This is a genomic window from Streptomyces sp. NPDC096339 (assembly GCF_044762985.1).
In the GTDB taxonomy this organism is placed as follows: Bacteria; Actinomycetota; Actinomycetes; order Streptomycetales; family Streptomycetaceae; genus Streptomyces.
In genome coordinates, this window is record NZ_JBIWFI010000031.1 from 1 (window position 1) to 57,671 (window position 57,671).

At 69.5% G+C, this 57,671-nt stretch carries 42 protein-coding genes and 3 pseudogenes (1 of these 45 running past the window's edge); 29 read left to right on the plus strand and 16 right to left on the minus strand.

The genetic code is table 11. The annotated features are described in order from the left end of the window. Nucleotides 1–1,181 (plus strand): annotated as a pseudogene (locus tag ACIQ5Y_RS29885) (hypothetical protein); the annotation flags it as partial. Nucleotides 1,182–1,562: 381 nt separating this feature from the next. On the opposite strand, the gene ACIQ5Y_RS29890 reads toward ACIQ5Y_RS29885, so the two are convergent. The 4 genes from ACIQ5Y_RS29890 to ACIQ5Y_RS29905 form a co-directional block, all read right to left on the minus strand. Further along, entirely contained in the window at nt 1,563–2,987 is a 1,425-nt protein-coding gene (locus ACIQ5Y_RS29890; protein ID WP_403887194.1) for a cytochrome P450, read from the minus strand. Nucleotides 2,988–2,989: 2 nt separating this feature from the next. Further along, on the minus strand, nt 2,990–3,202 hold the full coding sequence (locus ACIQ5Y_RS29895; RefSeq protein ID WP_403887197.1) for a hypothetical protein: 213 nt from the start codon (nt 3,200–3,202) through the stop codon (nt 2,990–2,992). Nucleotides 3,203–3,879: 677 nt separating this feature from the next. Beyond that, nucleotides 3,880–4,458, minus strand: a complete 579-nt coding sequence (locus tag ACIQ5Y_RS29900) for a hypothetical protein (protein WP_403887201.1) — start codon at nt 4,456–4,458, stop codon at nt 3,880–3,882. Nucleotides 4,459–4,990: 532 nt separating this feature from the next. Then, a complete protein-coding gene (locus ACIQ5Y_RS29905) occupies nt 4,991–5,158 on the minus strand; it encodes a hypothetical protein (protein ID WP_403887203.1) in 168 nt (55 codons plus the stop codon). Nucleotides 5,159–5,477: 319 nt separating this feature from the next. Between ACIQ5Y_RS29905 and ACIQ5Y_RS29910 the strand changes: the two genes are divergently transcribed. After that, on the plus strand, nt 5,478–6,395 hold the full coding sequence (locus ACIQ5Y_RS29910; RefSeq protein WP_403887205.1) for an immunity 49 family protein: 918 nt from the start codon (nt 5,478–5,480) through the stop codon (nt 6,393–6,395). 126 nt (nt 6,396–6,521) lie between these two features. Here ACIQ5Y_RS29910 and ACIQ5Y_RS29915 read toward each other — a convergent pair whose 3' ends face one another. Then, on the minus strand, nt 6,522–6,854 hold the full coding sequence (locus ACIQ5Y_RS29915; RefSeq protein WP_403887208.1) for a type II toxin-antitoxin system PemK/MazF family toxin: 333 nt from the start codon (nt 6,852–6,854) through the stop codon (nt 6,522–6,524). Between the two features lie 148 nt (nt 6,855–7,002). Between ACIQ5Y_RS29915 and ACIQ5Y_RS29920 the strand changes: the two are divergent. Continuing rightward, nucleotides 7,003–7,314: pseudogene (locus ACIQ5Y_RS29920) on the plus strand (IS701 family transposase); the annotation flags it as partial. A 461-nt stretch (nt 7,315–7,775) separates the two neighbouring features. Here ACIQ5Y_RS29920 and ACIQ5Y_RS29925 read toward each other — a convergent pair. After that, nucleotides 7,776–8,198, minus strand: coding sequence for a hypothetical protein (locus ACIQ5Y_RS29925; protein WP_403887211.1), 423 nt, complete (start codon nt 8,196–8,198; stop codon nt 7,776–7,778). 221 nt (nt 8,199–8,419) lie between these two features. Between ACIQ5Y_RS29925 and ACIQ5Y_RS29930 the strand changes: the two genes are divergently transcribed. The 5 genes from ACIQ5Y_RS29930 to ACIQ5Y_RS29950 all read left to right on the plus strand — a co-directional run bounded on the left by ACIQ5Y_RS29930 (nt 8,420) and on the right by ACIQ5Y_RS29950 (nt 13,494). Continuing rightward, nucleotides 8,420–10,477, plus strand: a complete 2,058-nt coding sequence (locus ACIQ5Y_RS29930) for a hypothetical protein (RefSeq protein WP_403887214.1) — start codon at nt 8,420–8,422, stop codon at nt 10,475–10,477. A gap of 521 nt (nt 10,478–10,998) precedes the next feature. Then, nucleotides 10,999–11,301, plus strand: a complete 303-nt coding sequence (locus tag ACIQ5Y_RS29935; protein WP_403887217.1) for a hypothetical protein — start codon at nt 10,999–11,001, stop codon at nt 11,299–11,301. Further along, a complete protein-coding gene (locus ACIQ5Y_RS29940; protein WP_403887220.1) occupies nt 11,298–11,900 on the plus strand; it encodes a hypothetical protein in 603 nt (200 codons plus the stop codon). Before ACIQ5Y_RS29935 ends, ACIQ5Y_RS29940 begins: the two co-directional genes overlap by 4 nt. 471 nt (nt 11,901–12,371) lie before the next feature. Next, a complete protein-coding gene (locus ACIQ5Y_RS29945; protein ID WP_403887223.1) occupies nt 12,372–13,091 on the plus strand; it encodes an alcohol dehydrogenase catalytic domain-containing protein in 720 nt (239 codons plus the stop codon). After that, on the plus strand, nt 13,057–13,494 hold the full coding sequence (locus ACIQ5Y_RS29950; RefSeq protein WP_403887226.1) for a DUF4259 domain-containing protein: 438 nt from the start codon (nt 13,057–13,059) through the stop codon (nt 13,492–13,494). Before ACIQ5Y_RS29945 ends, ACIQ5Y_RS29950 begins: the two co-directional genes overlap by 35 nt. 559 nt (nt 13,495–14,053) lie before the next feature. Here the strand turns inward: ACIQ5Y_RS29950 and ACIQ5Y_RS29955 are convergent. Continuing rightward, a complete protein-coding gene (locus tag ACIQ5Y_RS29955; protein WP_403887229.1) occupies nt 14,054–14,749 on the minus strand; it encodes a hypothetical protein in 696 nt (231 codons plus the stop codon). Between the two features lie 346 nt (nt 14,750–15,095). On the opposite strand from ACIQ5Y_RS29955, the gene ACIQ5Y_RS29960 reads away from it, so the two are divergent. The 8 genes and pseudogenes from ACIQ5Y_RS29960 (at nt 15,096) to ACIQ5Y_RS29995 (ending at nt 24,144) form a co-directional block, all read left to right on the plus strand. Further along, nucleotides 15,096–16,142, plus strand: a complete 1,047-nt coding sequence (locus ACIQ5Y_RS29960; protein WP_403887232.1) for a S8/S53 family peptidase — start codon at nt 15,096–15,098, stop codon at nt 16,140–16,142. Between the two features lie 194 nt (nt 16,143–16,336). Continuing rightward, nucleotides 16,337–16,672, plus strand: a pseudogene (locus ACIQ5Y_RS29965) (helix-turn-helix domain-containing protein); the annotation flags it as partial. Between the two features lie 366 nt (nt 16,673–17,038). Continuing rightward, on the plus strand, nt 17,039–19,141 hold the full coding sequence (locus ACIQ5Y_RS29970) for a trypsin-like serine peptidase (protein WP_403887443.1): 2,103 nt from the start codon (nt 17,039–17,041) through the stop codon (nt 19,139–19,141). Nucleotides 19,142–19,326: 185 nt separating this feature from the next. Next, nucleotides 19,327–20,412 carry an S-(hydroxymethyl)mycothiol dehydrogenase gene (locus tag ACIQ5Y_RS29975; RefSeq protein WP_403887235.1) on the plus strand — a complete coding sequence of 362 codons (1,086 nt, stop codon included), beginning with the start codon at nt 19,327–19,329 and terminating at the stop codon, nt 20,410–20,412. Next, on the plus strand, nt 20,412–21,044 hold the full coding sequence (locus tag ACIQ5Y_RS29980; protein WP_403887238.1) for an MBL fold metallo-hydrolase: 633 nt from the start codon (nt 20,412–20,414) through the stop codon (nt 21,042–21,044). Before ACIQ5Y_RS29975 ends, ACIQ5Y_RS29980 begins: the two co-directional genes overlap by 1 nt. Nucleotides 21,045–21,318: 274 nt before the next feature. Then, entirely contained in the window at nt 21,319–21,681 is a 363-nt protein-coding gene (locus ACIQ5Y_RS29985; protein ID WP_403887241.1) for a bifunctional 3-phenylpropionate/cinnamic acid dioxygenase ferredoxin subunit, read from the plus strand. Then, the gene (locus ACIQ5Y_RS29990; RefSeq protein ID WP_403887245.1) at nt 21,678–22,880 is read left to right on the plus strand and encodes an NAD(P)/FAD-dependent oxidoreductase; all 1,203 of its coding nucleotides are present in this window, start codon (nt 21,678–21,680) and stop codon (nt 22,878–22,880) included. Before ACIQ5Y_RS29985 ends, ACIQ5Y_RS29990 begins: the two co-directional genes overlap by 4 nt. 130 nt (nt 22,881–23,010) lie before the next feature. Further along, nucleotides 23,011–24,144, plus strand: a complete 1,134-nt coding sequence (locus ACIQ5Y_RS29995) for an aromatic ring-hydroxylating dioxygenase subunit alpha (protein WP_403887247.1) — start codon at nt 23,011–23,013, stop codon at nt 24,142–24,144. 48 nt (nt 24,145–24,192) lie between these two features. Here the strand turns inward: ACIQ5Y_RS29995 and ACIQ5Y_RS30000 are convergent, their stop codons facing one another. Beyond that, entirely contained in the window at nt 24,193–24,990 is a 798-nt protein-coding gene (locus ACIQ5Y_RS30000) for an IclR family transcriptional regulator (protein ID WP_403887250.1), read from the minus strand. 150 nt (nt 24,991–25,140) lie between these two features. Here ACIQ5Y_RS30000 and betA point away from each other — a divergent pair, with 150 nt between their 5' ends. The 9 genes from betA (at nt 25,141) to ACIQ5Y_RS30045 (ending at nt 40,343) form a co-directional block, all read left to right on the plus strand. Next, entirely contained in the window at nt 25,141–26,811 is a 1,671-nt protein-coding gene (gene betA / locus ACIQ5Y_RS30005) for a choline dehydrogenase (protein WP_403887253.1), read from the plus strand. A gap of 198 nt (nt 26,812–27,009) precedes the next feature. Next, nucleotides 27,010–28,479, plus strand: coding sequence for an aldehyde dehydrogenase family protein (locus ACIQ5Y_RS30010; protein WP_403887256.1), 1,470 nt, complete (start codon nt 27,010–27,012; stop codon nt 28,477–28,479). A gap of 20 nt (nt 28,480–28,499) precedes the next feature. Beyond that, complete coding sequence (locus ACIQ5Y_RS30015) at nt 28,500–29,591, plus strand: glycine betaine/L-proline ABC transporter ATP-binding protein (protein WP_403887259.1); 1,092 nt, start codon at nt 28,500–28,502, stop codon at nt 29,589–29,591. Continuing rightward, nucleotides 29,591–31,567 carry an ABC transporter permease gene (locus ACIQ5Y_RS30020; protein WP_403887262.1) on the plus strand — a complete coding sequence of 659 codons (1,977 nt, stop codon included), beginning with the start codon at nt 29,591–29,593 and terminating at the stop codon, nt 31,565–31,567. The genes ACIQ5Y_RS30015 and ACIQ5Y_RS30020 overlap by 1 nt, the downstream gene beginning before the upstream one ends. A gap of 15 nt (nt 31,568–31,582) precedes the next feature. Beyond that, complete coding sequence (locus tag ACIQ5Y_RS30025) at nt 31,583–32,560, plus strand: ABC transporter substrate-binding protein (RefSeq protein WP_403887265.1); 978 nt, start codon at nt 31,583–31,585, stop codon at nt 32,558–32,560. Nucleotides 32,561–32,773: 213 nt separating this feature from the next. Continuing rightward, on the plus strand, nt 32,774–35,215 hold the full coding sequence (locus ACIQ5Y_RS30030; protein ID WP_403887268.1) for an FAD-dependent oxidoreductase: 2,442 nt from the start codon (nt 32,774–32,776) through the stop codon (nt 35,213–35,215). A gap of 70 nt (nt 35,216–35,285) precedes the next feature. Continuing rightward, nucleotides 35,286–36,518 (plus strand): sarcosine oxidase subunit beta family protein, encoded by a 1,233-nt coding sequence (locus tag ACIQ5Y_RS30035; RefSeq protein ID WP_403887271.1) that lies wholly within the window; start codon nt 35,286–35,288, stop codon nt 36,516–36,518. 11 nt (nt 36,519–36,529) lie between these two features. After that, nucleotides 36,530–39,748, plus strand: a complete 3,219-nt coding sequence (locus tag ACIQ5Y_RS30040) for a sarcosine oxidase subunit delta family protein (protein WP_403887273.1) — start codon at nt 36,530–36,532, stop codon at nt 39,746–39,748. After that, entirely contained in the window at nt 39,741–40,343 is a 603-nt protein-coding gene (locus tag ACIQ5Y_RS30045) for a sarcosine oxidase subunit gamma (RefSeq protein ID WP_403887276.1), read from the plus strand. The genes ACIQ5Y_RS30040 and ACIQ5Y_RS30045 overlap by 8 nt, the downstream gene beginning before the upstream one ends. Before the next feature lie 284 nt (nt 40,344–40,627). Here ACIQ5Y_RS30045 and ACIQ5Y_RS30050 read toward each other — a convergent pair whose 3' ends face one another. Together ACIQ5Y_RS30050 and ACIQ5Y_RS30055 are read right to left on the minus strand one after the other, a co-directional pair. Beyond that, nucleotides 40,628–44,959, minus strand: a complete 4,332-nt coding sequence (locus tag ACIQ5Y_RS30050) for a hypothetical protein (RefSeq protein ID WP_403887279.1) — start codon at nt 44,957–44,959, stop codon at nt 40,628–40,630. Between the two features lie 7 nt (nt 44,960–44,966). Next, nucleotides 44,967–45,497, minus strand: a complete 531-nt coding sequence (locus ACIQ5Y_RS30055) for a hypothetical protein (protein ID WP_403887282.1) — start codon at nt 45,495–45,497, stop codon at nt 44,967–44,969. Nucleotides 45,498–45,617: 120 nt separating this feature from the next. On the opposite strand from ACIQ5Y_RS30055, the gene ACIQ5Y_RS30060 reads away from it, so the two are divergent. Next, nucleotides 45,618–46,226, plus strand: a complete 609-nt coding sequence (locus ACIQ5Y_RS30060; RefSeq protein ID WP_403887285.1) for a hypothetical protein — start codon at nt 45,618–45,620, stop codon at nt 46,224–46,226. Nucleotides 46,227–46,518: 292 nt separating this feature from the next. On the opposite strand, the gene ACIQ5Y_RS30065 is transcribed toward ACIQ5Y_RS30060, so the two are convergent. Both ACIQ5Y_RS30065 and ACIQ5Y_RS30070 read right to left on the minus strand, forming a co-directional pair. After that, on the minus strand, nt 46,519–47,565 hold the full coding sequence (locus ACIQ5Y_RS30065; RefSeq protein WP_403887288.1) for a radical SAM protein: 1,047 nt from the start codon (nt 47,563–47,565) through the stop codon (nt 46,519–46,521). A gap of 8 nt (nt 47,566–47,573) precedes the next feature. Next, nucleotides 47,574–47,762: a hypothetical protein gene (locus tag ACIQ5Y_RS30070; protein WP_403887291.1), complete on the minus strand. Its 189-nt coding sequence runs from the start codon at nt 47,760–47,762 to the stop codon at nt 47,574–47,576. A gap of 175 nt (nt 47,763–47,937) precedes the next feature. Here ACIQ5Y_RS30070 and ACIQ5Y_RS30075 point away from each other — a divergent pair, with 175 nt between their 5' ends. Together ACIQ5Y_RS30075 and ACIQ5Y_RS30080 are read left to right on the plus strand one after the other, a co-directional pair. Then, nucleotides 47,938–51,333: a LodA/GoxA family CTQ-dependent oxidase gene (locus tag ACIQ5Y_RS30075; protein WP_403887294.1), complete on the plus strand. Its 3,396-nt coding sequence runs from the start codon at nt 47,938–47,940 to the stop codon at nt 51,331–51,333. Then, on the plus strand, nt 51,333–52,466 hold the full coding sequence (locus ACIQ5Y_RS30080) for an NAD(P)/FAD-dependent oxidoreductase (protein WP_403887297.1): 1,134 nt from the start codon (nt 51,333–51,335) through the stop codon (nt 52,464–52,466). The genes ACIQ5Y_RS30075 and ACIQ5Y_RS30080 overlap by 1 nt, the downstream gene beginning before the upstream one ends. A 458-nt stretch (nt 52,467–52,924) precedes the next feature. Here the strand turns inward: ACIQ5Y_RS30080 and ACIQ5Y_RS30085 are convergent, their stop codons facing one another. The 4 genes from ACIQ5Y_RS30085 to ACIQ5Y_RS30100 all read right to left on the minus strand — a co-directional run bounded on the left by ACIQ5Y_RS30085 (nt 52,925) and on the right by ACIQ5Y_RS30100 (nt 57,380). Next, the gene (locus tag ACIQ5Y_RS30085; RefSeq protein ID WP_403887299.1) at nt 52,925–53,203 is read right to left on the minus strand and encodes a hypothetical protein; all 279 of its coding nucleotides are present in this window, start codon (nt 53,201–53,203) and stop codon (nt 52,925–52,927) included. Between the two features lie 172 nt (nt 53,204–53,375). Continuing rightward, nucleotides 53,376–54,509 carry an NAD(P)/FAD-dependent oxidoreductase gene (locus ACIQ5Y_RS30090; RefSeq protein WP_403887302.1) on the minus strand — a complete coding sequence of 378 codons (1,134 nt, stop codon included), beginning with the start codon at nt 54,507–54,509 and terminating at the stop codon, nt 53,376–53,378. Further along, entirely contained in the window at nt 54,506–56,530 is a 2,025-nt protein-coding gene (locus tag ACIQ5Y_RS30095; protein ID WP_403887305.1) for a LodA/GoxA family CTQ-dependent oxidase, read from the minus strand. Before ACIQ5Y_RS30095 ends, ACIQ5Y_RS30090 begins: the two co-directional genes overlap by 4 nt. Nucleotides 56,531–57,131: 601 nt before the next feature. Then, entirely contained in the window at nt 57,132–57,380 is a 249-nt protein-coding gene (locus ACIQ5Y_RS30100; protein WP_403887308.1) for a hypothetical protein, read from the minus strand. Between the two features lie 214 nt (nt 57,381–57,594). Here ACIQ5Y_RS30100 and ACIQ5Y_RS30105 point away from each other — a divergent pair, with 214 nt between their 5' ends. Beyond that, a protein-coding gene (locus ACIQ5Y_RS30105; RefSeq protein ID WP_403887311.1) for a hypothetical protein crosses the window boundary here: on the plus strand, nt 57,595–57,671 show its beginning. It continues 265 nt past the right edge of the window; 77 of the gene's 342 nt are visible here — the first part of the coding sequence; the start codon lies at nt 57,595–57,597; its stop codon lies beyond the right edge, outside the window.

Genomic DNA, 57,671 nt, shown 5'->3' on the forward strand with positions numbered 1-57,671 from the left:
CCTGGCGGACCGGCCGGGCCCCGGAGCCGCGGATCTCCGCACTGCGCGCGGACGGTTTCGCCGTGGCCTCCGGCCCGGACCGCAGCGGCCTCGTCCCCTTCCTCCAGCGAGCAGCCGATCCGGTGCCCGCCGATGCCGAAGAGTGCGCCACGCACACCGTCGCCGCCGATGACACCAACCGGCTTCCCCGCCTGCTGACCCTGCTCGCCGGACAGGGGCCGCTGCCGGTGCCCGACGAGGCCGTGGACCTGTTCCGCTGGCGCACCGGGGTGCCGCGCCCGATCGCCGCCCTGGTCCTCGACGGATTCGCCGGCAGCGACGACTACGGTGCACACCGCAAGCTGGTCCGCTCCAAGCCGTACAAGGCCGACCAGAACACCTTCTACGCGTACGACGAGTTCCGGCGACAGCTCGGGCCGGCCGGCCGGCGCACCGTGCTCGCCGCCGCTCTGCCCGGCGACCCCGCAGAACTCTGGGCACCCGGCGGGATGACCGCGGCCGCGGAACGCATGGCCGTGGCCTGGACCCAGCTGCTCGGTGGCGCCCCGTACACCGATGACGGCAGCCATGCCGCTGCCCTCGCCGCGGACCACGGACTCCCGGAGATCTGGGCCACGGCCCTGCTCACCGGCCGCCTCAAGAAACCTCTGGAGGCCGACGGCATACAGGCCGCCGCCACCGCTGTCGCCTGGGCGCTCGCCGAACGCCCGGTAGAAGACCCCGCCGCGCAGGGTGCTCGCGTCCTGCTCGGCGGCCTTACGGACCTGCCCGCCGATCTGCTCACCGCTCTGCGCAGGCTGGCGGACCGGTCCGCCACCACCCCCGTTCCGCCTGGCCAGTACGAGACCAACCCGCTGTTCAGCGCCCCGGACCTGGTGGACGAGGTGGCGGCGGCTCTCGGCGTCAGCCGTGACGCGGCCGCCCTCCAGCTCCAGCTGCACGCTTTCGACCGCCCGGCCGACCGCACCGTCCGCCGCTGGAACTCCTGGTCCGTCGACCATTACCGCGCCGTCCGCAAGGAGCTGACCGCCGCGAAGGCCCCGCGCCCCAAACCCGCCGCCCCGGCAGAAGCCTCCGCCGCGGTCCCGGCACCCGCGCACGAGCGGTTCACCCGAGCCTGGTCGGACAGGTTCGGCACGGCCGGAAACGAAGGTGTGACGCCTTCCGATGTGGGGGTCTGATGGGTCAGGCATCACGCCGGAAGGCAGAGAGCCGCGTGCGGCCGACGGCGGTGACGGAGATCTCCGTGTCTGCGGTAGGTGTGTGAGGCGTTTTGGCTGGTAGTGGGGTCGGTGGCGCTGTGGGTTGTCGTTTTGTCGGTGAAGGTTGTTGTCGTTTCCCAGTGAAGTAGAGGCAGCCCGGGTGACGGCGGAGGGATCGGTGGGCGGGGTGATCTCGCACGGGGTGGCGTAGTACGGGATGCCGGGCGGGCTCCTGGGATCGGGCATTGCCCCGCCACCGTGGGTGATGCGATCACGGCTGCGACGGCCGCGGCCACTGAGGCCGCGCCCGTCTGACCGCCGATGGTGGCTGCGGTCTCCCTTGTGGGCTCTTGGCTCCTACTACGTGGGTGTAGGGAGGTCTGCGGGCTGTGGGGGCGTGGTGCCGGTGAAGGGGCACCGGGCGTTCTGGGGTGTTCGGGGATCGGCGGCGGAGGCTGGTGTCCCGGCGGGACGGGGGCGGCGGCCGGGCGGGTGGTCGGTGATATCGAGGGTGAGCTTGTGGGGTTGGAGGATGGTGCGGGTGCTGAAGACGGGCGTGGTGCCCGGGGTGCGGGTGATCTGGTAGCTGCTGGTGAGGGTGGCGGTGGTGATGGTCATCGCGACGGTGGCGAAGTGGGTTCCCAGGCAGGTGCGCGGTCCGCCGCCGAAGGGCATGAACGCGTACTTGGGCAGCGGATCGGCGGGGGAGCGGTCGGTCCAGCGGCTGGGGCGGAACGCGGTCGGCTGGTGGTAGTGGCGGGGGTCGCGCTGGAGGACGAAGGGGCTGACGGCGACGCGCTGCCCGGGGCGCAGGGGGTAGCCGGCGAGTTCGGTGGGCTCTTCGACGGTCCTTTCGATCAGCCACAGGGGCGGGTACAGCCGGAGTGTCTCCTTCACGACGGATTGCGTGACGGCCAGGCGCGGGACGTCGGTGGCGGTCGGGAGGCGGCCCGCGAGTTCGCGTTCGGCCTCGTCCCGTACCTGCCGGCGGATGTGGGGGTGCTGGTCGAGGAGGAGGAACAGCCAGGCGAGTGCCGCGGCGGTCGTCTCGTGGGCGGCGAACAGGTTGGCGACGATGATGCTGGTGGCTCCTTGAGGGGTGATGGCGCCTTCGTCACGGGCGGTGTTGAGCAGGTCCGCGACCACGTGCGGGGAGCCGTCGCGGTGTGTCGCCCGCCGGTGGTCGATCAGGCGGGATACCTCGGCCGCCAGGTCGCGGTTGACGCGGTGCAGGCGCCGCCCGCGCAGGACGCGCCAGCGGGCGGGCAACGGCAGTACGGGGGGCAGGAGCGCGTCCTGCAGCTGGGCCAGGAGGGCGGGAACCCTGCCGGTATCGGGCCCCAGGCAGAACTCGGCGATGAGGTGTGCGCTGAGGTCCTCCAGTGCGGGGATTGCTTCGACCGTGCCGCGCGCTCGCCAGGCCTGTGCGTGCCGGGCGGCTGTGGCCGCGAAGCGGTCCTCGGCGGCGCGCATGCTGGTGCGGTTCAGGCCGCGTCCCGCCAGGCTGCGGGCCCGCATCCATAGGGCCAGGTCCTCGGATGCTCGGCCTCCGTCGGTCTCCTCGCCCAGAAGGTCGCGGCTGATGGCATACGTGGTGTTGGTGTGCTTGAAGACCTCCTCGGCGAGGACCGGCGAGTTCGCGAGGTACAGGCCGTCGTCGACGCGTACGAGGTCGCCGTACTGCTGCTGGTGGAGCAGGAAGCCGAGCTGGTCGCGTTCGAAGGCGCGTCGGTTGCCGTGCCGCCCGGCCCCGGCGGGGCCGGGCGGCACGCGGAGCAGCGTCACGGCTACTGACCCTGTACGTAGTAGTAGTAATACGCACTGCCACGATCTGTACCGAGCGTGGTGAGCGGGCTGGTGCGCTGGATTCTCGCCCCGGAAGGGTCATTGGCCAAGGGGGCCGCGTTCGAGGCGGCGAAGGCCGATCCTCCGCCGACGAGCGCGGCGACGGCGGAGATCGCGATGAGGAGCGACTTGCGCAGGGGGATCAGGGCAGCCATGGGTGGTTCCTTTCAAAGGTGCCGGGCGGTGTTTCCGCCTGGTCTGTTGCCTCCATTCCGCCCTGGGCAGCTGCCGGGGGCACGTCACGAGGAGATGGGACATGACTTCGGCCTCCGCGTCTGGCACAATGACCCGCCCTCTACCCCGTTCCTGCCCGCCGCCCCGCCGGCCCCGGAAAACAGCGAAACCGGCTCCGAAACCACCGGAGAAGGCCGTCTGGCCTGTGTGCACGGTCCACTACCGGCGCCCATGGGCTGCACCTGGCCCCGAGCGGATGTACGGGTGCCCGTATATCCGCTCCACACCCAGAGGACCATCGAGGGAAGGAGGAGGAATGTCTGCCTCCCGGCTACGGTCTGCGCGAACTCCAGCCTCCACGCCGGCCATTGGAGCAGTCTCGGCAGCCGGCGAGTGGAGCAGGACAGAGGCCGGCCCGGACCCTGCTCAGGTTTGCCGGGTGCCAAGCAGCTTCACCGATCGTTGACATCTGTCGCCGGTCAGTGGAACTGAGCAGTCGTCATGCTTCTGACCTGGGGTCGTGCAGTTTGGCTGAGGGGGTTGACCGGCGCTGAGAGGGTCGCGCGGCAGCGGATCCGGCTGCAGGCCGTCGTTCCCGGTCTTCACCGACCTCCTCGACGGGGAGGGCCTGGCGGCGCTTGGCCGGGTGTGGCGGTGCCTAGCTCGTGGGGATGCAGGTGTAATGCATGGTGAGGGTAGTGGTGTTGGCGCCGTTCTGGATCACGAGGTAGAAGGACCCGAGGTTCTTGTCGAACGTGCCGCCCACGTGGATGTTCGCCGTTGACCCCGGCGTCAGGGTGCCGGCCGACGGGTTGACCAGTACGCCCTTGGCGTCGCCCCGCTCCGGAAGCCGGCCGCCTGTCGGCAGGGGGCGGGTGAGGGCCACTGCCCGCCAAGTGGCCTTCTGCTTGACGGGTTTCACCTTGACTCCCGCCTGGATCCCGCTGACGCAGGCGACCTTCTCGCCGTCGGACGTAGTGACGTTCTCGGGTTCGAGGGTGCCGGAGATGTAGATGTCGCCCTGGGGCGGTTCCGTCGCCGGGGACGAGTCCGGAGCCGTCGACGGGGTCTTCCCGGCGGGGGGCTTGCTCTCGTTCTTGCCTGGGCCTGGTGACTTCGCGGGGCCCTGCCCCTGCGGGTCAGGTGGCGCCCCCTCGTCCCCGATGCAGCCCGCCGTCATCGACAGCAAGCCCATGACCGCAACCGCCATGCCGACCCGAATGCGCCGTCGTCGCATGCCGACACCCCCCAGTGTGTGGTCCCGAATGGAGTGTGGCCGAAAAGAGGTGATCCTCTCAAGAAGCAGACAGCCAGGTTGAGTTCATGACTGCCCACTCGGCGTGGACCTCCCGCTGATCCACCGGGCCATGGGTGGCGTCGCCCCGGCGCGCACGACCTGCGTGCTGCTCGCGGCGCGCGAGGCGATCGTAGGGGACCGGCCGGCCCGGCGGGAGATCGGCTCTCAGCTCGCGGTCCACATCGAGCGCGGCCTGCGGGCCGCGGCACTTCGGCGACTTCCGCAGCAGCCGCGCACCCGCCCTCTACTGGAGCAGCGGAACTGGGCGCCTGTGATGGCCCACGTCGGCGACTCCGGCGAGATCGTCCTCGCGTCAAGCCCCGACCCGACCGCGGCGAACACCTTCTCCACGGTGCCCAACCAGCACGGCCGGCGTACCGGCGAACCCGTAGCCGTCTCAGCAGGGGTGCGGAGAGCGGAGGCTCCGGGCCTGGACTGGGCAGGCAGGCGACATCCTGGGGCTGGGCATGCCTCACCCCATCACAACCACGCATAGAGCGAACGGCAGGCCGATGATGCCGACGGCCATGAGGCAGCCCATCCGCCCAGACGTTTTGGAGCCGACGAGGCAGCAGAAGCCCGCCATGACGAGGGCGTAGAGAAAAAAGATCGGCCAGATCACCAGTATCGCGGCGCCCATGATGCTCCTCAGATAGGGCCCGATTCGCGTGCACACACGGAGGCCAGGCTCCGACGTGGTGTGACCCTATCCGAAAATCTTGAACGCGTTCAACAATGTTGTCGTGGTGTCTCGCGATGCGGCCTCCTTGGGGGCAGCCGCCGTCAGTACGGCCGACGCGAGAGCGTCACCTGCGGCCTCGATCCCCAGGTCCGGAAGTAGCCGCTCGGGCCTCGGACGAGGCTCGGTGCGTGGCTTGTCGCTGGGATCGGCAAGGATGGCTCCCTGAAGATCGGTGACGAGGGTGGCGGGATTTCTGCTGGCCTTGTCCTACGGGAGGATGACAACCGTGCGGGAAGTAGCACGTCACGAGGTCGGCGAGGACCGGACGGGTCGAGCACTGGAGGACATCAGGGGACGGACCTTCGGCCGCTGGCACGGACTGCGCTACAACAGCCTGTCCATCAAGGGAATTCAGGAGACGGGCGACGAGCTCTTGGACCACGTCGGCGCCCTCACCCTCCAGGATCCGCAATTGGAGGGCGTGCCGGGCCGGCTGGCCCTGCGGACGGCGGCGGAGTGCGCGCTCGGTGTGCTGACGCTCGGTACCTGCCCCGGCGGGGACTTCGAGGTCTTCTTCCCCCTCGTCGGCGAGGAACTCAGCAGCGAGGACTTCGGCTTCGGTGACGCGGTCGACCAGGCGCCCACGGCGCGGGTCTGGGTGGATGCCTTCGCCCTGAGCGTAGTCACCGGGCTGCTGTGGGAGCGGGACCGGGTGATCGGTCCGCTGCTGAGGGAGGACTACGCCCCCATGTTCCACGCGGGGCTGCCGCACTCGTCCTTGAGCTCGGTGTCCGACCCTGCCGAACTCGCCGAGATGGACGCGCTCTGCGGCTACCTCCACCTGGTGGAGACGCCGCGTTCGCCGTGGGTGGCGTCCGGGGTGCCGCCCCTGCGCAAGCCGGCGGAGGAGGAGCGCGCCACGGCTGCCGCGCGGCTCGACGCGGCGGGCCCGCAGACCCCCGACCAGCGACTGCTGCGGGTACTCCTCGACGACGATCGGTCCGCGTTCGAGCAGGCCCTGACCGGCCGTCTCCTCGAACACCGTGACAGTGCCGGTCCGGATGCCGAGCCGAGGACGCTGCTGCCGGTCACCGTCGTGGCTCTGGCGGCGCTCGCCGTACACGCACACGACTGGGAGCTGGACGTGCGCTCCGGCTACCTGCCGACGAGCCTGCTGCGCGCCCCCGGCCAGTAGGGGCGCGCGGTACTCCAGCCGTAGTTCGTGATCTCAATCGGGAGGGGCGCCGAGGAAACAGGTGGCCAGCGTCGATCGCCTGGACGAGATCGACCACGCCATCGGGGGCGTCCGATTCTTCTCCGCCTACCCGAGTCCACCGAGATGGAGGGCATCCTCAATCTCGCTGAGCTTCGCGGAGGACAGGACGCCCGCTCGCTCGATCAGGTCGTCCCGGGACACTGTGGTCAGCCACGTGCAAGGGGCAAAGCCTGGACGCGGGAACGCGATCCGCAGCACGCCTTCAAAGGGCAGTCCGTCCCTGGCGCCTACTGTCACTTCGACGCCCAGGCCGCTGATGTCGACGCCCGCCGGAGCGACGACCTGCATCACCTCTATCCCGGACGCGTCGTCTCCCGACAGCAGTACGACCGGCCGCCGTTCGTCGAACGCGACCCACCAGACTTCGCCACGTTGCACATGTCCTCCTGACACAGGACGGCAGGTGGACGCTGCGCGACCCTGACGCGTTGGGGAGACGGGTGCGGCCATCGTTAATCATCGGTGGGTGAAGACTGAAGATCATCCGATGGCCGCAGGTCACAGCGTAGACCCTGGCCGCTGGTAGGAGTCCTTCCAGTCTGGCAAGGGCCTGGCCGGACTGGAGGAACACCAGGTCAGACGCTGGACGTCCTGGGACCGCTGGGTCACCCTCGCGATGCTCGCCCATGCCCTCCTCGCCGTTGTCCGTGCCGACGAGCACGCCCGCCACCCGAAGCCGGACGAGCTGATACCGCTCACCTGCAACGAGATCCAGCGCCTGTTCAACGCGCTCGTCGTCCGGCTCGTCGACGACACGGCCCACCGGGTTGTCTCGTCCCATTGGCGACGCCGCCACCAGGCACGATCCCAGGCCAGCCACTACCAGCGTTCACCCGCCGCCGGGACGCCAACGACTACGCTGGCTCGCTCTCGGCCGCGCACCAGGGACTTCTCGCAGCCGAGGAGAACGAGATGTTGCACCGGTACATCTTCCCGGGCCGCCACGCTGCCAGAGGCCTGCGCCCTTCGCGAAGCTGCTGCGCGGCTGGCCCGCAGCAATGAAGCCCTTGGCGGGGGAGTGGACATGGAAGCGGAGACGGCCCAGCTGCTGAGTACGCTGCTGCAGGCAGACGTGGTATCCCTTCGCCGCCCGGCCGTCCCACGGCGTTCTCCGTCTGCTGCCAGGGAGAGTACTCACCCCATGACGTGTTCAGGAGCGGCGCGCTCCCGCGCAGGCGGCCCGGTGTGCCCGCTCACCCGTCGCCGGCGACCAGCGGCCGACGACGCCGGGTTCGCCCTGCGGTGAGGGTTCCCGCGCCCGGTCGGCGCGGGGACCCAGGCGTTGCCCGGACGGCGGGGTCAGAACACCTCGCCGTCCGTCTTCAGTTCCAGGCGGACATTGGTGTCGGCCGTGCCGTTGTTCGTCACGCAGGCCGTGTAGTAGCCGGCGCCGGGGAACGTGCCCCACACCGTACGCAGGTCGGCGGCCCAGTTGGTGACCAGGCCCGGGGAGCCGGTGCCGGGGACCGTCACACCGTTGTACTGGAGCTTGAACTTCGCCCCCTGCCCGGTGGCCCGGCCGTCGGCGCGGACCTGGTACGAGGCGTACTGCTGGACGCAGCGCTGCTCGCCCGGGTGGAGTGTGCCGCCGAAGAACTGGCTGGCCGAGGCCGGCCCGGCGGCGCTGAGCAGCGCGGCGGCGCAGGCCGTGGCGACGGAGGCGGCTGCGGTGAGCCGGACGCCGATCCGGCGGCGGGACGTGGTGGTTGCGGGCGTGGACATGGCGATCCCCTCCTGATGGTGTGTGTGGCCCGACCGGGCCCGTGCGCGGCAGGTGGCTGCGGCCGGCGCCGCATCCCCTGTGCCCCGGGTCTGGCTCTCCCCGGGCACTCCTCACCGTAGGAGCGGTCGCCATCCGTCCGACACGCCGGAAAATGACCGACTTCCGTTCAGATCACGCTCGTTGCGCCCCCTCCCCGTCCATCCGGTGGTATTACCGTCCCGTGGGGGGACAGCAGGTATCGCAGCGGATGGCCGACCGCTTCGCCGCGGCGCGGGCCAGGGTGTTCGTGGGGCGGCAGGCGGAGGTGGCGGAGTTCCGCCGGATCCTGGCCGAGGGGTGCGGCGCCGTGGTTCACGTCCACGGCTCGGCGGGGATCGGGAAGTCGACGCTGCTGCACCATTTCGCGTGGCTGGCCGGCAGCGCCGGGCGGCAGGTGACCGTGCTGGTACATGAGCCGGCCGCCGATCCGCCCCTTCCCCGGATCGCGCCCGGCAGCCTCGTCGTGGTTGACGTGCCCGGCGCCGTCCCAGCCGCCGAGCAGCTGCTCGCGCACGTCCCCGACAACGCCGTGCTGGTCCTCGCCGACCGCGAGCCGCCGCCGCTGGCCTGGCGGACCGACCCGGCCTGGCTCGGCCTGCTGCGCCCGATGCCGCTGACTCCGCTGGATCCGGCGGAGAGCGCCGAACTCCTCGCGCGGCGCGGCGTACCCGAGGTGGAGCATCCGCACATACTGGCGTTCACGCACGGGCACCCGCTGGCGCTCGCCCTCATGGCCGACGTACGCGTGCACGGTGCGCGCGGCGGCACCGGTCCGGCGTCGCCGCCCCGCGTGGTGAACACCCTGCTCGCCGCGCTGCTCGACGTGGTGCCGAGCCCGCAGCACCGGGCCGCCCTGGAGGCCTACGCGCAGGTGCTGGTCACGACCGAGCCGCTGCTCGCCGCGCTGGTCGGGGTGCCGGACGCCAGCGGCCTGTTCGAGTGGCTGTGCACACTGTCGGTCACCGAGTACGGCAGCCGCGGGATCCGCCCGCACGACCTGGCCCGCTCCGTCCTCGACGCCGAACTCGGCTGGCGTCACCCGGCCCGCCGTGCGGAGCTGCGCCGCCGGGCGAGCGCGTACTACCAGCAGCTGTTCACCGACGGCGAGGATCGGGCCCGGCAGCGCACCGTCCTGGCCGACTTCGCCTACCTGCACCGGGACAGTCCGCTGGTGGGACCGCTCCTGGCGCCGGTCACCGCGGCGGGCACCGCCCCCGCCGGCCTGGACGCGCTCTCCATCGCCCCGGCCGCGGCGTCCGACCTCCCGGGCCTCCTGGCGATGGCCGAACGCCACGAGGGTCCCGGCTCCGCCCGGCTGCTCGCCACCTGGTGGGGGCACCCGGCCACCACCTGGGCAACCGTACGGGCCGAGCCGGACCCGGATCCGGCCGGCTTCTACGTCCTGCTCGGCCTCCGTCCCGAGGACCTCGATGACGCGGCCGTCACCGCAGACCCGGCGGCCGCGGCCGCCGCCGGCTGGCTGGCGCGGCACGGCGGACTGCGCGCGGGGGAACGGGCCCTGCTGGTGCGGGCCTGGCTGGCTCGGGACACGTACCAGGACGTGTCCGCCGTCCAGACCTTGATCACACTGCGGCTGACGCACCACTATCTGGCCGCGGACCAGCGGCCGGCACTCACGCTGCTGCCGTTCGCCGACCCGGGGTTCTGGGCGGACGGCTGCGCGTACACGGACTTCGAGCGGCTGCACGAGGCCGACTTCACCGTGGGCGGCCGTACGTACGGGACGTTCGTGCACGACTGGCGCCGTACACCGCCACTGGCGTGGCTGGGGCTGCTGTGCGAGCGGGAGTCGGCGGCCGACCCGCTGGCGGTGGCCCCGCCCGCAGAGGCGGCCGGCGGGCTTCGGGTGCTCGACGCGGAGACCTTCGCCGCCGGGGTACGGGAGGCCCTGCGCGGCCTGGGCCGCGCAGGCGGGCTGCGCGGCTGCGTCCTGCTGCGCTCCCGGTCCGTCGCTGCCCGCGCCGGGGCCGGGGCGGAACCGGATGACCGGGCCGCCGCCCTGTCAGCCCTCCTGAAGGAGACCGCCGCCGCCCTCGGCGAAGCCCCCCGGGACCGACGCGCCCACCGCGCCCTGCACCACACGTACTTCAGTCCGGCCGGCACCCAACAACGCGCCGCGGACCTCTTGGGCCTGCCGATGTCGACTTACCGCCGGCACCTCGCCGTGGGGATGGAGCGGCTGACGGAGGAGCTGTGGCGGCGGGAGCTGGACAGCTGAGAGGGATGAACGGAGGAGGTCACGAAGACCAGGCTGTGCGGCGCATCGCCACCCGGGTGGCCGATCTCCCGTCCAGGGGAGCCTGATCGGGCGGCTCCGGCCTCGCCTGCCGGGGCCTGTTGCCGGGTATCCCCGGGCGTCTTCGCCGAAGGAGTGCGCAGGGCCGTGCGGGGCCGTACCCGCGGACGTCGCGGCGCGATCCGCTTGACCAGCACGACATCTCCGGGACGCAGTACGTCCCAACGGTAGGTGTGCGAAGCGCACGCCAGCCTGCGGCTTCGCACCGTCCCAAGAGACAGGCCTGACCCTGCCCGACCTCGCGGTGGCAGAACGACCCTGCGGCGCCATAACTGATGGTTTCAAAATGAGATCCGGGGCAGCGAAGACATACACGCTGCAGCCGGTTGAGGAGTGGGCCTGTCCGGCCTGCCTCATGCAGTCCTGTCTCACGGCCTGCCCCATGACAGCCGGCAGCTGCACAAACCTGCCCGTTCGGCCTGGGTGCCGTGCATAGTGTGCTCATGGAGCGATTCGTGGGTCAGGCCCGCCTCGAATGGTGGGCCAATCACGAGACGTGCCTTGAGGAGTACGGCATCGACCTCACCGTCGCTGTCGACGCGGGCGGCACGTGGCGGGCAACCGGTCGGCATGCCAATGCCCTCGACGCGACCCAGCGGGAGGGTTGGGACTTCCTGATGGAGATGGACCCTTGCTTCTCCGTTGCGTTTCCCGGCGAGGACAGCCCCGGGATCTTGGTGAGAGTCTTCGAGGCGGAGGATGGAACCCTCACGCTCACGGAGGTGCCGGACGGGGAAATTCGGTGAACACCGCCTTCGACCTCACTGATCTTTCAGAAGGAAGTTCGGAGACGGCGGAGGCGTATGAGGCTGCAGGCGAGTTCGAGCGGCCCGTGGTGCAGGTCCGCGCGTCGTTCTTGGGTGTCCCGGTCGGATCGGTGGAGATCGACTACAAGCGGCAGGGCGGCGTGACCACGGTCCCGCTGTACTCGGCGGAGTCCGTCGCCCTGCTCCCGGTAGTCCGGCCCTCGGTCGACTGGCGGGCGGTGTACGCCGCCTCCGCGGGCGCCCGTTCCCCGCTCGCCGCCCTCGGCCCGGTTGTCCCGGGCCGGGACTGGGTGCTGTTGGCGGAGGTGGCGCGGGTTGGGCGTGCCGCGGTAGTGAACTGGCGCCGCCGTCACGCCGACTTCCCCGCCCCGGCCGGCGGCACGGACGTGCATCCCCAGTTCGACCGCACGGCGGTGGTCGCTTGGCTGCTCGCCCACGACAAGATCGAGGTTCCAGTCGGCATGCCGTCTGCCTTGCTGGTCGTGGTCGGTGCCGGGCGCCGTACGTCTCGGTTCCCGCTCGATGGCCCGCATCTGGTCCTGGCCGATGATGACCGCCACGGGCCACCCGCACGATGATCCTGGGCAACGGGGCGGTGTGCGTCGCGGAGCGGACGATGCGCGTCTACCGCCCCCACACGGTGTGCTGAACCCGGTTCCCGGTTGGATCCTGAGATCGGCATGGTTTTGTCGGTGCGGTTCGGCGGGTTGGAGTACGTGACAGCAGCGCATGGCCTCCTGCGCTGCTCTGTCTCCGCCCCGGGTGAGACAGGGGCGAGTGATCGCTCCCCTGTCTCCGCAGTCCGCTGGAAGATCGCGTACCCCCCCCGGATGTTGTCGGGAGGTGCTGCCGCATGTGACGTCGGATGACGGGGTGTGTCCGCAGTTCCTTGCGGATGTGGAGCGGTACCGGGACCGGCTGGCGGAGCGGATCGAGGGTCTGAGGGGTCAGCAGGCGGCCCTTGACGGATTCCTCGAGGCATCCCGGAGGAACCCCGCGTGAGAGCGGTGTTGACCTTGTCGTATGCGTGAGGCTTTTACGGTCGGCCCATGGAAATGACCGAGCGGCACATTACCGAGCAGTCGCAGACCGTACAGGTCCAGAGCTCTCACGAGGGTCCGAAAGACCTGACCCTCATACGCGGCTACCCCCTGTACATCCCGGGTAAGAATGAGTACCTGATCCGGGTCGGGGCGGCGGGCGTCAACTTCGCGGATGTCATGCAGGCCCACGGCGACTACGAGGGCGGCCCGACAGCTCCTTACATCGCCGGCTTCGAAGCGGCAGGCGAGATCATGGCCGTCGGCCAGGGGACCGAAAACCCGCTTCCGACGGGCACCCGCGTCGTCGGGTCGGGCTACGGGGCGTCCGCGCAGTACATGCTGATGCCGTCGGCGGGGGTGCTTCCCGTTCCCCCGGGTTGGAGTGATGCGCAGTCCCTCGGCCTCGTCATCAACTGGGCGACCGCGCTGGCGGCCCAGATGCTGGGCGAGATCAAGCGGGGCGAGACGGTTCTGATCCACGCTGCAGCCGGCGGGGTCGGCCAGGCCGCTGTGCGCCTGGCGCGCCACTACGGCGCCACCGTCATCGCCACGGCCTCACCCGCTCGACTTCAGATACCTCTGGTTGATCACCTGGAAGAGGGCCGAAGCGCCGTAGCGGGTGCTGCTTGCCTCCTGACCTCATTGTCGGTGGCCAGTGCGACGATCCCCAGACGATCGCGCGAGGAGAGATATGGGCACCTGGGACATCGGCCCCTTCGACAATGACACCGCCGCCGATTTTGCCGGCGACCTGGACGAGGCAACCATGGAAGAACGTGAGTCCATGATCCGAAGAGTCCTCAAACGCGCCGCCGACCCTGCGGACTACCTGATCACCCCCGACGCCGAGCGAGCGGTTGCCGCAGCGGCCCTGGTGGTCGCACAGCATCCTGACGGCGAGCCCGCCTGCTCGAACTACGGCCCATCGGAGCCGCTGCCGGAGTTGCCGACAGACCTTCGGACGCTCGCCGTCGAAGCCCTGGACCGAGTAGTCGACGAGCGGTCTGAAATCGCCGAGCTGTGGGACGAGGCCATGAACGGGCCGAGATGGCGCCAAGACATCACCCGCCTCCGCGACGTCCTCGACTCTCCGATCCCGCCACAAGAGGAAGCCCTCTTCCAGCTATGACCGGTGACCCACAGTCATGGATCACAGAAGTTGAGCCAGAGCCACAACCCGTGAACAGAGCCACCAGGCCGTGCTGCGCCCTCTGACGCGCAGCCGGTCCGCTTCTCCGTATGAGCGGGCCCGCCTCGCCGCCGGCGTCCTGCGGGAGCAGAACGATGCGTCGAACCCAACTCCGCCTGCTTCGAGTCGTGAACTTCCGCCAGGGGGACGAGGTGGTATGTCGATCTTCCCGGGGCCGGAACCGTGGATTTCTGGTGGTCGTAGTAGGACCACCACACGCCGCCGATGAGCTGGCAGTCCCCGCTGACCTGCAGAGGCTCCATGGCCTCAGTGATCAGCAGGCCCTTATCGGCGTTGCGGCCGTTCTTGTCCTCCCCCTGCGGATACGCCGTCCGCATATCCCCTCATCCGCATGAGCAGGATCAGCAGGATCAGGCAACAAAGGCCAGGGCAGCGGCCATCACGCTGCGCCGAAAAATCCTGATCATGAATCAAGTGGACCGCTGCTGGCGCCACGTGCCCACGCGCCCTCGCCGGCTGGCTACCTCGGCTTGTCCGGTCAGCAGCTCTTGGTGGGCTCGATCCTCTCGACCCAGGCGGCGGGAAGGGAGATGGTCTGCGTGACTGGCCCGTCAGTCACGCGGAGTGCGATGTGCTGGGGCGGGGGGTCGGTGGCGATGGTGCCACACAGGGACGCCTTGGCTGTGGTCTGGCCGTTCTGACGGTAGGTCACCGTCACCGGGGCGGTCACCGGCTTCTTCGGCGGGCCGAGCCACACCAGCCCGAGCGAGACGATCAGGCAGGCCAGCGACCCGAGGGCGGCGCCCACCGCGATCCACAGACGTTGTGCGACGGTGCTCACAGCCTTCCGGCCCTTGGTTTCGTACCACCGGATGAGCTTGTCGTCCGTCGAGACGTCTTGGCCCTTGCTGATACGCAGCCAGCCGAATGCCGCGGCGTAGCCGAGCACGATCGACAAGGCCGCCAGGAGGGCGCCGGCCACGAGGGTGGCGAAGAGCCAGTTCCGCACGTCATCGGAGACGTCCTTCACGGTGTCCTTGCCCACGACGGCGCCTGCGATGGCGAAGAGTCCGTAGAGGGCGGCGAGCCCCGGCAGCCACTTCTCCGCCAGGGTGCGCGCGGATGTGAGCTCGGCGGAGACCGGGGATTCCAGTTCCAGCGCTGCTTGGGCCACGAGCGGGTCGACATCAGCGGACAGCCGCCAGCCCTGGCCGTCTGGCTCGACGGCCGCCATCCACCGTCGTCCGCAGCCTGTCCGGACCCTTGCAGGACGTCCGGGGTGCTCCGTGTGGCAGTGGCATCGGAACCGGCGAGTGGTGCGTGTCGCGGGATCCGGTGCGGCCTCGGCGGCCTCGGCTCCGGGCTCTACATCGGGTACCAACATCTGCGCGGTCTGGTGCCTGCACGCCGGACAGGGACCGCTGGCAGTGAATCCGCCGCCCGGCACCGGGACGGCATGCCATGCATCGAGGACTTCCTGGTCGGCTTGGACTGCCACGTCTTCTTTGTATTCGATGGTCTCTGCTGCCATTTTGGAATTATGCGACGGTATATGACTTGATGTCAGGGAAGGTGACGCTGTGTGCCAGATGGACTGTGAGTACTTCACCGTTGTGGGCCCGGGAAACGTCCTGCAGGAGGTGGCGGCGGGCTGGGAACGGTTTGCCACCCCCGGTCGGTATGGGGTGTATGCGGTGAAGCTTCGCCGGCTCGGCGACTACTACGAAGGCTTCTCACCGGACTGCCCTGGGGTTCTGATCGCGTACACCCGGGAGCCCGTGGGCGGTATTGCCGCCGACATGCTGCAGGCCGAGCTGGCGGCGCTCCCTGTGGTGTGCGAGCCGGGTTATCAGTTCCAGGCCGCCTCGATCGGTCCGGGTTCGTCCTCGGGCGGGGCGGAGCCGACGGCCGTCTTCGATCAGCAGAACATCAACGTGGTGCTGAACAACCTGGGCGTCGGGGCAGCCGGGAAGGTCGCCGTCCTGGATTCAGGTGCGCCGTCCGGGCTCGGCCAGATGATCGACTTCCTCGGCGCAGCGCCGCTCGACAAGACTGCCGCCGACCCGTTCGGGCACGCCACCGCAGTCATCGGTCTCATCAGGGAACTTCGGCCGAACGCCGATGTGATTCCCGTGCGCGTCCTGGACGACAAAGGGCTGGCCGACTCCTTCGCGGTCTTCCTGGCCCTCGCGTTCTGCCTCTGGGACTCCCCACACCGCCCCGATATCGTCAACGCGAGCCTGACCACCCTCGCCGCGCCTCCTTGTGCGTCCTCGCTGGGCGGAAGCCTCGCCTACGTGGCCGATCTCTGCGCTGCCGCCGGCGCCGGCGGCAACAAACCACTGCCACCGCTGGTGACCGCCGCGGGCAACGCGCCCAACCCGCGCGTCCAGTACCCCGCTCTCCTGCCCCACGCCACCGTCGTGAAGGCAACCGACTTCAGTGGCGCCGACGCCCCCTACAACATCACCAACTTCTCGGGGGTCACGGGAACGATCGCATACGCCTACGGAGGAACAAAGGCAGATCCGTTCGGCACACTGACCGACGCCGCGGGCAACACGAAGGACATTTTCGGAACCTCGTATGCAGCAGCCGTCCACACCGCCTCGCTCCTGAGCGCTTGAAGGCGTCCAAACCCTTTGGCCGGGATCGCCTTCCAAGGCTGCACCGCCGACTCGCCCGTCAGTACGACCACCGCCCCGACACCCCCGCCTCCCGCGTCTACTGGGCCTCCATCGCGAACATGGCCCGCCGCCTCACCACACCGAGTCCAGCCTGGCTCGACACCCTCGGACTGGCCACACGATGGGGATCTGCCATGCCTCCTTCGCTGCGACAGCAGCAGGACCGCCAGGCCCAGCATCGCCTGGCGGTCCTGCGCCACGCTGAGGAAGCCACCGGGAACGTTGCACTGGCCTGCCGCTACTACAACATCAGCCGCACGTGTTTCTACAAGTGGCAGCACCGATACCAGGACGAGGGCATCGGAGGCCTGCGGGATCGGTCCAGTAAGCCACACCACTGTCCCCGCGCCACCGAGGCCGACGTCGTCAACAAGATCGTCTACCTGCGACGGCACTACCACTTCGGTCCGATGAAGATCAAGATGTACCTCAAGTGGTACCACGACATCGACATCGCCTGTTCGGCCGTCTACAGGATCCTCAAGAGGCTCGGCATGAACCGGCTGCCGGCCTCCCAGTGCTACAAGCGAGCCTCTTCCCGGAGGGGACCTCCGTACACCCATACGACGCTGCCCCAGCCCGGGGCCGCTGTCGTGTGGAGCGGGGCAGACAGGCGAACGGCATCACGGTGCAACGCCGCCCGTCCCACCCGTCCGGCGCAGCCTCCCGGAAAACTTCTGCGTCGGAGAATCGCCCTGGGCGGGAGCGGGAGAGGTGCGTGCGGTTCGCTCCGCTTGGCGGAGCCGTGGCCGCACCCCTTGTTGTTGCGGCATCGAGGCGCATGTCCGCCTCCTGGAAGGCGTCGGCAAACCCTCAGGAACAGAACGGTGAGTGACATGCTCCCCTCCGATTCATCCCGGGAAGAGCAGGAACAACAGGCGGCGGCGGCGCAGCGGTATCGCGAGGCGTCCGCGGAGCGGAAGGAGATCGAGGCGCAGCTCGCAGCCGGGGTCCGGTACCCGGATTCCCCCGAGCGGATCGCCGCCCGGGTCAACCGCCTGCTCGAACGCGGCGGGGTCCCTCCGGCGGCGGCGGTGGAGAGCGTCCACGCGGAGGCGATGGACGTCCCCGAGACCCTGGAGCGGGTCATCGGTCTCACCAAGGACCTCCAGCCGTGGAGCTTCCTGCCGCGGGGCGCCCGGGCGGCCGCCACCGTCGCCCGGATCTCGATCCTCCGGGACGGCCTCGAACGGCCGCACGCCACCGGATTCCTGGTCTCCCCATGGCTGCTGCTCACCAACCACCACGTGCTGCCGGACGCGGACACGGCACGGCGCTGCTTTCTGGAGTTCAACGCCCAGGTCAGCATCGACAACACACCCGACGCAGCGATCCGGTTCGAGCTCGCCCCTGATACGTTCTTCACGGCGGACGAGCATCTCGACTACGCGCTGGTGGCGGTCCGTCCCGCCGCCGACGGCAGCCTCGCAGGCGCGAAGTTCGGCTGGAACCAGCTCAGTAACCAGCAGGGGAAACTGGTCCAGAACGAACCGGTGAACGTCATCGGCCACCCGATGGGCCGGCTCAAGGAAATCGCGCTCCGCGACAACGCCCTCGTGCAGCGGCTGGACGAGTTCCTCCACTACCGGACCGACACCGAGCCCGGCAACTCCGGATCCCCGGTCTTCAACGACCAGTGGGAGGTCGTCGCGCTGCACCACCAGGGCGTGCCGAACACGGACGCCCAGGGCCGCATCCTGCGCAAGGACGGCCAGATCTGGCGGCGGGGCATCGACAGCGACGACACCATCGACTACGTCTCCAACGAAGGCGCCCGGATCAGCTCGATCCTCAAGCACCTCGCCACGCTGGCGCTGCCTCCCGAACAGCGTGCGCTGCTGTCGGAGATGGGCCCCGAATCCGGGCTCCGGGAGGACGGCGCCGTCGGCCCGATGGCGACGCCGGTCACTCCGGTCGCGCCTGCCGTGGCCCCGGCCCCGCTCCCGCAGGAAGCCGCCGCGGCGGGCGCCGCCCCGGTTCCGGCGGCCGCCGGCGCCGTCCGCGCCCCTGCCAGGACCCACGTCGGCGTGAGGGCCCCGAAGGACGCCTTCGGCGGAGAGCGGCACCTGGTCTTCCTGCACGGCCGGAGCCAGCAGGGCAAGGACCCCGAGGTGCTCCGCCGCGGTTGGACCGGGGGGCTCAACCACGGACTCACACGCGCCGGGCTCCCCACCATCGACCCGGCGGACGTCTGGTTCCCGTACTACGGCGACCGGATCGTCGAGGTCCTCGGACAGCACGAGGCGATCCCCGGCTCCGCCGTCGACGCGCCCGCGGTGGCAGCGCTGGAGACGTTCGCCGCCCAGTCCGAGGAAGGGACGTACGAGCAGCTCGTCATGGAGGCGGCGGTCCTGGCCGGCATGCCGCAGGACGGGCAGACGGCCACGGAGAACCTCGGCAGCGCGCTCGTCGGATCCCTTCAGGGCGGACTGAGTTGGCTGGCGGCCAAGACCGACGTGGACGCGCTGGCCATCGCGACCATCTTCCGTGACGTGGACGCCTACCTCCGTGATCAGGCGGTCCGCAACGCCGTCCTGGACCGTGTGTTCGAGGAGATCCCGCACGACGGCGAGTTGGTCCTGGTGACGCACAGCCTCGGCACGGTGGTCGGGATGGACCTCGTCGCCAACCGGCTCCCCCCGGGCATGAAGGTCACCCTCCTCGTGACCGCGGGCAGCCCACTGGGGATGAACGCGGTCAACAGCCGCCTCATCCCGCCGGGCACCAAGCGCCCCGGGACCGTCACCGACTGGGTCAACGCCTGGTGCCCGACCGACGCGGTGGCCATCGGCTGCCCGCTGGAGCCGGTCTGGGGCAAGCTGACGGAGGAGCACGCCGTGATGAACGCGAGCGACCGGGCTCACGACATCGAGGAGTACCTCGCCCACCCCGAAGTCGCCGCGGCGATCGACAGGTTCCTCGCGAGAGCGACCGGGTGACCTACGTCGGCCGGGGCGGGTGCGACGACGCACCCGCCCCGGCCTGTGCGTTGGACAACCACCCGTCGGGGATCGCATGACAGGTTCCTTGACCGCTGCTTCGCCCTCCGCGATGCTGTGTTGCGGAACACGAGTTGCGTGCCGTAATAGGCAACATCCCAACCTCTGTCAGTCGAGGAGTGGCCATGACTCAGCAGGTCCGTGCTGTCGTCGCGCGGAGCAAGGGCGCCCCTGTCGGTCTGGAAACGATCGTCGTGCCCGATCCCGGCCCGGGTGAGGCACTGGTCGAGATCGAGGCCTGCGGTGTCTGCCACACCGATCTGCACTACCGAGAGGGCGGCATCGGCGACGGCTTCCCCTTCCTGCTGGGGCATGAGGCCGCGGGCGTGGTCGAGGCGGTCGGTGAGGGGGTCACCGACGTGGCGCCCGGTGACTTCGTGATCCTGAACTGGCGTGCCGTGTGCGGCCAGTGTCGCGCGTGCCTGCGTGGGCGGCCCTGGTACTGCTTCAACACGCACAACGCGAAGCGGAAGATGACCCTGACCGACGGTACGGAGCTGTCGCCGGCGCTGGGTATCGGCGCCTTCGCCGAGAAGACGCTCGTGGCGGCCGGGCAGTGCACGAAGGTGGACCGGGCCGCGTCGGCGGTCGCGGTGGGGCTGCTGGGCTGCGGTGTGATGGCGGGCATCGGTGCGGCCATCAACACCGGCAACGTCGGACGCGGTGACAGCGTGGCGGTCATCGGCTGCGGCGGCGTGGGAGGCGCGGCGATTGCCGGATCGAACCTGGCGGGTGCCGCGAAGATCATTGCGGTGGACATCGACGACCGCAAGCTGGCCACCGCGAAGAAGCTGGGCGCGACCCACACGGTCAATTCCAAGGAGACGGACGCGGTCGAGGCGGTGCGCGAGCTGACCGGCGGATTCGGTGCCGACGTGGTCATCGACGCGGTGGGCCGTCCGGAGACGTACCGGCAGGCCTTCTACGCGCGCGATCTCGCCGGGACGGTGGTGCTGGTCGGCGTACCGACGCCGGAGGCGAAGCTGGAGCTGCCCCTGCTGGACGTCTTCGGCCGGGGCGGGGCACTGAAGTCGTCCTGGTACGGAGACTGCCTGCCCTCCCGTGACTTCCCGATGCTCGTCGACCTCTACCTGCAGGGCCGCCTCGACCTGGACGCCTTCGTTACCGAGACCATCGCGCTGGACGGGGTGGAGAAGGCCTTCGAGCGCATGAGCCACGGTGATGTCCTGCGCTCGGTGGTGGTCTTCTGATGGCGGGCATCCGCATCGAGCGTCTCATCACGTCGGGGACGTTCTCGCTGGACGGCGGCACATGGGAGGTCGAGAACAACGTGTGGATCGTGGGCGACGACGACGAGGCAGTGGTCATCGACGCCGCCCATGACGCCGACGCCATCGAACGGGCCCTCGGCGGACGCACCCTGCGCGCGATCGTGTGCACCCACGCGCACAACGACCACATCGACGCCGCGCCCCAACTGGCCGACCGCACCGGCGCCCCGATCCTGCTGCACGCCGACGATCTGCCACTGTGGAATCAGACCCATCCCGACCGGCAGCCCGACGGCGAGCTGATCGACGGGCAGGGGCTCACTGCCGCGGGCACGGAACTGACCGTCCTGCACACCCCGGGTCATACCCCCGGCGCGGTATGCCTGTACGCCCCGGCACTCGCCGCACTCTTCAGCGGCGACACCCTGTTCGCAGGCGGGCCGGGAGCGACCGGGCGGTCGTACAGCGACTTCCCCACCATCATCGACTCGATCGGCAAACGCCTCCTCGCGCTGCCCGGCGACACCACCGTGCACACCGGCCACGGAGAGACCACCACCATCGGGGCCGAGGCCCCGCACCTCCAGGAGTGGATCGACCGGGGCTTCTGAGCGCGCGGCGACGGCCCTGCCCCGATGCGCGCGACGACCCCGGCCGGGTGGCGGACCGTTGTGGACGGAATCGGCCACGGGGTCGTCACCGCGCCCTGCAGGGGGCCTGTCCGGCCTGCTCACACGCGCTTTCGAGGTCGCTCCGGCAGACCCGGAAAGCCGGCGCCGGACCCCGCGCAACCAGGCCTCTGGATGCCTTGACAGCGGTTCAGGGCGGCCAGCAGACTTGCGTTGCGCTCACCGCAATCCGTTTCGCTATACGCACCGAGGTGTCATGATGATTCCCGCGTGCCGTCTCGCGGATCTGCCGCGAGGCGAGGCCCACCGGCTCGACATCGATCCGCCGGTCTCGGTGTTCCACACTGATGACGGCGAGCTCTTCGCCATCGACGACACCTGTACCCACCAGGACGCCTCGCTCGCCGACGGCTGGCTGGAGGGCTGCGAGGTGGAATGCCCGCTGCACGCCTCGAAGTTCGACCTGAGGACCGGAGCGGTGGACGCCCCGCCGGCCAAGCTGCCGGTGCGGACCCACGAGGTCGTGGTCGAGGACGGCGTGATCCACGTCCGGCTGTCGACCGGGGCCCCCGACCTGCCGCCCTGCGTCGCCTCCCGACTGACCGGGGGACCCGCGTGAGGACCGTCGCCGTGGTCGGCGCCTCCCTGGCCGGACTGTCGGCCGCGCGCTCGTTGCGCAAACGGGGGTACGACGGTCGGCTGGTCGTCATCGGCGATGAACGCCACCGCCCGTACGACAGGCCGCCACTGTCCAAGGAGTTCCTCTCCGGAGCCCTCGGCGAAGCGGATCTGGCCTTGGAGAGGGACGACGAGGACCTGCAGGCGGAATGGGTGCTCGCGACCCGCGCCACCGGGCTCGATCGCACCGAGCGTGCGATCCGGCTCGCCGACGGCCGGGAGATCCGCGCAGACGGTGTCGTCATCGCCACCGGTGCGGCTCCGCGCACGCTGCCCGGCACCGAGGACCTCGTCGGCGTGCACGTGCTGCGCACGCTGGACGACGCCCGCGCCCTGCGCGACGATCTGGCCCGCGGCGGGCGTCTGGTGGTGATCGGCGGTGGATTCATCGGTGCCGAAGTGGCCTCCACCGCCTACGCGCTCGGCCTCGATGTCACGGTCGTCGAGGCCGCGCCGACACCGTTGGCCGGACCGCTCGGCGAGAGCATGGGCGCCATCGTCTCCGCCCTCCATGCCGACCACGGCGTACGGCTGCTGTGCGGGGTGGGGGTCAAGGGGCTGAGCGAGGACGGGCGAAGCGAGATGGGGGCTCCCTCGGACCGAGCCCGGGGGAGGGTCGACGCCGTACTGCTGGAGGACGGCCGGAGCACCCCCGCCGACATTGTCGTCGTCGGTGTGGGCGTCCGGCCCTGCGTCGAGTGGCTGGAGGGGTCCGGCGTGGCGCTCGACAACGGTGTGAAGTGCGGCGCCGACGGCCGCACCAGCCTGGCAGGAGTCGTCGCCGTCGGCGACTGCGCCAACTGGTACGACCCGCATACCGGCAGTCGCCGCCGGGTCGAGCACTGGACCGGTGCGCTGGAACGGCCCGACACTGCCGTGGCCGCACTGCTGGCACACGGCGCGACGCCACCGGGTGTGCCCCGGCCTCCGTACTTCTGGTCCGACCAGTACGGAGTGAAGATCCAGTTCGTCGGGCACGCCGTCGGCGCCGACAGCGTGACGGTCGAGGAAGGCTCCACGGACGAGCGCAGCTTCCTGGCCGTGTACCGGCGGGCCGGCACGCCGGTCGCCGTGCTCGGAATGAACCAGCCACGTCTGTTCACACGTTGGCGCAAGCAGCTCACCGCTGCGAAGTCGTGACACTGCGGAAGCGGGCTCCCGCACTGCGTGGCATGCAGTACCCAGCGTTGCTTCATGCGCGGCGGCGGCTCGAAGTCAGGCCCTGCCGCGTGTGACCGGTCCTTCCACGACGATTCCCGAGGAGTGCAGCGTGACCTCCACAAGCCTGCCGGACAGCCTGATCGCCACTCTCCCCGGCTCCTCCTACACAGCCCCGGGTGTCTTCGCTCAGGAGCAGGAACGCATCTTCGAAGCGATGTGGTTCTGCGTCGCGCGCGCGTCCGAGCTCGCCAAGCCCGGCGCCTTCCGTACCGTCGACGTGGGCCGCGAGAGCATCCTCGTCACCCGGGCCCGGGACAACTCCGTACGCGCCTACTTCAACGTCTGCCGGCATCGTGGAGCCAAGCTTTGTACGGAGGAGACTGGCGAGGTCAAGCGCGCCTTCCAGTGCCCGTACCACGCCTGGACCTACGACCTCGACGGCAAGCTGGTCGCGGCGCCGAACCTAACCAAGATGCCCGATGTCGGCCGTACCGAGTACGGCCTGGTGGGGGTGGCCGTCCGTGAATGGCTCGGCTACGTGTGGGTGTGCCTGGCGGAGACCCCGCCCTCCTTCGAGGAGGACGTCATCGGCGCGGCGATCACCCGCCTCGGCGACGTGGAGTCGATCGAGCGCTACGACATCGACAACCTGGCGGTGGGGAAGCGGATCGTCTACGACGTCAAGGCGAACTGGAAGCTCATCGTCGAGAACTTCATGGAGTGCTATCACTGCGCCACGATCCACCCCGAGCTGACCGAGGTGCTCCCGGAGTTCGCGGGCGGCTACGCGGCTCAGTACTACGTCGGTCACGGGGCCGAGTTCGGCGAGGAGATCCGGGGCTTCACCGTCGACGGCTCCGAGGGCCTGGAGCGCATCCCGGGGGTGTCCGAGGAGCAGGACCGCCGCTACTACGCGATCACCGTCAAGCCGCAGGTTTTCATCAACCTCGTGCCCGACCATGTGATCTTCCATCGCATGTACCCGGTTGCGGCCGACCGCACGATCGTCGAGTGCGACTGGCTCTATCTGCCGGGCGTGGTGGAGGGTGGCAAGGACGTCAGCCGGTCCGTGGAGCTCTTCGACCGTGTCAACCGCCAGGACTTCGACGCCTGCGAGCGCACCCAGCCCGGCATGAGCTCCCGGCTGTACGCCAAGGGCGGTGTGCTCGTACCCAGTGAGCACCACATCGGGGTCTTCCATGCCTGGGTGCACGAGCGCCTCGGCACCCGGCAGCCGGAGTAGCGCGGGTGGGGCCGGGTACCCGAAGCGTGTGCGCATGCGCATGGACGCTCAGCCGAGGTACCCCATGCGACGGCTGACCTCCTCCGCGCCCTTCACCAGCACCGGAGCGAGCTCGTGCATGCGTTCCTCGGTGAACCGATAGGAGGGTCCGGATGCGCTGATCGCGGCGATGACCACACCGTCGCGATCACGGACCGGTGCCGCCATCGCGTGCAGTCCGATCTCGAGCTCCTCAAGCGTCCAGGCGTAGCCGCGCTCGCGGGCCTCGGCGAGGTTCTTCTCGAGCTTCGCCTTCGCGGTGATCGTGTGCGGGGTCAGCTTCTTCATGCCGGACTCCGCCAGCAGCGCGGCGCGTTCCTTGGCGGGCAGGTGGGCCAGCATGATCTTGCCGCTGGAGGTGGCGTGCAGCGGGGTCAGCTGGCCGACCCAGTTGTGCGCGGTGATGGCGGCAGGACCGCGCACCTGGTAGAGGTTGATCGCGTAGCGCTCCTGCAGCACGGCGATGTTGACGGTCTCGCCGATCTCCTCGGCCAGGCGCTCGCAGACCGGACGTCCTTGCTGGGTGATGTCGATGCGTCCCGTGACCGCGCCCGCCAGGCGTACGATGCCGAAGCCGAGCCGATACTTGCCGCGCTCGCCCGACTGCTCCACCAGGCCGCGCGTCTCCAGAGCGCCGAGCAGCCTGAACGCGGTGGACTTGTGGACATCGATCTCGGCGGCCACCTCGCTGACGCCCGCCTCGCCGCGCTGGGCCAGGATCTCGAGCACGCTGATGGCTCGGTCGACGGACTGCACCCCGCCGGCCTGTGAACCGTGCGATTCGGCATCCGGACTGAAGTTGCTCATAGCGAAACTATAGGCGCCGTAAACAACGTTTCTGCAAGCAGTCTGCCCGGATCACAGGTCGGCAAGTTGCGTGGTTCGCAACCTAGTGCGTATAGCGATGCCCGTAATAGCATGCCCCGCGAATCGACGGCGCGAGCGAGACGAGGCACCATGGCTCCTCTGCACTACGACTTCGTCATCGTCGGCGGTGGATCAGCCGGCAGCGCACTGGCGAACCGGCTCTCGGCCGACCCCGGGAAACGGGTCCTCGTCCTGGAGGCGGGTCGGTCGGACCATCCATGGGATGTGTTCATCCACATGCCGGCAGCCCTGACATACCCCATCGGCAACCGCTTCTACGACTGGAAGTACGAGTCCGAGCCCGAGCCGCACATGGGCGGCCGGCGCATCTACCACGCGCGCGGCAAGGTACTCGGCGGCTCCAGCAGCATCAACGGCATGATCTTCCAGCGTGGCAACCCCATGGACTACGAGCGCTGGGCCGCCGAACCCGGCATGGAGAGCTGGGACTACGCCCACTGCCTTCCGTACTTCCGGCGGTTGGAGAACTGTCTCGCGGCCGATCCCGACGACGAGTTCCGCGGCCACGACGGTCCCCTCGTCCTGGAACGCGGCCCTGCCGGCAACCCGCTCTTCACCGCCTTCCTGAAGGCAGTCCAGGAGGCAGGCCACGCCCGCACCGACGACGTCAACGGCTACCGGCAGGAGGGATTCGCCCCCTTCGACCGCAACATCCACCGCGGACGGCGCCTGTCGGCGTCCAAGGCGTACCTCCACCCCGTGCGCAAGCGGCCCGGCCTCACCGTCAAGACCCGCGCCTTCGTCACCCGCGTCCTCTTCGAAGGCAAGCGTGCCGTCGGCGTCGAGTACCAGCGCGGGCGCGGTGCACCGCAGCAGGTCCGGGCCGGTGAGGTCATCCTGTGCGGCGGTGCCATCAACACCCCTCAGCTTCTGCAGGTCTCCGGCGTCGGCAACGCCGCCGAACTGTCCGCCCTCGGCATCGACGTCGTCCACGACCTGCCGGGCGTCGGCGAGAACATGCAGGACCACTTGGAGGTGTACGTCCAGTACGCCTGCGAGCAGCCCGTCTCCATGCAGCCGTACATGGCGAAGTGGCGCGCCCCCTTCATCGGACTGCAGTGGCTGTTCAGGAAGGGGCCCGCGGCCACCAACCACTTCGAGGCGGGAGGCTTCGCCCGCAGCAACGAGGACGTGGACTACCCCAACTTGATGTTCCACTTCCTGCCGGTCGCGGTCCGCTACGACGGCTCCTCACCGGCCGGTGGCCACGGTTACCAGGTGCATGTGGGGCCCATGTACTCCGATGCCAGGGGCTCCGTCAAGATCAAGAGCAGCGATCCCCGCGAGCGCCCGGCCCTGCGCTTCAACTACCTGTCCACAGAGCAGGATCGCCGTGAGTGGGTCGAGGCGATCCGGGTGGCCCGCGAACTCCTCAACCAGCCTGCGCTCGCCGCTTACAACGGCGGCGAGATCTCGCCCGGAGCCTCCGTCGAGACGGACGAAGAGATCCTCGCCTGGGTGGCCGAGGAAGGGGAGACCGCCCTGCACCCCTCGTGCACCTGCAAGATGGGCACCGACGAGATGTCCGTCGTCGACCCGGTGAGCATGAGGGTCCACGGGCTGGACGGGCTGCGCGTGGTGGACGCGTCGGTCATGCCGTACGTCACCAACGGAAACATCTACGCGCCTGTGATGATGATCGCCGAGAAGGCCGCCGACCTCATCCTCGGCAAGGAGCCCCTGCCGCCCTCCAAGGCCGCGTACTACCGTCACCGCGACGCCCGGCAGCAGACCGGGTAGAGCGTGCGCGCCGAGGCCCTGCGGGCGATGCTCGCCCGCGCCCGCCGCGAGGTGCAGCCGACAGTGGACGGGCGACCGGACCGATGGCGAAATCGCGAACCACCGACCTCTTGACGACCGTTGGCCCGTTCGGCCAGGGTTTCATCACAAGCAATGCAATGCACAATGCGCAACGGATTCCCGTTCGAAGGGCATGGCGTGGCAGATCTGTACGTGGACGGAGAATGGCGCGCTCCGGCGGGCGGCGGCCACCGGGAGATCCGCTGTCCGGCAGACGGCACTCTCGTCGCGACGGTGTCGGAGGCAACGCGCCCCGACACCGAGGCCGCGATCGCGGCGGCCCGGCGCGCCTTCGACCAGGGCCCCTGGCCGCGCACCTCCGAGCGTGAACGCGGCGCACTGCTGCTGCGCAGCGCCGACATACTCGAGCGCGACGCCAAGCACTTCGCCCGCGCCGAGTCGCTCGACACCGGCAAGCGGTTGGTGGAGAGCGAGTACGACATCGCCGACGTCGTCTCCTGCTTCCGCTACTACGGCGGCATCGCCGGCACCAACGCCGGCCGGGTGATCGACACCGGACGTGACGACGCCCTCAGCCGGGTCACTTACGAACCCGTCGGTGTCTGTGGACTGATCACCCCGTGGAACTATCCGCTGCTCCAGGCGTCCTGGAAGGTCGCGCCGGCCCTCCTCGCGGGCAACACCATCGTGCTCAAGCCGAGCGAGCTCACGCCCTCCACCTCGATCCTGCTGATGAAGGCGCTCGAGGAGGCCGGGCTCCCGGCCGGCGCGGCCAATCTCGTCCTGGGCGCCGGAGGGGAGGTGGGCGCGCCGCTGTCCGAGGACCCGGCCGTGGACATGGTGTCCTTCACCGGCGGCTTGGAGACGGGCCGCCGCGTCATGGCCGCCGCCGCCGGGACGGTGAAGAAGGTCGCCCTGGAACTCGGGGGCAAGAACCCCAACGTGGTCTTCGCCGACGCTGATTTCGACACCGCGGTCGACTTCGCGCTCACGGCCGTCTTCCTGCACTCCGGCCAGGTCTGTTCGGCCGGCGCACGCCTGATCGTCGAGGACTCTCTGCACGACGCCTTCGTCGACGAGGTCGTGCGCCGAGCCCGGCTCATCCGTCTGGGCGGGCCCTTCGACCCCGAGGCCGAGACCGGTCCACTGATCTCCGCACAGCACCTGGAAAAGGTCGAGAGGTACGTCGAGGCGGGCCTCGGCGAAGGCGCCGTACTGCGCTGCGGCGGTGGACGGCCCGGCGATCCCGCGCTGGGACGCGGTTTCTACTACCCGCCCACCGTCCTCGACGAGTGCCGGCAGGACATGCGTGTGGTGCACGAGGAGTCCTTCGGACCCGTGCTGACCGTCGAGCGCTTCCGTGACGAGGACGACGCGGTCCGCATTGCCAACGACACGGAGTACGGGCTCGCCGGAGCCGTCTGGACGCAGGACGCGGGGAAGGCCCAACGGGTCGCGCGCAGGTTGCGGCACGGGACCGTGTGGATCAACGACTACCACCCTTATGTGCCGCAAGCGGAATGGGGTGGCTTCGGGCGCTCGGGTGTGGGCCGTGAGCTGGGACCGACCGGCCTGGACGAGTACCGAGAGCCCAAGCACGTCTGGCAGAACATCCAACCCCGGCCGCAGCGCTGGTTCCGCGGCTGAACGCCGAAATGAGGTCGATCGTGACCGCAGCACAGACCGAGGTGTCGCAGCGGCGCGGCACGTCCCAGGATCCCGAGGGCCGCACCCCGGTCATCGCCGTGCGCCGACTGTGGAAGGTGTTCGGGCCGAAGGCCGACCAGGTGCCGGAGTCCGAGGAACTGTGCGGGCTGACCCGCCGTGAGCTCATGGACCGCACCGGTTGCACCGCCGCCGTGCGCGACGTGGACTTCGAGGTGTCGCGCGGTGAGGTCTTCGTCGTCATGGGCCTGTCCGGCTCCGGCAAGTCCACCCTGGTGCGATGTCTCACCCGGCTGATCGAGCCCACCGCGGGCGAGATCGTTTTCGAGGGCGAGGACATCCGCGGCGCCGACCCCAAACGACTGCGTGAGCTGCGCCGCAGCAAGTTCTCCATGGTCTTCCAGCACTTCGGGCTGCTGCCCCACCGCCGGGTCGTCGACAATGTGGCCTTCGGTCTGGAGATCCGCGGCATGGGCAAGGCCGAGCGCACCAGGAGGGCCCTTGAAGTCGTCGAACTGGTGGGTCTCGCCGGATACGAGAACGCCTACCCCGACCAGCTCTCCGGTGGCATGCAGCAACGCGTCGGCCTCGCCCGCGCCCTTGCCGGGGACCCCGACGTCCTCTTCTTCGACGAGCCGTTCTCCGCGCTCGACCCGCTGATCCGTCGTGACATGCAGAGCGAGGTCATCCGCCTGCACCACGAGGTCGGCAAGACGATGGTGTTCATCACCCACGACCTCTCCGAGGCCCTGAGGCTGGGCGACCGCATCCTGATCATGCGGGACGGCAGGATGGTGCAGTGCGGGACCGGGGACGAACTCGTCGGCGCTCCCGCCGACGACTACGTACGGGACTTCGTCAAGGACGTGCCGCGCGGCGACGTACTCACGCTGCGCTGGATCATGCGCCCCGCGCAGCCCGGCGACGACCTCGACGGTCCCGAGCTGGGCGCGGACGTCGTGGTGCGCGAGGCCATCCGGGCGGTGCTGGCCGCCGAGAAGGCGGTCAAGGTCGTCGAAGACGGCAAGCTGCTCGGCGTCGTCGGCCACGAGGAGATCCTCTCCGTGGTCGCAGGCCGGCAGGGCAGTGCGTGATGACCGCCGCCGCCACCGCGACCGCGCCGGCCGCGACCGTACGCGGGAAGGTCAGCCGCCCCGTGGTGGTGGCCGCGATCCTGATCGGCTGGCTGGTGCTCTTCGCCGCGCTGCGCGGCCGGCAGACGCTGGCCCTCGCGGCCGCCGATCTCACCTCTCTGCACCGCTGGTTGAACGATGTCAACGACACCGTCGGAGCCGACCGCAACTCCAATCCGCTCTTCTTGTACTTCTTCAATGAGATCCGTCTGGTCATCGACAACCTGGTGACCTTCGTACGGTCCCTGATCTCCCAGCCCTCGGGGGGCCGTCCGGTCCCGCAGATCGGCTGGCTCGGCGTCGTCGGGCTCACCGGCTACGTCTCCTGGGCCGTCGGCAACTGGCGGGTCGCCCTGTTGGCCGTGGCCGGCTTCACCTTCTTCGGGCTGCAAGGCCTGTGGCTGCAGAGCATGGACACTCTCGCGCTGACCCTGTCGGCTGTCATCGTGGCGCTGCTCATCGGCATCCCGCTCGGGGTGTGGGCAGGTCTCTCCGACCGGTTCAACCGGATCACGACGCCCTTCCTGGACTTCATGCAGACGATGCCCACCTTCGTCTACCTCGCTCCGTTGACCCTGATCTTTCTCATCGGGGGGGCCGCCGCCGTGATCACCACGGTGATCTACGCGGCGCCGCCCGCCATCCGCATCACCGCGCACGCCATCCGCTCCGTGCCCCGGACCACCGTCGAGGCGGCGGACTCGCTCGGTGCGACGCGCTCGCAGCAACTGCTGAAAGTGCTGCTGCCGATGTCCAGGCGCACCGTGGTGATGGGCGTCAACCAGACCATCATGTCCGCCTTGGCCATGGTGACCATCGCTGCCCTGATCGACGCGCCGGGCCTCGGCAAGACGGTCGTCCAAGCCCTGCAGTCACTCGATGTGGGCACTGCCTTCAACGCCGGCCTGGCCATCGTCATCATGGCCATCGTGCTCGACCGGGTCACCACGGCGGCGGCCGGACGCGCCGATGCGGCACGCCGCACCGGAGACCACCTCCTCACGTCGCGCCGGCTGCTGCTGGCGGCGGGCGGTATCGCGGTGGCGGTACTGGTCTACCTGTCCCACACCTACGTCTGGGCGGCCGAGTTCCCGGGCGACGGCAACGTCGGCAGTGGCATCGCGAGCGCGGCCGACACCACGACCACCTGGCTACAGGACCACCTGTCGGGCCTGACCAATGCCTTCCGGGACACCATCACCCACGGCCTGCTCAACCCGTTCCAGGCCCTGCTCACCGACTCGCCGTGGTGGCTGGTCGGCATCGTCCTGGTCGCGCTCGGTGCGGCGATCGGAGGATGGCGCGCCGGAGCGACGACCGCGGTGTGCGTCGGTCTGCTCGTCGGCACGGGCCTGTGGTCGGACAGCATGACGACACTCGCCTCGACCGTCGTGGCCACCGTGCTGGTGATGCTGCTCGGTGTCGTCTTCGGCGTGTGGATGGGACGCAGCCATCTCGTGGACCGGTTGGTGCGGCCCAGCCTGGACGCGGCACAGGTCATGCCGCCGTTCGTCTATCTGGTGCCCTTCCTGGCCCTCTTCGGCGCCACCCGGTTCACCGCGATCGTCGCGGCCGTCGTGTACGCGGCGCCCGTGGCCATCAAGATCATCGCGGACGGCGTGCGGAACGTGCCCGCGACCACCGTGGAGGCGGCGACCTCCGCCGGGTGCAACACCTGGCAGATCATCACCAAGGTCCAGCTGCCGATGGCACGCGGCGCCCTGACTCTCGCGACCAACCAGGGGCTGATCTACGTGCTGTCGATGGTTGTGGTGGGCGGCCTGGTAGGTGCGGGCGCCCTCGGCTACGACGTCGTGGCCGGCTTTTCGCAAGGACAGCTGTACGGGAAGGGGCTTGCCGCAGGGCTGGCCATCGTCCTTCTCGGAGTCATGTTCGACCGGATCACTCAGGCAGCCGCGCGGCGCACCAGCGCATGAAGGAGCTACTGACCAATGGCAAGGCAAGCAAGGCAGTGGAGAGCCGGCGCGGCCGGCATGGTGGTCCTCGGCCTCACCCTCACCGCCTGTGGCGGTGCGAAGATCGGTGACGGCTCCTCGGGATCCGGCGGCTCGGGCGGCTCGGGAAAATGCGGCACCTTCAACCTCGCGGTCAACCCGTGGGTGGGCTACGAGGCGAACGCGGCGGTCGTCGCCTACGTCGCGGAGCACGAACTCGGCTGCAAGGTGGTCAAGAAGGACCTGAAGGAAGAGATCGCCTGGCAGGGCTTCGGGACCGGCGAGGTCGACGCCGTCATCGAGAACTGGGGGCACGACGATCTGAAGAAGAAGTACATCACCGACCAGAAGACCGCCGTCGAAGCCGGCCGGACCGGCAACAAGGGCCTCATCGGCTGGTACGTGCCGCCGTGGCTGGCCAAGGAGCACCCGGACATCACCGACTGGCAGAACCTCGGCAAGTACGCGGCCCAGTTCAAGACGTCAGAGTCGGGCGGCAAGGGGCAGCTCCTCGACGGTGACCCGTCGTTCGTCACCAACGACGAGGCCCTGGTGAAGAACCTGAACCTGGACTACAAGGTGGTGTACGCGGGGAGCGAGACCGCCCTCATCCAGACCTTCCGCAAGGCGGAGAAGAACAAGGAATGGGTGATCGGCTACTTCTACGAGCCACAGTGGTTCATGTCCGAGGTACCGCTCGTGAAGGTCAAGCTGCCCGAGTACAAGGAGGGCTGCGACGCCGACCCGGAGAAGGTCGCGTGCGACTACCCCGTGTACGAGCTCGACAAGATCGTCAGTGCGAAGTTCGCCGCATCGGGCGGTCCGGCCTATGACCTGGTGAAGAACTTCAACTGGACGAACGACGACCAGAACGCCGTGGCGAAGTACATCGCGGTGGACAAGATGTCCCCGGAGGCGGCAGCCAAGAAGTGGGTCGACGCGAACCACGACAAGGTCGAGGCCTGGCTGAAATAGCACGGGGGTCGACAAGGGGCCGGCCGACGATGCCCGGCGGACGGTGTGCGCAGGTGGCGCGCCGCCCGCCGGGCATTGCCGTGTCCCGGGCCGTTCCGCGACGCCACGGATGCCTTGACACGTCTCCTCGGCGGCGGGCACATTGAGTTGCGCAGCCTGAATCAAGTTGCGCAAAAAGCAACATGGCCGGTTTCCGAGTTCGGAGGTTGGACGATGGCGGGACCCCGAGTGGTCATCATCGGAGCGGGCGTCGTGGGAGCGGCCCTCGCGGACGAGATCTCCTCCAGGGGCTGGACCGAAGTGACCGTGGTCGACCAGGGACCCCTCCCCGCCACCGGGGGATCCTCCTCGCACGCCCCCGGCCTGGTCTTCCAGACGAACCCCTCGAAGACCATGACGGAACTGGCCCGCTACACCGTCGAGAAGTTCTGCTCCCTCGACGTGGACGGCAAGCCCTGCTTCCTCCAGGTCGGCGGCCTCGAAGTGGCCACGACCCCCGAGCGCCTCACCGAACTCCACCGCCGCCACGGCTGGATCACCGCCTGGGGCATCGAGGCACACCTGCTGAGCCCCGAGGAGTGCGTCCAACGGCACCCGCTGGTCAACCGCGACAGGATCCTCGGCGGCCTCCTCGTCCCGACGGACGGTCTCGCCAACGCCGTCCTCGCCGTCGAGGCGCAGATCCGCCGGGCCACCGAGCGCGGAGTGTCCTTCCTGGCCCGCCACGAGGTCCTCGACGTGACGAAGAGCGAGGGCCGTGTGACCGGCGTGCTGACCGACCGGGGCGAGCTCCCCGCCGACATCGTCGTGTGCTGCGCCGGCATCTGGGGCCCGAAAATCGCCCGTATGGCCGGGATGAACCTGCCGCTCACCCCGCTCGCCCACCAACTCGCCTGGACCGGCCCGGTTCCCGCCCTCGCTGGTCAGACCGAGGAGGCACTGCGCCCGATCCTGCGCCACCAGGACGCCGACCTCTACTACCGCGACCGCTTCGACCGCATCGGCATCGGCTCCTACGGCCACCGCCCGATGCCCGTCTCCGTCGACGACATCCTGTCCGTGGACGCGGCCGAGGGGATGCCCTCGGTCCTGAAGTTCACCGAGGAGGACTTCGAGGACGCCTGGACCGAGACCCGGTCCCTGCTTCCGGCGACGAAGGAGGCGAAGGTAGAGGAAGGCATCAACGGCCTGTTCTCCTTCACCACCGACGGCTACCCGCTGCTCGGCGAGTCCCCGGACGTCGAGGGCTTCTGGGTCGCCGAGGCCGTCTGGGTCACCCACTCCGCCGGCGTGGGGCGCGCCATGGCCGAATGGCTGGTCGACGGCTACTGCTCCTCCTTCGACCTGCACGAGTGCGACGTCAACCGCTTCGAGCCGCACCAGCTGTCCCCGGAGTACGTCCTGGCCCGAGACTGCCGTAACTTCGTCGAGGTCTACGACATCCTCCACCCCCTCCAGCCGTCCGGTGAGCCGCGCCCGATCCGCACGAGCCCCTTCCACGCCCGCCAGCGGGAACACGGCGCGTTCTTCCTGGAGGCGAACGGCTGGGAGCGCCCCCAGTGGTACGAGGCCAACGCGTCGCTCGCCGAAGGCCGTTCCATCCCCACCCCCAACGACTGGGCCGCGCGGTACTGGTCGCCCATCGTCGGCGCCGAGGCCCAGGTCACCCGGGAGACCGTCGCCCTCTACGACATGACGGCCCTCAAGCGCCTGGAGGTGAGCGGCCCGGGTGCCGCCGCCTTCCTGGAGCGGCTGTGCACCGGCAAGGTCGACAAGTCCGTCGGCTCGGTGACGTACACCCTGCTCCTGGACCACGACGGGGGCATCCGCAGCGACATCACCGTCGCCCGCCTCGCCCGCGACCTCTTCCAGGTCGGAGCCAACGGCAACCTCGACCTCGACTGGTTCACCCGCAACCTTCCCGCCGGGGGAGAACCGGTCCAGGTTCGCGACATCACGGCCGGCACCTGCTGCATCGGCCTGTGGGGACCACTCGCCCGCAAAGTCCTGCAGCCCCTCACCGACGCCGACTTCTCGGATGACGGCCTGAAGTACTTCCGGGCCAAGCGCGCCCACATCGGCAGCGTCCCGGTCACCGCGATGCGTCTGTCGTACGTCGGCGAGCTCGGCTGGGAGCTGTACACCACCGCGGACCTCGGCCAGAAGCTGTGGGACACCCTCTGGGCCGCGGTCGAGCCGCTCGGAGGCGTCATCGCCGGCCGTGGCGCCTTCAACAGCCTGCGCCTGGAGAAGGGCTACCGCTCCTTCGGCACCGACATGACCTTCGAACACGACCCGTACGAGGCCGGCGTCGGCTTCGCAGTCAAGCCCGACAAGGCCGACTTCATCGGCAAGGCGGCGCTGGAGCACCGCAGGGCCGACGTAAGGCGGAAGCTGACCTGCCTCACGATCGACGACCCGCACGCCGTCGTGATGGGCAAGGAGCCGGTCTACGACGGCGACCGCGCGGTCGGCTACGTCACCAGCGCCGCCTACGGCTACACGATCGGCAAGGGCATCGCCTACGCCTGGCTCCCGGCGGAACTCGCCGTCCCCGGCACCACCCTGCACATCGGCTACTTCGACCAGCGCGTAGAGGCGGTCGCCGCCCAGGAGCCCCTGTTCGACCCGGCCATGTCCCGCCTCCGTGGCTGACGGCCCGCACGCAGACACGCGCCGCCAGGCATCCGCTCCACCCACACCTTCCGGAAGGCGGAGACGTCCGATGAGCCCCAGCACCCCCGGCGCCGCCCTGCCCGAGCACCCCGACCGGCTCTGGCGCGATCCCGAACCCAAGCGGTCGTACGACGTGGTGATCGTGGGCGGCGGCGGACACGGCCTGGCCACCGCCCACTACCTGGCGAAGAACCACGGCATCACCGATGTCGCGGTCCTGGAGAAGGGCTGGCTGGCCGGCGGCAACATGGCCCGTAACACCACGATCATCCGCTCCAACTACCTGTGGGGCGAGAGCGCCGGCATCTACGAGCACGCCCTCAAACTGTGGGAGGGACTGGAGGAGGAGCTCGACTACCCGATCCTCTTCTCCCAGCGCGGAGTGCTGAACCTCGCCCACAGCATGCAGGACGTACGTGACAGCGTGCGCCGTGTCGAGGCCAACCGGCTCAACGGCGTCGACGCCGAGTGGCTCGACGCCGAGCAGGTCGAAGAGGTCTGCCCGATCGTCAACATCTCTCCCGACGTGCGCTACCCGGTCCTCGGCGGCACCTACCAGCCGCGCGCCGGCATCGCCAAGCACGACCACGTCGCCTGGGGCTTCGCCCGCTCCGCGGACGCCGCCGGCATCGACATCATCCAGAACTGTGAGGTCACAGGGCTGGACGTGGCCGGCGGGCGGGTGGTCGGCGTCCAGACCACGCGGGGTCCGATCGCCGCGGGCAAGGTGGCCCTGTGCTCGGCCGGTCACACCTCCGTCCTCGCCGCCATGGCGGGCATCGAACTCCCCCTCCAGAGCCACCCGTTGCAGGCACTCGTCTCAGAACTCCTGGAGCCGGTCCACCCCACGGTCGTCATGTCCAACGCCGTCCACGTGTACGTCAGCCAGGCGCACAAGGGCGAGTTGGTGATGGGCGCGGGCATCGACGCGTACAACTCCTACACCCAGCGCGGCGCCTTCCACATCATCGAAGAGCAGATGTCCGCAGCCCTGGAACTCTTCCCCGTCTTCGCCCGTGCCCACGTGCTGCGCACCTGGGGCGGCATCGTCGATGTCTCCCCGGACGCCTCGCCCGTCATCGGCCTCACCCCGGTGGACAACCTCTACCTCAACTGCGGCTGGGGGACCGGTGGTTTCAAGGCCACCCCCGGTGTCGGCTGGGTCTACGCCCACACCATCGCCCACGACACGCCCCACACCCTGAACGCCCCCTTCTCGCTCGACCGCTTCACCACCGGCGCGCTCGTCGACGAGCACGGCGCGGCCGCGGTGGCCCACTAGGGAGCCGAACCATGCTGCTCATCCCCTGCCCGTGGTGCGGGCCCCGTGACGAGGCCGAGTTCCACTACGGCGGCCAGGCACACGTGGCGTACCCCGAGGACCCCGCAGCCCTCACCGACGAAGAGTGGGCGCGGTACCTGTTCTTCCGCGACAACCCCAAGGGCCCCTTCGCCGAGCGCTGGAGCCATGCGGCCGGCTGCCGTAGGTGGTTCAACGCCGTGCGGGACACCTCGACGAACCAGATCCTGGCCGTGTACCAAGTGGGTGAGGAACGTCCGGCACCGGTCGAGCCGAGGCCGGCCCGTCCGGAGGCGCCCCCACCTGCGCATGTGCAGGGCGAACCAGAACGGCGACGCACGAGCACCGGCCCGCAGTCGACGACGATGCCGCGGTTCCCCCCGCTGGGTGACCCCGGTCAGGCCTTGCGCCTGTCGGGAGGCGGCCGGGTCGACCGAGGCGAACCACTGGCCTTCACCTTCGACGGCGTACGGTACGAGGGCTACCGAGGCGACACCCTCGCCTCCGCGCTCCTCGCCAACGGCGTCGTCCAGGCCGCCACCAGCACCAAACTCGGCCGTCCGAGGGGAATCTTCACGGCCGGGGTGGAGGAACCCAACGCGGTCGTCCAGATCGAGGCCCCCTTCCCCGAGCCCATGCTCCCCGCCACGACCGTCGAGCTCTACGAGGGCCTGGTCGCCGGCCGTCTCCCGGGCCAGGGACGCCTCGCCACCGAACCCGACCCCGCCCGCTACGACGCCGTCCACGCCCACTGCGACGTACTGGTCGTCGGCGCGGGCCCGGCCGGCCTGGCGGCGGCAGCGGTGGCGGCGCAGAGCGGCGCGCGCGTCATCCTCGCCGACGACCAGCCGGAACCCGGCGGCAGCCTGCTCGGCACGGGCGAACACCTCGACTGGGTCGCAGCGACGCGCGCCCGGCTCGAAGCCGCCCCCGAGGTACGTGTCCTGCTCCGCACCACCGTCTTCGGCCACTATGACGACAACCATGTCCTGGCCGTCGAACGCCGCACCAACCACCTCGGCGCCGAGGCCCCGGACCACGTCTCCCGCGAGCGCGTCTGGCGGATCCGTGCCCGGCGCGTGGTCCTCGCCACCGGCGCCCACGAGCGTTCGATCGCGTTCGGCGACAACGACCGCCCGGGGGTGATGCTGGCCGCCTCGGCCCGGACGTACCTCCACCGGTACGCCGTGCTGCCCGGCCGGCACGCGGCCGTGTTCACCACCAACGACAGCGCCTACCGTGCCGCAATCGACCTGGCGGCTGCGGGAGTGGACATCGCGGTGATCGTCGACACGCGGTCCGAGCCGGGGGAGTGGGGCGAGCGTGCTCGGTCCGCCGGGATCGAGGTGCTCGCAGGGCACGCGGTCACCGGGACGCGGGGCGAGGACCGCGTCACCGCCGTGACGGTCGCCCCGTATGGGCAGTCCGCCGAACAGCGGGAGTTCGCCGTCGATCTGCTCCTGGTCTCCGGGGGCTGGAACCCGGTCGTGCATCTGTACAGCCAGGCGGGCGGCAAGCTCCGCCACGACGACGTGCTCGGCACGTTCGTTCCCGCCGGCTGCCATCAGGCGGTCGAGGCCGCGGGCAGCGCGAACGGGGCCTTCGACCTCGCCACGGTCCTCGCGCAGGGCGCGGCGGCCGGCGCCCGCGCGGTCGAGGCGGAAGGCTACACCGCCGCAGCGCCCGCCCTCCCGGCAACGCTTGCCCAGCCGTACACCCCGCCCATGCAGGTTTTCACCATCCCCGCCCGCACCGGCACACCCCGGTTCGTAGACCTCCAGCGCGACGTCACGGTCGACGACCTGGCACGGGCAACGGGGGCGGGCCTGCGCTCGGTGGAGCACACCAAGCGCTACACCACGGCCGGCACCGCCAACGACCAGGGCAAGACCGCCGGTGTCCTGGCGAGCGGGGTCGTGGCCGGACTCCTCGGCGTGGACATCTCGGCGCTCGGCCTGCCCACGTTCCGACCGCCGTACACCCCGGTCTCCTTCGCCGCCCTCGCCGGCCGCAACCGCGGCGCGCTGCACGACCCGATCCGCACCACCGCGCTGCACGTGTGGCACGCCGAGCACGGCGCGCTCTGCGAGAACGTCGGCCAGTGGAAGCGGCCCTGGTACTACCCGCGGGACGGCGAGGACATGGAGACCGCCGTGCTGCGCGAGTGCCGCGCCGCCCGCGAGGGAGTTGCCTTCATGGACGCCTCCACCCTCGGAAAGATCGATGTGCAGGGCCCGGACTCCGCGCTGTTCCTCGACCGGCTCTACACCAACATGATGAGCACCCTGAAGGTCGGCATGATCCGCTACGGCGTCATGTGCCGTCTCGACGGGATGGTCTTCGACGACGGCACGGTGATCCGGCTCGCGCGGGACCGCTTCCTGATCACCACCACGACCGGCAACGCCGCAGCGGTCCTGGACTGGATGGAGGAGTGGCTGCAGACCGAGTGGCCCGAACTGCGGGTCCACTGCACCTCGGTCACCGAGCAGTGGGCCACCGTGGCCCTGGTAGGCCCTCGTTCCCGCGAGCTCCTCGGCGCGCTGGCACCTCAACTCTCGGTGTCGAACGCCGACTTCCCGTTCATGTCCTGGCGGGAGACGACAGTCGCCGGTGTCGAGGCGCGCGTGTGCCGGATCAGCTTCTCCGGCGAACTCGCCTACGAGATCAACGTGTCGCCCTGGGACGCCCTCGCCCTGTGGGAGGAGCTGTACGAGGCCGGCGCCCCGTACGGCATCACCCCGTACGGCACCGAGACCATGCACGTACTGCGCGCCGAGAAGGGTTACCCGATCATCGGGCAGGACACCGACGGCACGGTCACCCCGCACGACCTCGGCATGAGCTGGGCGGTGTCGAAGAAGAAGCCCGACTTCCTCGGCAAGCGCTCCCACGCTCGCACCGACACTGTCCGCCCCGACCGCAAGCACCTCGTCTCCCTGCTCCCCGAGGACCCGACCGCCTTCCTTCCCGAGGGCACCCACCTGGTCGCCGACGGAGAGCTGCCCGCCCCGCCCGTCCCGATGCTCGGTCACGTCACCTCCAGCTACCGCAGCGCGACGCTCGGCCGGACCTTCGCCCTCGCCCTGATCAAGGGCGGCCGAGACCGTATCGGCGAACGCGTCTACGCGCCCGTCGGCGACCGGCTGATCCCGGTGACGGTCGCGAACCCCGTGCTCTACGACACTGAGGGAGCCCGCCGCGATGGCTGACACCGCCCCGACCGCACGCCGGCGCAGCCCCCTGGGCCATGCCGCCGACCGCATGGCCGCCACGACACGCTCCTCGCGCGGCGCCGTCCGTCTGGCCGAAGTCCCCTTCCTGGCCCAGCTGAACGTCCGCCTCGACGCCAAGGGCCCGGCGGCGGACGCCGTCGGCCTGGCCCTGGGACTCCAACTACCCCTGGAACCAGGCACCGTCGTGCGCGCCGGGGACTCCACCGCGGTATGGATCGGCCCCGACGAATGGCTGGTGGTGGGCCGCCCCGGCACCCAGCGGGACCTGAAGAGCCGGATCCGCTCGGCCTCCGGGGACGAACCCGTCTCCGTGACCGACGTCTCCGCCCAGCGCACCACCGTCCTGGTCGGCGGACCGCGCGCCCGAGACCTGCTCGCCCACGGCTGCTCGCTCGATCTGCACCCGTGCGCCTTCGGTCCCGGCCGTGCGGCCCAGACGACACTGGCCCGCACCCACGTCCTCCTGGTGGCCCGCGACGATCCCAGGGCAGGCTTCTGGGTCTTGGTGCGTTCCTCCTTCGCCGACTACCTGATGGACTGGCTGCTGGACGCGGCCGTGGAATACGGGTGAGTGGCCCGGCTCGGTGGCAAAGGTGACTGGTACCGCGGTTGGCAGGCACACCGATCTGGAACCTCTCCAGACGGGCCGGCATTCATGTTCCGATCACCCGATCACCCGATCACCCGATCAGCGGCCTCGCCCGACAACAGCCACTCCGCCACCTTCGCCCAGACCCCAGCCGGCCCGTGGCGACTGGTCGCCGTTGCGAGCGGGCTGCTGCTGTTCGGCGTGTTCTCCGGGGCCACGCGGCACCATACCGGTGAATACCGCCGCCACCCGACGGACGTTCGTGGTCACTCGCCGAGTGCTGTGCGGACACCGTCGATGGACGGAATGTCGCTGTCGCCCGGGGCAGAGGCGCAGGTGACGGCACGCCGCAGGGCCCGGTGGAGCAGGAACGGGGCATCCGGGCCCAAGGCGTCGAGAAGTGGGGTGACGGCGTTCTCGAGCATCGCGGTCGTCATGGCCCAACTGGTCACAGCCTGGTCGTAGAGCAGCCGCAGCGCGACCTCTGGGTGTCTACCGAGGAGGATGCCGAACAGCTCACGCAGCACCTCGTCACGCTCCACGCGTTCCCAGGCGTCGCTGTCGGAGAGGGCGAGCGTCCGCGCGAGCAGTTGCTCCACGTCGATCAGGTGGATCGTGGCCGGGGACCGCACCAGCTGCAGCATCGTGACCGCCTGCTGGACTGGTTCGGCTCGTTCTCCCGCTGCGACGACATCGGCGCACAGCGCGCTTACGGATGCGCGGTCGGTGCTGAAGATCTCGGCTGCGCGAGCCGCCAGAGCCGCTACCGCCGGCAGCCTGGGCGTCCCGAGCAGGGGCAGCAGCCGGGCTGCACAGGCCTCGGGGCCCCGCAGGGCCAGATCGGAGTAGGCCGTGTACAGCTCGTCCTCCAGGACCGGCAGAGACGTGACGGACGGCGGAGCACCGTAGGCGGTCGCGAGGTGTTCGTTGTCAATGGCCGCGGCCTGCATGACCCCGGTCAGCAGCGGCCCGTGGACGTCCGAGGGCGCTTGAAGCAGGGCCCGGTGTGTGCGGGCGAACGCCGGATACGGCTGCCGACCGTTCATCACGTCGGCGGTGTATCGGCGCGAGGCGTCCGCGGCGAAGGCGCACTGGAACATGGCGAGGAGGTACGGAGTGCCGTCCTCGCGGAGGAAGGCCATGGCCGGGTCCGCCTCCCACGGTGTGAGCCGGACCGCGGCCTCGAATCTGCTCCGAAGGTCCGGGCGTACGTAGGCCAGCGGTCCGTCCTCTTGCTGCGGCAGGTTCCACTCGTACCGGGGGATCGCGGTGTACGCCTCCCCGAACTCCTCCCACAGCCGGTCGGGGGTCGGCCGGTCCGCCCCGGCCGCGGCGGTGCCGAAAAGCCCGGCGAGTCCGATAGCCCGTTCACCGGGGTCGGTCAGGGCGTGCACGAGGGTGTGGGCACTGCCGAGGTCCTGTACGGCGATGGCCTCGGCGAAGCAACGGACGGTGCGGGCCCAGGAGTACGGCTGACCGGCCGACCAGGTGCTGGGCGCCATGGCGCGCAGCACGTCCGACGGATCGGTGTAGAAGCGCTGCTGGACCAGTAGATGCCAGTCGTTGGTGTGGTTGAAAACCATGGGCCACTCGGCCGCAGCGTCACTGACGGGGCCCCCCGAGGCTGTGCCGCTGCCTTCCCCAGCGGGGTGGCAGAAGCCCCACAGCTGCGCGTCTGCGACGGCCGGTGCCTGGTCGGCCGCATGCAGTGCCTCGTCCAGAATCGACCGAACGGAGACCAGGTCCCCGGCGTCGGCACGCCGGTGGGCGACGAGGGCGAGCGCCGAGTAGCGGTCTTTGAAGGGGGGCTGCCACTGGGTGGACTCGATCGCGCGGGCGTAGGCCATCGCACGGTCCGGGCTCTGATCGGCCAGATGTTCGGCGAGCTTTTGCAGGTCGCCGTCGTGGCCCAACCGGCTGACAATGTCCGGCGCGGACGCCTTGGGAGGTACCGCGGCGCAGGCGGCTTCGATCATCGCCGTCGCCGCCTCGGGGTCGAAGGTGGCCAGTACCTTCGCGGCATTGATCCTGTACCAGACGACGCTGCTGAACTCCAGGACGCGCTCGATCAGTCCACGGGCGGCGGGGAGGTCATCGAGGGCCGCCCAGGTACGGGCCGCGCTCAGGAAAGCGTCGGCGACGTGTCCGTTCACCTCAGCCGTGTCGAAACTCAGCAGCAGTTGTCGCGCCAACGCCGGGTACGGGACGGCGGCGTGTTCGGCCGCCTTCGCAGCTGCGTCGACCAGGGAAGGATCCTCTCCGGGCCGAGTCTTGGCCATGTCGTGGAGGGTCCGCTCGATGGTGTAGGCGGCGTGCTGGGGGCAGGTGTCGTGCCGGGCGGCCGCGAGGCGCACCAGTCCGGTCAGGCATTCCGCGGGGGTGGCGCGACCGAGTGCACGCTCAGCCCAGGCCAGGAGCTCGTCCCGGTCACCGTCATGGGCCCGGTCCGCCAGGTCGAGGTACGCCCCGGCACGGCCGGCGGTCATCCTCGAGACGTGCTCGATCGCGTCCCCCGGATCGGCCGCGTCTGCCGCCGCACGATGGAGCGGGTCGGGCGGGGTCGGGTCCGGAGACCCGTGCTGTGCTCGCTCCCAGAGGTGCAGGGCCAGCCGGAGGTCGTGGGGAGCCAGCGTGCGGGCCGCCTCTTCCACATAGCCGCGTGCAGAGTCCTGGGTGGTGAGCGCTGCCACCGACGCGGCCTCGCCCAGCAACTCCCGTACGGCCGCACGGCGTACCGGGTGCGCGGTGTGACGGTGTATTTCGAGTAGACAGGCCACCTGATGCGCGGACGGTGCCATCGCGCTCAGCCGGGCGATGGCCTCGTCGACCCTGCCGAGCCGGGCCAGCAGGCCGTATACGGCCGGCGCCACCATGGAGGTCGCGCGGCGCAACTGGCGCCGCATCGTGGATAGGAACAGCATCGTCGGAGTGTCCGCCGCCGTGGGAGTGGCGTCGAGCAGGTGCTCGGCGGCCGTCTCGACCACCCTGATGAAGTGCCTGTCGGAGCCGAATACCACCCGGCCGGCCAGGCGCAGCCCTGGACACACCAGTTCCGGCACCTCCGCGGCGAGCGCGGGCCGACACTGGACGAGGTGGTGGGCGAGGTGGGCCAAGCCGTATCGGTCGACAGCCGACCAGCCGACGTCCGCCCAAGACGAGGCCCCCGCCCGATAATGGCGCACGATGCGCTCGTGCCACTCCTGCTCGGCGAAACCCCAGTCGGGGTGCTCACGACTGACCTGCGGATCAGTCAGAAACTGTGCTACCGAGGAGTGGTAGAAGGCGTACCGGTCGTCCCGGACGGACAGCAGCCAGCGGATCCGACCCAGGACGGTGTGGACGGCGCGGGGCCACACCCGGATCCCGGCCAGGGTGCGGAGCTGTTCGGCGGTCAGGGGTTCGCGTGCGACCGTCAGTACGCCGAGAAGGGGCTGGGCTGCTCCCTCCCAGGCCGGGGTGACCAGATCCGTGGGGGACAGGGGGGCGCTGATGTCGAGCGCGCCAAGCCGTTCGAGGTCCGCGCGCGCGGTCTCGATGAAGAACGCGTAAAGGCCGTGGAGGCCGCCCGGAACGGTATCCGCGCTTGTCATGCGTGCGGCGAGCGACGCGTCGTCCTCCTCGATCGCCTGGTTCAGGGCCCTCAGGTACATCGCCAGGTACAGGAAGTTCCCGCTCGACTGCTGGACCAGCGTCCGCGCGAACACGACGGGGTCGCGTCCCTGCGCCTGCAGCGCCCTCGTAGCCGAGTCCGAAGCCAGTACGCGGTCCGCGTACGTGAGCAGGTCGTCCTGCACCTGTGGTGACAGCGGGTCGATGGCGATCTCGGCGAGGCTCCCGGCCCGTGCCGCACGGATCCGGTCGAGTGCGGGATGCGGCCGCGAGGTAACGACGACCCGGACGTTCGCCGGCAGCTCCGGGCCCATGGCGAGCCAGTCCAGCAGCGTGGCACCCGGTTCGTGTGCGCCTTCGTCGAGGGCGTCGACGAGGATCACTATCCGTTCGTCCGGAGCCTCGGAGAACAGCACCTGCGCCGGACCGATCAGCGCGAGGTGGGCGAGGACGGCCGGTTCGAGCAGTCGTGGCTCCACGGTCGCCGTGCCGATCTCGACGCCCTGGACACTGCCCGACGCGTGGAGGATGTCCTGCTCCACACGCAATGCCGCGGTCCGTTGGAACGGCGAAGCGCGCAGGTCGTCGATACGGATGCCAACCGCACTGGCTCCGGCCTCCACTGTGCCGATACGCTGTTCGACGGTGACCTCCAGCCGCTGCGGATCGAACAAATTCGGCCGGTTCCGGGCGAGTTGGTGGCCGACGGTGAGCAGGAACGACTGGAGGTCGGTGCCGACGAGCGCGGTCCGGCTGTCCTTACGAATGAAGTAGTGCTGCCACTCGGGGTGGGCGTGGGCCAGACCGGCGAGTAGGGTCGTCTTGCCGGCCCCCGGTTCGCCTGTGACGAGCACGATACGAGTCGAGCCGTCGGGTAGAGCCTGCTCGATGCCGCCAGCCAACCACTGACGCGATACGAACTCGGTGGAGAGGTCCGCGATCAGGTCCCCGAAAACCGTCCCGGCACTGCCGTCGCGGTCGCTCGCCACTGCACCGTCACCTTGGATCTCGGAGGTCGACGCCGATCGCCTCGCCGCCCGCCTCGACCCTGCCGGCCCGGACATCACCCTGAATCCACCCGGAGGCGCGGTCGGCCCGGACCGCTGCCACGTAGCCGGCCACGGCGTCGACATCGACCCGCCCGTGGACCAGCTGTGGGCAGGCAGGGCGTGCCTCACCGTGAAACGTCACGGAGACGCCGTACACGGCCTCGAGGATGCCGCGCAGGGCGTCGACGCGGCGGACCAGTGCCTCGTCCGATGGATCGATCTCATCGACTCCGGATACGAATTCGTGCAGGTCGGCCCGAAGTGCCCGCAGGTCTTCGGAGAACCGCTCCACTACAGCAGGTTCGGCCACGGGTAGGACCGCCGGCTCGGTGACGATGGCCGGGGTGTCCACGGCGGGCTGCTCGACGCGACGCTCGCGATGGGCCTTGAGTAGTTCGCCGGCCTGGGTATAGAGGAATCTCACGCCCTCCGTCAGGGCCGCGGCAGACAACGCCGCCAGGGGAAGCAGATCCGACATGTCGGCAACCCGATCGCTCGCTGTGATCAGGTTTCCAGAGTATCTCGGTACTCACCTGCTCGCTGGGAGAGCCCACGTCGATCCATGTCCCAGTGACCTCCACAGGAGAGCAAGGCGAGGATGCCGGAGCGCGTGCTGATCGGGATCCGCGCCCGGCCCGGGTACTGGGTGGATGCCGGTGCCGCTTCCCGCGGCCGGTGCTCCTGGCGACGCCACGACGCCCGGCGTCGGCGTCGTGGTCACCGTGCAGTACGTGTACGACATCACGAACCTCGGAAACAGCAGGGGGAGACGTTCACCCTCGACTTCGCGCCCGGCGAGACCGTCAAGCAGATCCTCCGCGACCGCATCGACCTGACGCGTGTCGCCACGGTGTTCGTCGGTCTCGGCGACGCCGGTTTCACCACCGACACCAAGCAGACGCTGTCCGTCGGCATCACCGGCGTTGCCACGCCGTCCGTGAGGTTCTCCGACAACGCCGACGCCGACCTGAAGGTCGCACAGGGGAAGAAGGACGCCGAGGCCGCAGAAGTCGCCCGGAATGAAGCCGCAGCTCTCAGCCTGGGCAACACAGCTCGCCGGCGTCGTGATCGACGTGAATGGCAGCTTCGGCGGCATGTGCGGCGGTCGGCTGGGGCGCGACGCGGCCGAGGGCTGTGTGCCGGTCACCCGCCCCGATCCTGCGCCCCAGGGGGCGCGATCGGTGTTCCGCTGTGGTGCCGGACCTGAGTGACGTGTCCGTGGCGGGGCCCGAGCGGGTGACTACGGGCCCGGCCGGGCCCCGCGTGAGTGGACCTCTCGTCGCACTGCCACCGTGACACAGACATGCCCCGTCCCGCCCGGTGCCTAGGCCGACCGGGGGAATCGCGCTGCACCGTTCCCCCGGCCGTGACGCGCCCGTGCCGCACTTCCCGGCAGCTTTGGCCGGGGACCTCTCGACGGCGTCGTACTCGCTCTCCGACCTGGCGGCCGACACCGTCGGCCTGCCCGACGAGCTCGGCCCGCTCGGCCCTGGTCGTGGTCATGACCTTTCGTCCCGCCGGGCGATGTGCAGCAGGGGAGGGTCGTCGCGTCGCGGCATGCCCCGGTACGGGCAGGCGAGCGCTTCGGCGTCCCCGGTGAACCAGCCGCGCAGCCATGGGCGCAAGCGGGTGTTGTCGATATCGAGGGAGCCGTCGGGACGGAGCCGGCCGATCGTGTTGGCAGGGTCGGTAAGGGCCACCGTGCACTTTCCCACGGAACCGTCGGCACGGATCACCAGGGAATCGCCCCGCGCCGCGTAGCAGGCCGCCCGCTCCTGTTCGTTGACGGCAGCGGCTCCTTCTGGTGTTTCCGGACCCCCCGGCTCCCCCGGGCATACGAGTGCGGACAGCTCTGCGAGCACGCGCGAGCGCCTCGCCTCCGGCACGATGCCGATGCTCTCGTCGTTCGGGCCGCCGAGGTGCTCGATCGGCTTCAGCGCGACCGAGAAACGCCGGTCGTTCAGGAACGTCTCCCGGATCCGCACGAGGAATTCGGGCATGGCCGGCAGGTTGTCGGCAGTGAGGTGGACTCGCAGAACCACCTGACTCCGCACGGTACTGTCCCGGAAATCGGTCAGGTTCTGCCAGATCCTGGCAAAGGAGCCCTTTCCGTCGGCGCGTACTCGCGTCAGGTCGTGGATCTCCGCCGGACCGTCCAACGAGATCTGGTATTGCTGGATTCCGAGAGCGGCCAGCCTCTCGGCGGTGGCCACGTCCAGCGTGTGGGCGTTGGTCGTCATGTCGGCCGTATAAGCCAGTCCGGCCCTCGTAGCAGTACTGCGGAGGATGTGCTCGGAGATCTCCTCCACGACCGGGAGCGCCAGCAGCGGTTCACCTCCGAACCAGGAGATGCGCAGTGACCGGAGCCCTGCCGAGCGCTCGTCGACCAGCCGTTCGACGCCTTCGACGACGTCGGCGGACATGCGGCCGGTCGTGAACTTCTCGTAGCAGTAAGTGCACCGGAAATTGCACTGTTCGGTCGGCAGGAGAATCAGGTGCAGGTGACGGTTGGACAGTGAGCCGACGCCCTGCCGCGCGTCGGGCACGCCCCTCGTCACCGTGTGGGGCGGCAATTGAAATTGACGTTGCTGACCGTCAGGTTCGGTTCCGGCTCCTTGTCCACCATGCCGGAGATGCGGTCTGCCGCGGCCGCATTGGTGATGATGATGCGCCCGGTCGAATCCAAGGTGACGTCGTCGAGACGGACGTCGGAGAGGGCGTCGAGGAGATCCTTCTCGGCCATGGCTGTGATCCTTTCGTCGAGGCCGCGACACCAGAGGCGCGGCTCGGTGACCCATCCCCGCTGCGGCCCCTCCCCACTCTCAGGTAACCCGTTCGCCCCGCCATCGGCGTGAAAGAGATCTGTCAACGTCATATGCCGGTGTCGGATACCGGTGCCCGTGGTAGTTGCTGTGGGTGTGAACATCGATGAAATCGTGTACTGCGAAATCCATCCGACGCTCGGTGTCGCGCGTGTCGGGAACAGCCCTGGCAGCTTCTACGTGGGACCCGAGGCACCGGGCGTCGCCGTTCACCCGGCAGGCGGGTTCAAAGACCCCGAAGGACGTGTCAAACGCCAGGCGGCACGCTTCCGTGTCTACGCGTACGACAAGGACCACAAGGTGCTCGGCGAGGTGACGGCGGCGGAGGCCGAGGTCCGATGGACGGTCGAGCTCGCGAACGCGAAGGCGGACTGGTTCAAGTTCAACGGACGTCTGAACCAGTCCGACCTGCCCGCCAACCGGCGCAACGCGATGATCGACCCGGCCGACCCGCAGGCTCGCGCGGGGCTGGTCATCAAGCCGGGGCCCCGCAGTGTCGCCGGGCCGGACGTGGACGGCTCCGGCTCCCGGTTCGACACGGGGACGTTCCTCGGGACGCTTGTCACGCTGGGCGAGCTGCGAACGGACGAGGCGGGACGCCTCCTCGTCCTGGGCGGACACGGCCGCTCGGCGTCCGTGAAGCCCCACAACCCCCTCGTGCACTACGCGAACAACGACCACTGGTTCGATGACATCTCGGACGGTCCGGTCACGGCAACCGTGACCGTCGGCGGTGGACGCACCATCCCCGTCACGCCCGCATGGGTGATCGTCGCGCCTCCGGACTTCGCGCCGGACGTGACCAGCCTCGTGACGCTCTACGACGTCGCCCGTGAGGTCGCCGAGCGGGCCGGCTGGCTCCCGGCGGCGGAAGAGGTGTCCTTCGCCGGCGACATCTACCCGCTGCTCGAGCGCATGTGCGGATACAGGTGGGTGAACGGCAACGCCCTTCGGGGACACGGCAAGGGTGCCCGCGGCGACTTCCTCAACGAGAACCGCCTGGCGCGCCTGGCCTCGAACGCCCCCGCGGACGCTTCGTTCCGAAACGATGTGTTCACCCGGCTGCGCACCCCCGGCGCCCATGACGTGACCCAGGCCAATTACACCTTCATGCCCCAGCTCGCGGGGGACGGAGGAGACCCGGTCGAGGGCGATCCGAGCAGGTGGATGACGATTCTTTCCGGGCAGTACGAACGGATGCGCCGTTGGGCCGCGGGCGACTTCGTTGCCGACGGAGTGAACGCCCCCGCCCCCGCGCCCGCGCAACTGGCCGATCTGCCCGTGGCCGAGCAGCCGCACGCGTTGGTCCGGGCCGCGCTGGAGGCATGCGTCGGCGCGTCGTTCTTTCCCGGTATCGAGATGACGTTCATCGCCGACGAGCCCACGACCTGGTCCGGCTCCTTCCGCCTGCGCGAGGGGCTGGCAGCCGGAGACGTCACCAAGTACATGGCCTTGCCCTGGCAGGCTGACTTCTACGAGTGCAACACGCACTGGTGGCCGGCCCAGCGCCCGGACGACGTCTTGCCCGAGCGGGAGTACCAGCGCCTGATCCAGTCGGCGGCCGAGTCCGCCGGCCAACTGCCCGAACATCAGGTGCACCGACAGCCCTGGGCACGTGGCGTCGGCCTCCAGGTGGTGTACAAGCCGGAGCTGGACCGGCTGCCGGGTGAGAGCGACGCCGAGTACGGAGAACGGGTCTACAGCCTGTGGACGAAGGCGCGCGACCACGCCGGTGACAACGACATGGTCGACAAATGGAGCACCTTGGGTTTCGTCGTCGCGCGTGCCGGCACGGCGGGCGAGACGGTGCTGGTGGAGACGGAGCGGGCCGAACAGGTAGGGCTCAGCGACCGGGAATGGTTCTACGTGCTCCAGCACCCGGAGCGGTTCCCCGAGCAGGCCAAGGCCGCCAAGAACTACGCGCAGGCCGTGTTGGACCGAGCCGTGTCCGAGCAGCAGACCAATCCGATGCTGCCCCTGACGCTACGCCCCTTCCGGTACTCGCGTGAGGCGCTCGACTCCCGCCTGGAGCTCATCTACGCCGGTCTCGCGATGGACGGGGAGTCGGCTGACGGTGGCGTGACACTGTTCACCAGGCAGATGGTCATCGAGCGACTCCGCCAGCTCGCGCCGTTCAATCTTCTCGACGGTGCCTGGCTGCGGAACGCCACCCAGGCCGGGCCGACCAATGAAGTCCACGCCTTGCTCTTCGCCATCTGGGTGGACGAGATGGGCAACGGAAACCCGGCGCTCAACCACGCCAACCTCTACTCGGACCTGCTGCACAGCGTCGGCGTGTATCTGCCGCCGGTCGACTCGTACGCGTTCGCCATGCTGCCCGAGATGCTCGACTCGGCCTACACGGTCGGCGCGTTCGAGCTGGCCATCTCCCAGCACTCTCAGGAGTTCCTCCCCGAGCTGCTGGGCATGACGCTGTACCTGGAATGGGAAGTGCTGGGGCTGAAGCCGACGGTGAAACTGCTGGAGTACCACGGGATCGATCCGCAGTTCTACGCCATGCACATCGGCATCGACAACGCGACGGAAGGCCACGGGGCCAAGGCCCGCGACGCGGTCGTGCAGTACTTGGAAGAGATCTACGACAACGGCGGAGACACGGCTGTACAGCAGTGCTGGCAACGGATCTGGAACGGATACGTGGCCTTCGGGAACACCGGAAACCTCGGCGACGATCTGTGGGAGCTCCTCTTCGATCCGCCCACTCCGGAGGAACGGCTCATCCGCCTGATCGGAGACAAGGCACCGTTCGCCTCCCGTAACCACGGAGCGAAGACGCTCGGCGGAACGAGGCTCAACGACTGGTTCCTCGACCCCTCCGGTCTGCTTCAGGAACTCCAGGACTCCGGCCTCATCCTTCCCGGAGATCCGGAACAAAGTCCGTTCTTCGAACTGACCACCTTCACAGGCCCCATGTACAAGGTCTTCACCGACGCTGAACTGGACCTGTGGCGGCAGTGGACACGCTCGCTGACCACGCCTCCCACGAAACCGGCGCTGTCCCCGCTCGAGGCGATGACCCGGTTGGTCGACCTCCTCCGCTCGCGCCAGGCGGGCAATTCCGCTCACAGTAACGCCACCATCACCGGCCCCGATCCCGCGGAACCCGGCCGCACCAGGACGGAGTCGGTGGCCTGGTGGTTCACCCAGCCGGCCGGCGCGCTTCTCGCGGCGATCGCCCACCCGAACAACGGGCTTGTGCAGCCCGGCCAGCCGCAGGAGAGCGTGTTCGTCACCGACCTGATCTCTCCCTCGAACGGCATGGGCAGGGCCTTCGACGCGGTGGTGCCCGGCACCTCCCGCACTGGCCGTGAGATTGCTGTCGAGTGGATCAACGCCGGCTGCCCGCTGCCGGACCTCACGCCGCCGCAGGCGCGGGTCATGCTCTCCGCGCTGACGTCGCCCGAGGTCGCTGAGGTGGGGGTCGGAGGCATCAGCCGGCCGAAGATCCACGGAATGGGCGCTGTCCACTGATGCCCCCTGGCGCCCGGTCGCAGACATGCGACGTGCTGATCGCGGGAGGCGGACCGGCGGGAGCATCGGCCGCTCTCGCCCTTCTGCGTCAGGGCGCCACGGTCGTGGTCGCCGACCCTGGCCGCAGGCAGGAGTGGAAGCCCGGCGAGAGCCTCTCGGCGCAGGCCGGGCCTCTGCTCGATGGCCTCGGCGTACTGGACCGGGTCACCTCCGGGCCACACACCCAATGCTCCGGAAACGACTCGGCTTGGGGCGAGAGCCTGCTCACCGGTAGCCACGCCCTCCTCGACCCTCTCGGACCAGGGTGGCATCTCGACCGCCTCCGCTTCGACCAAGTGCTGCTCCAAGCGGCCCACGACGCGGGGGCTCGGCAACGGCATTGTCAAGTCCGTTCGTTGGAGCGTCACGCCGGGCACTGGCGCATCACCCTGGGCGAAGACACGATTCTTGCCCGGTACGTCATCGACGCCACCGGCGCGAGTGCGAGCGTCGCCAGGCGGATCGGAGCTCAGGTCAGGCGCGACGACCGCCTGGTCGCGCTCGTGGCACGGCTGCCGTCCGGCGCCGTGCACCGGGACGTTCTGCGGACATCGCTCGTCGAGTCGGTTCCGTTCGGTTGGTGGTACACCGCACCGCTGCCCGGTGGAACGGCCCTTGTCATGGCGATGACCGACGCCGACGTGGCGGCGCGGCACAGGCTGCACCGGCCGGAGGTCTGGTGGCGGGAGCTCACGGCGACCACACATGTCCGAGCCCGCCTGCGTCTTCGTGTGACATCGACGCCTCCTCCCGTCGAGCTGCGGATCGTTCGCGCTGCGACATCCAGTGCCTGCCCAGCAGCCGGACCGGGATGGGCCGCGGTCGGCGACGCGGCCACCGCCTCAGACCCCATCGCCGCCCGCGGGATCACCACGGCCCTGGCCACCGGCATCTCGGCGGCCGACGCTGTCCGTTCGGACGCGGACGGCGTCGACGGGCCGCTGCTGCGATACGCCGAACGGGTCGAGGCAGTGCACACCGAGTACCTTCTGGCGCGTGCCGTGTGCTACGGAATCGAACGGCGCTGGGACACACCGTTCTGGACACGACGCCGAGTGGAACCCGGAACACGCCTCCCGGCCGCCCGGGCATGAGACGCGGAGCATCGTCCTCCCCGGGAGCGGCGGCTGCATCAATCGAGAGACGAGGGTTCAGGAGTGGGTGCCGGTATTGGGTGGGGGTGTCAATTGGGCCACCCTGCCACCCTGCCGGCGCCACATCAATGGCCGTGCCGTATCCGCTCGGCGATCCGGAGCGGGCCGAGGTCGGACGGACGTTCCGGGAGGCGCAGCGGCTGCTGACTTCGGGGGAGATCCAGGCGTCCATCCTGGAAGTCAGACGGGCTCTGGAGTGCCCGGGCAGGGGTGATGGTGTCGCGCCTGGGTGCCCTCGGGCGCGACATCCGTCCAAAGCCGCCGGTGTGAGTGGGAGCGGAAGAGCTCCGATCCGGAGGAGTGCCGGCAGCTCACGGGCCCCGGCCCCGCCCGGCCCCACCGGAAGCCGACGTGCCACTCGTTGCACCGACCGGGCAGCGTCAGGAAGACGGCCTGCCCTACCAGGTGAGCACCAGCCAGAGGTCGGTTACGGTGCTCGCCTCGAAGTGCAGCGTCGTCCCACCGATTGCAAGAGACAGAGGGATGTTCACGAGCCGCCCCGCAAACAGGCCGTCGGGGTTGTCGTCCCGGCCGAGCGTGTCATGGCGGGCCGAATTTTCCGGCCCCGCGATGACCTTGATCGTTTCCCGGTCTGCCGAGCCCCGGGCCGGCAGCGGCACCTCCGCGGTCTCCGCGATGCGGCCGACCGTCCAATACGGGTAGTGCTCTGCCCGCAATGTGAGTGCGAGCCCGGGCCGTGCTCTGGTGTCCGCTGCGAACTTCGCCCGTTCGCCATGCCCGGTTTGTTTCCGTAGTCACGGGGCGGGATCACCGGCAGATGCCCCGGATGGCGCGTCTGCCACAACACCAACACCACCGGACACCCGCCGCAGACTGCTCCACCAAGCGCTACCGCCATCCCCCTCGGCTTCTCGCCGCTCCTTGCCTTCGCGACCAGAAGGTGTGGTCGGGCCAGCGGGATTCCTGCGTGTAGGCGATCCGGTGGGCGTTTGCGTAGGCCGTTCGGGCAGTGGCGATCTTGGCCGTATAGGCCTCGAGCGCTCCTGGGGTGCTTCGCAGGTGGGCGTCGATCGCCTGGCCCGCGCCGAGTCCGGTGTAGAGGGCGGTGAGGATGCCCTGGGAGGACAGCGGGTCGAAGGCTACGGCAGCGTCCCCCGCCGCGATCCAGCCGTCGCCATGGACGTGGTCCAGATGGGCGCTGTGGGCGGGGGCACGACGGAGACGGCTCGTGGTGCCGAATTCGTGGAGGCGGGCGGTGGGCGCCACGTACCGGGCGGTGAGAAGACCGCGGCGGAAGTCCCCGGGGGTGAACAGGTCGGGGTCGGTGAAGTAAGAGACAAGCCGGCGGCGGGAGGGCAGCAGGGCCGTGTACCACCAGCCGTTGGGAGCAGACTCGACCAGGGAATGGCCGTCGGTGGCACCCGGCAGGGCATCGAGGGTGAGGTGATGGGCGGTCAGCCGGTCCTCGACGTGTCTGCGGGCTCCGGCGGGGACGGCGATCGCGGCGCGGCGGCCGGTCGCGTCGACGATCCAACGGCAGGTGATGGTGCGCGGTCCGGTGTCGGTGGTGCGCAGCGTGAGCCGCCAGGTGCCGTCGCCTCGGCGTACGGGTCGACGTACGGCGGTGTGTTCGGCCACGTCGACGCCCGCCTTGCGCGCCGCGGTGCGCAAGGCGCGATCGAACAGCGGGCGGTCCAGGTGCCAGCCGTGGCCGTAGGGGTCGCGGATGAAGTCGACGGTGTGCAATGCCGTGGAGCCCCAAGCGGAATGGTTGCCGTGGCAGGGCAAATGGTCCGTGGTCAGGACGGTGTCGGCGATCTGGAGGTCGTGCAGCAGCAGGCGCGCGACCGGCACGAGAGCCTCGCCGATCTTCGGTGGTCCGGTCGCCCAGTCGGCGAGAAGCACGGTACGGCCTGCCCTGGACAGGGTGAGGGCGGCCGCGCAACCGGCTGGGCCGCCGCCCGCGACGACGACGTCGTAGTGGTCGCGTGGTGGGCCGTGCGTCGCCGTCGGGTGGGTCACTGGGACTCGCGGAGTGGGTCGAGCTTCTCCAGATAGCCGGCGGCGATCGCCGCCTCGTCGTGGCCGGTGGTGCGCATGGCCTCGGCGATGGCCTGGGTCACCAGGGCGGCCTCCACCTGTACGGCCGGCAGCTCTCCGCTCCAAGTGCCGGCCTCCGCCGCCAGCAGCGGGCTGGCGGCCTGCGGGACCTGGACGTTGACGAGGTTGGCGTGGTCGGGCGCCCCTCGCAGTCGCTCGCCGGGAACGGATTCAACCTGGATGGAATCCGGGAACCTGCCGTCCCCGACCGTGTACCAGTGGGTCTCCACGATGCCCAAGTCGGACCAATCGTCGATCATCTGGCGGCGCTGCTTGTTGAAGTCGGAGCCGGTCAGACCGCGCAACCACACGGCGCGTCGTTCGAAGGCGTGCTTTCTGGACTCCAGGTCGACGTCAGGGTCGTTGACGATGTCGAAGTCCTCCCGCTTCAGCACGTGGTTGGGGACCTGAGCGGGCCAGAAGGTGGGCAGGTAGGGGCTGTAGCGCGGGCCCAGGCCACTCAGCACTTGGTAGCCGGAGCGGCAGCCGGCTGCGTCGCACTGCCAGGGGGCGGCCATCCATCGGGTGAGGTCTCCCGGGCCCTGCGCGTACAACGGGCCGTCCTCCGATTTGACCTGCTGGTCGCTGAGGACGTCGCCATAGTCGCGTTCGGGGCTGCCCGGTGCGCGGTGCTGGATACGAAGGGGCTCGGCGTACATGGTCTTGCTCCGTACGGGCCAGGTGACTTCGCAGCCGGGGTGGAAGGCGTCCGCGGCGCAGTTCTCCAGCGCGGCCCGGTCGAGCAGGGCCGGCTGTTCCTGGACAGGTGCTTCGTCGACGTCTTCGTGGTGCTCGCGAAGCGGGCCGGGCTGGAATCGGCCCTCCGCCCAGCGGGTGAGCAGTCGGTCTTGGGTTGGGGAGAGCATGATGTGCTGCCGTTCCGACTTGCCCTTGCCGCTGGACATCGCGTCGCCGTAGAGCCAGGGCCACGGCAGTGGTGACGTGCCGTCCCGTGCGTAGTCGCGCATCTGGACGTAGACCTGGCGGCGCAGCTCCTGGCTGCTGCCGCCCGGGTCGGCGAGGCGTGCGCGCAGTGCGGGGTCGAGAAAGTCGTGTGGACCCTCCCAGCCGAATTGGGTCGCGAAACCGTGGTTGGTCCACTGGAGTCCGCAGAACCTGCTGAGAATCGGCTCGATGTGGTCGGCGTAGGAGACGACGTCCTCGTCCGACAGGGTTTCCTCGGTGGTGAACACGTCCTGGAGTACGTCGTAGAGGGTGCGGATGGTCTTCACGCCGGGTGCGTAGTGCGGCGGGGCCACCACGACCCAGGCCGGCGTCGCCGTCCTCGTCTGCCCGCCGATCGTGACCTCCGCGGTCACGGGACCGTCAGAGACGTCGTCGTACCAGGTGTCGTTGTTGGTGACGCCGGTGATCGGCTTCTCGGGCGTGGTGTACGAGGCCGACTTCCCGTTGCCGCCGACGACCAGCAGTCGGCCGGTGGGCTCGGTGGAGATCCTGCCGAGCGGGACCTTGCGGCCCATGATTGTGCCGGTGTCGAAGGTGCCCACCTCGTGCAGCGAGGCGCGGACGATGCGGACGCCGGGGTCGATGACGAGTTTCCGGCGCTCGGCGCCGGTTACGGCGGCGTTTCGCCTGCCTCGCTGTTGCGACGTGAGGAAGGCCGCTTCGGGGATGTCGAGCGGGATGTGGAAGCGGTACCAGGCGGCCTTCTTGTTGGCGAGGTGTACCGACCAGCGGATCTCACTCACGCCGGACTCGCCTAGCTTCAGCTCGCGGACGACCTGGCCCGCCTGGTTGTAGCCGTAGACCCGGAACCTAGCCGCCTGCTTGATGACCGCTCCGGAGGCGTCCTTGTGGGCTCCGGGGGGAAGCGGTTTCTGGTCCGGTGACTCGGGGCCGATGAACGGCGCCCCGGAACTGTTTCCGACCCTGGCGACACCGATCGCCGGATGAATCTTGACCTGCACGATCTGCTCGTCCATCTGGAGCCTTTCGGTCGGACAAACCGAAGTGAACATAGCCATGGGTGCGGATCTCTTCGCAGGTGGCGGGGCCGTTGCGGGAATCGCTTCACACCGTTGGGCCAGGTGTGGGCAGCGGGGTCAACTCAGAAATCGCACCCGGTTGCAACTGCTGGACATCGGTGAACAGGCCGCGCTGCCGATGAACGAGGTAACCCCGGGTCGAAGAAGCCCGGCAAACAGTGCAACCAGACCGAGCGGTGGCGGCGGATCCAGGACGCCTTCTACGGCCAGACGTGCGAGGCTCTGCACAACGAAGCCGTCGCGAAGGGCTTCGGCGAGGGCGGGGGGACGGCTATCGGGGCGCTGTCGATGCGTCCAGGACGCATCGGGTCGGTCAAGGGTGCCGAGGCCCGCGTCAGGCCGCCCGCACCAGAAGTCGCCATCTCCGAAGTGGGGGCCTACGGTTGAAGAACCGGGGGTCCCCGTCGCGTCGAGCCGCGATCCCGCCGACGCCGTGATCGCAGCGCAGACCTCACCGGAAGTGCCCTCGCACCCACTGACGGTAATGGTCGTAGCGCCTAAACGGCATACCCTCCGGCCACGTGACCGGCAAGGAGGGTCAGCGGAGATGGACCCGAAGGTACTTCTGGAGAAGGTCTCGGCACTGTTGTGGAACCTGGCCGACGACGCAGCCGGCTCCCTGGCTGATCCGCTCGCCGGCCTTCAGGCGCTTGCGGGGGAAGGCGAGGCCCTGCAGGGCAGGTTGTTGGAACCACTGACGGATCTCCCGGACCGTCAGGCGCTGCTCGGGCTGCTGCAGGACATGCTCGGCGACGTCACGGACGCTGGGGCGGTCGTCCGTGCACACGGGTGGCACCGGGCATCGGGATCGGCCAGGGGACGGTCAAGCGGTATCCGGAGTACCGGCGGTTGCTGCAGATGGAGTTGAAGGTTGCACCGGTGCCTCAGCTCACCCGCCGCGTCGGTGATCTGACGCGGACGTAGACGATCGGACACCGCGATCGCCAGCCTACTGATCGTGCATATGTGCGATCTCACACGAAAGTAATGGGAGAGTCGAAATGGGAGATGCGGCATTCGCCAAGCTTCTGTTCATGGAGGCGAAAAGAGTTCAGGACCCGGACGGTGCGGACGAGAT

Excerpts from the sequence above, each read along its gene's own strand:
- ACIQ5Y_RS29955 (WP_403887229.1), bottom strand. The coding sequence starts at position 14,749 with ATGGCGGCCGTCGAGCCAGACGGCCAGGGCTGGCGGCTGTCCGCTGAT.
- ACIQ5Y_RS30000 (WP_403887250.1), bottom strand. The coding sequence starts at position 24,990 with ATGAGCAACTTCAGTCCGGATGCCGAATCGCACGGTTCACAGGCCGGC.
- ACIQ5Y_RS29975 (WP_403887235.1), top strand. The coding sequence starts at position 19,327 with ATGACTCAGCAGGTCCGTGCTGTCGTCGCGCGGAGCAAGGGCGCCCCT.
- ACIQ5Y_RS30060 (WP_403887285.1), top strand. The coding sequence starts at position 45,618 with ATGCCGGAGCGCGTGCTGATCGGGATCCGCGCCCGGCCCGGGTACTGG.
- betA (WP_403887253.1), top strand. The coding sequence starts at position 25,141 with ATGGCTCCTCTGCACTACGACTTCGTCATCGTCGGCGGTGGATCAGCC.
- ACIQ5Y_RS30025 (WP_403887265.1), top strand. The coding sequence starts at position 31,583 with ATGGCAAGGCAAGCAAGGCAGTGGAGAGCCGGCGCGGCCGGCATGGTG.
- ACIQ5Y_RS29945 (WP_403887223.1), top strand. The coding sequence starts at position 12,372 with ATGGAAATGACCGAGCGGCACATTACCGAGCAGTCGCAGACCGTACAG.
- ACIQ5Y_RS29910 (WP_403887205.1), top strand. The coding sequence starts at position 5,478 with ATGACAACCGTGCGGGAAGTAGCACGTCACGAGGTCGGCGAGGACCGG.
- ACIQ5Y_RS30035 (WP_403887271.1), top strand. The coding sequence starts at position 35,286 with ATGAGCCCCAGCACCCCCGGCGCCGCCCTGCCCGAGCACCCCGACCGG.
- ACIQ5Y_RS29905 (WP_403887203.1), bottom strand. The coding sequence starts at position 5,158 with ATGGGCGCCGCGATACTGGTGATCTGGCCGATCTTTTTTCTCTACGCC.
- ACIQ5Y_RS29985 (WP_403887241.1), top strand. The coding sequence starts at position 21,319 with ATGATGATTCCCGCGTGCCGTCTCGCGGATCTGCCGCGAGGCGAGGCC.
- ACIQ5Y_RS29895 (WP_403887197.1), bottom strand. The coding sequence starts at position 3,202 with ATGGCTGCCCTGATCCCCCTGCGCAAGTCGCTCCTCATCGCGATCTCC.
- ACIQ5Y_RS30080 (WP_403887297.1), top strand. The coding sequence starts at position 51,333 with ATGCCCCCTGGCGCCCGGTCGCAGACATGCGACGTGCTGATCGCGGGA.
- ACIQ5Y_RS29935 (WP_403887217.1), top strand. The coding sequence starts at position 10,999 with ATGGAGCGATTCGTGGGTCAGGCCCGCCTCGAATGGTGGGCCAATCAC.
- ACIQ5Y_RS30030 (WP_403887268.1), top strand. The coding sequence starts at position 32,774 with ATGGCGGGACCCCGAGTGGTCATCATCGGAGCGGGCGTCGTGGGAGCG.
- ACIQ5Y_RS30045 (WP_403887276.1), top strand. The coding sequence starts at position 39,741 with ATGGCTGACACCGCCCCGACCGCACGCCGGCGCAGCCCCCTGGGCCAT.
- ACIQ5Y_RS29950 (WP_403887226.1), top strand. The coding sequence starts at position 13,057 with ATGGGCACCTGGGACATCGGCCCCTTCGACAATGACACCGCCGCCGAT.
- ACIQ5Y_RS29980 (WP_403887238.1), top strand. The coding sequence starts at position 20,412 with ATGGCGGGCATCCGCATCGAGCGTCTCATCACGTCGGGGACGTTCTCG.
- ACIQ5Y_RS30070 (WP_403887291.1), bottom strand. The coding sequence starts at position 47,762 with ATGGCCGAGAAGGATCTCCTCGACGCCCTCTCCGACGTCCGTCTCGAC.
- ACIQ5Y_RS29970 (WP_403887443.1), top strand. The coding sequence starts at position 17,039 with ATGCTCCCCTCCGATTCATCCCGGGAAGAGCAGGAACAACAGGCGGCG.
- ACIQ5Y_RS30055 (WP_403887282.1), bottom strand. The coding sequence starts at position 45,497 with ATGTCGGATCTGCTTCCCCTGGCGGCGTTGTCTGCCGCGGCCCTGACG.
- ACIQ5Y_RS30040 (WP_403887273.1), top strand. The coding sequence starts at position 36,530 with ATGCTGCTCATCCCCTGCCCGTGGTGCGGGCCCCGTGACGAGGCCGAG.
- ACIQ5Y_RS29925 (WP_403887211.1), bottom strand. The coding sequence starts at position 8,198 with ATGTCCACGCCCGCAACCACCACGTCCCGCCGCCGGATCGGCGTCCGG.
- ACIQ5Y_RS29900 (WP_403887201.1), bottom strand. The coding sequence starts at position 4,458 with ATGCGACGACGGCGCATTCGGGTCGGCATGGCGGTTGCGGTCATGGGC.
- ACIQ5Y_RS30020 (WP_403887262.1), top strand. The coding sequence starts at position 29,591 with ATGACCGCCGCCGCCACCGCGACCGCGCCGGCCGCGACCGTACGCGGG.
- ACIQ5Y_RS30095 (WP_403887305.1), bottom strand. The coding sequence starts at position 56,530 with ATGGACGAGCAGATCGTGCAGGTCAAGATTCATCCGGCGATCGGTGTC.